This is a genomic window from Flavobacterium sp. Sd200 (assembly GCF_009826935.1).
Classification (GTDB): domain Bacteria; phylum Bacteroidota; class Bacteroidia; order Flavobacteriales; family Flavobacteriaceae; genus Flavobacterium.
Genome location: NZ_WUMN01000011.1, coordinates 1 through 55,814, shown reverse-complemented (window position 1 = coordinate 55,814; position 55,814 = coordinate 1). Strand labels below are relative to the sequence as shown.

Annotated in this window: 45 protein-coding genes; 29 read left to right on the top strand and 16 right to left on the bottom strand. The window is 39.0% G+C overall.

What is annotated here, in order from left to right:
* On the bottom strand, nt 1-216 hold a 216-nt coding region (locus GR160_RS19460; protein WP_370519237.1), incomplete at its 3' end, for a DUF6660 family protein.
* A 201-nt stretch (nt 217-417) separates the two neighbouring features.
* Between GR160_RS19460 and GR160_RS18440 the strand changes: the two genes are divergently transcribed.
* From GR160_RS18440 to GR160_RS18405, 8 genes are all read left to right on the top strand, one after another.
* Nucleotides 418-690 carry a helix-turn-helix domain-containing protein gene (locus GR160_RS18440; RefSeq protein ID WP_160751379.1) on the top strand — a complete coding sequence of 91 codons (273 nt, stop codon included), beginning with the start codon at nt 418-420 and terminating at the stop codon, nt 688-690.
* A 20-nt stretch (nt 691-710) separates the two neighbouring features.
* Nucleotides 711-1,646, top strand: a complete 936-nt coding sequence (locus GR160_RS18435) for a toprim domain-containing protein (protein WP_160751378.1) — start codon at nt 711-713, stop codon at nt 1,644-1,646.
* A 195-nt stretch (nt 1,647-1,841) separates the two neighbouring features.
* Nucleotides 1,842-2,150, top strand: a complete 309-nt coding sequence (gene mobC, locus GR160_RS18430; protein WP_237421253.1) for a plasmid mobilization relaxosome protein MobC — start codon at nt 1,842-1,844, stop codon at nt 2,148-2,150.
* The gene (locus tag GR160_RS18425; protein WP_160751377.1) at nt 2,147-3,157 is read left to right on the top strand and encodes a relaxase/mobilization nuclease domain-containing protein; all 1,011 of its coding nucleotides are present in this window, start codon (nt 2,147-2,149) and stop codon (nt 3,155-3,157) included. Before mobC ends, GR160_RS18425 begins: the two co-directional genes overlap by 4 nt.
* A gap of 16 nt (nt 3,158-3,173) precedes the next feature.
* The gene (locus tag GR160_RS18420; RefSeq protein WP_160751376.1) at nt 3,174-3,728 is read left to right on the top strand and encodes a hypothetical protein; all 555 of its coding nucleotides are present in this window, start codon (nt 3,174-3,176) and stop codon (nt 3,726-3,728) included.
* A gap of 154 nt (nt 3,729-3,882) precedes the next feature.
* Nucleotides 3,883-7,545, top strand: a complete 3,663-nt coding sequence (locus GR160_RS18415) for a YecA family protein (RefSeq protein WP_160751375.1) — start codon at nt 3,883-3,885, stop codon at nt 7,543-7,545.
* A gap of 384 nt (nt 7,546-7,929) precedes the next feature.
* Nucleotides 7,930-9,084 carry a protein NO VEIN domain-containing protein gene (locus GR160_RS18410; RefSeq protein WP_160751374.1) on the top strand — a complete coding sequence of 385 codons (1,155 nt, stop codon included), beginning with the start codon at nt 7,930-7,932 and terminating at the stop codon, nt 9,082-9,084.
* A 9-nt stretch (nt 9,085-9,093) separates the two neighbouring features.
* Nucleotides 9,094-9,783: a hypothetical protein gene (locus tag GR160_RS18405; RefSeq protein ID WP_160751373.1), complete on the top strand. Its 690-nt coding sequence runs from the start codon at nt 9,094-9,096 to the stop codon at nt 9,781-9,783.
* Between the two features lie 74 nt (nt 9,784-9,857).
* Here the strand turns inward: GR160_RS18405 and GR160_RS18400 are convergent, their stop codons facing one another.
* Entirely contained in the window at nt 9,858-10,262 is a 405-nt protein-coding gene (locus GR160_RS18400; protein ID WP_160751372.1) for a helix-turn-helix domain-containing protein, read from the bottom strand.
* A gap of 170 nt (nt 10,263-10,432) precedes the next feature.
* Here GR160_RS18400 and GR160_RS18395 point away from each other — a divergent pair, with 170 nt between their 5' ends.
* From GR160_RS18395 to GR160_RS18355, 9 genes are all read left to right on the top strand, one after another.
* The gene (locus GR160_RS18395) at nt 10,433-12,106 is read left to right on the top strand and encodes a hypothetical protein (RefSeq protein ID WP_160751371.1); all 1,674 of its coding nucleotides are present in this window, start codon (nt 10,433-10,435) and stop codon (nt 12,104-12,106) included.
* Nucleotides 12,107-12,109: 3 nt separating this feature from the next.
* Complete coding sequence (locus tag GR160_RS18390; protein ID WP_160751370.1) at nt 12,110-12,454, top strand: hypothetical protein; 345 nt, start codon at nt 12,110-12,112, stop codon at nt 12,452-12,454.
* Nucleotides 12,455-12,544: 90 nt separating this feature from the next.
* Nucleotides 12,545-12,757, top strand: a complete 213-nt coding sequence (locus GR160_RS18385; RefSeq protein ID WP_160751369.1) for a hypothetical protein — start codon at nt 12,545-12,547, stop codon at nt 12,755-12,757.
* Nucleotides 12,758-13,420: a hypothetical protein gene (locus GR160_RS18380; protein ID WP_160751368.1), complete on the top strand. Its 663-nt coding sequence runs from the start codon at nt 12,758-12,760 to the stop codon at nt 13,418-13,420.
* A 320-nt stretch (nt 13,421-13,740) separates the two neighbouring features.
* Complete coding sequence (locus GR160_RS18375; protein WP_160751367.1) at nt 13,741-14,109, top strand: hypothetical protein; 369 nt, start codon at nt 13,741-13,743, stop codon at nt 14,107-14,109.
* A 281-nt stretch (nt 14,110-14,390) separates the two neighbouring features.
* The gene (locus GR160_RS18370) at nt 14,391-15,314 is read left to right on the top strand and encodes a hypothetical protein (RefSeq protein ID WP_160751366.1); all 924 of its coding nucleotides are present in this window, start codon (nt 14,391-14,393) and stop codon (nt 15,312-15,314) included.
* Nucleotides 15,315-15,319: 5 nt separating this feature from the next.
* Nucleotides 15,320-17,287, top strand: coding sequence for a TonB-dependent siderophore receptor (locus tag GR160_RS18365; protein ID WP_160751365.1), 1,968 nt, complete (start codon nt 15,320-15,322; stop codon nt 17,285-17,287).
* A gap of 30 nt (nt 17,288-17,317) precedes the next feature.
* A complete protein-coding gene (locus tag GR160_RS18360; protein ID WP_160751364.1) occupies nt 17,318-18,181 on the top strand; it encodes an MbnP family protein in 864 nt (287 codons plus the stop codon).
* A 113-nt stretch (nt 18,182-18,294) separates the two neighbouring features.
* A complete protein-coding gene (locus tag GR160_RS18355) occupies nt 18,295-19,311 on the top strand; it encodes a cytochrome-c peroxidase (protein ID WP_160751363.1) in 1,017 nt (338 codons plus the stop codon).
* Nucleotides 19,312-19,396: 85 nt separating this feature from the next.
* Here GR160_RS18355 and xylA read toward each other — a convergent pair whose 3' ends face one another.
* The 3 genes from xylA to GR160_RS18340 are packed head-to-tail and all read right to left on the bottom strand — an operon-like array spanning nt 19,397 to nt 25,488.
* Nucleotides 19,397-20,719, bottom strand: a complete 1,323-nt coding sequence (gene xylA, locus GR160_RS18350; protein WP_160751362.1) for a xylose isomerase — start codon at nt 20,717-20,719, stop codon at nt 19,397-19,399.
* A gap of 33 nt (nt 20,720-20,752) precedes the next feature.
* The gene (locus GR160_RS18345) at nt 20,753-22,894 is read right to left on the bottom strand and encodes an alpha-glucuronidase family glycosyl hydrolase (protein WP_160751361.1); all 2,142 of its coding nucleotides are present in this window, start codon (nt 22,892-22,894) and stop codon (nt 20,753-20,755) included.
* A gap of 26 nt (nt 22,895-22,920) precedes the next feature.
* On the bottom strand, nt 22,921-25,488 hold the full coding sequence (locus GR160_RS18340; protein WP_160751360.1) for a glycosyl hydrolase 115 family protein: 2,568 nt from the start codon (nt 25,486-25,488) through the stop codon (nt 22,921-22,923).
* A gap of 246 nt (nt 25,489-25,734) precedes the next feature.
* Between GR160_RS18340 and GR160_RS18335 the strand changes: the two genes are divergently transcribed.
* From GR160_RS18335 to GR160_RS18310, 6 genes are all read left to right on the top strand, one after another.
* Nucleotides 25,735-28,362 carry a glycoside hydrolase family 3 C-terminal domain-containing protein gene (locus tag GR160_RS18335; RefSeq protein WP_160751359.1) on the top strand — a complete coding sequence of 876 codons (2,628 nt, stop codon included), beginning with the start codon at nt 25,735-25,737 and terminating at the stop codon, nt 28,360-28,362.
* 63 nt (nt 28,363-28,425) lie between these two features.
* The gene (gene galB, locus GR160_RS18330) at nt 28,426-31,179 is read left to right on the top strand and encodes a beta-galactosidase GalB (protein WP_237421252.1); all 2,754 of its coding nucleotides are present in this window, start codon (nt 28,426-28,428) and stop codon (nt 31,177-31,179) included.
* A 174-nt stretch (nt 31,180-31,353) separates the two neighbouring features.
* Complete coding sequence (locus GR160_RS18325; RefSeq protein ID WP_160751358.1) at nt 31,354-32,175, top strand: SDR family oxidoreductase; 822 nt, start codon at nt 31,354-31,356, stop codon at nt 32,173-32,175.
* Between the two features lie 13 nt (nt 32,176-32,188).
* Nucleotides 32,189-33,361 carry a mannonate dehydratase gene (gene uxuA, locus GR160_RS18320; RefSeq protein WP_160751357.1) on the top strand — a complete coding sequence of 391 codons (1,173 nt, stop codon included), beginning with the start codon at nt 32,189-32,191 and terminating at the stop codon, nt 33,359-33,361.
* A 14-nt stretch (nt 33,362-33,375) separates the two neighbouring features.
* Nucleotides 33,376-34,782, top strand: a complete 1,407-nt coding sequence (gene uxaC / locus GR160_RS18315) for a glucuronate isomerase (protein WP_160751356.1) — start codon at nt 33,376-33,378, stop codon at nt 34,780-34,782.
* Between the two features lie 29 nt (nt 34,783-34,811).
* Complete coding sequence (locus GR160_RS18310; RefSeq protein ID WP_160751380.1) at nt 34,812-36,170, top strand: MFS transporter; 1,359 nt, start codon at nt 34,812-34,814, stop codon at nt 36,168-36,170.
* Nucleotides 36,171-36,179: 9 nt separating this feature from the next.
* On the opposite strand, the gene GR160_RS18305 is transcribed toward GR160_RS18310, so the two are convergent.
* From GR160_RS18305 to GR160_RS18290, 4 genes are all read right to left on the bottom strand, one after another.
* Entirely contained in the window at nt 36,180-37,229 is a 1,050-nt protein-coding gene (locus GR160_RS18305) for a LacI family DNA-binding transcriptional regulator (protein ID WP_160751355.1), read from the bottom strand.
* A 271-nt stretch (nt 37,230-37,500) separates the two neighbouring features.
* The gene (locus GR160_RS18300; RefSeq protein ID WP_160751354.1) at nt 37,501-39,438 is read right to left on the bottom strand and encodes a sialate O-acetylesterase; all 1,938 of its coding nucleotides are present in this window, start codon (nt 39,436-39,438) and stop codon (nt 37,501-37,503) included.
* A gap of 183 nt (nt 39,439-39,621) precedes the next feature.
* Nucleotides 39,622-41,568: a RagB/SusD family nutrient uptake outer membrane protein gene (locus GR160_RS18295; protein ID WP_160751353.1), complete on the bottom strand. Its 1,947-nt coding sequence runs from the start codon at nt 41,566-41,568 to the stop codon at nt 39,622-39,624.
* 11 nt (nt 41,569-41,579) lie between these two features.
* Nucleotides 41,580-44,654: a TonB-dependent receptor gene (locus tag GR160_RS18290; protein ID WP_160751352.1), complete on the bottom strand. Its 3,075-nt coding sequence runs from the start codon at nt 44,652-44,654 to the stop codon at nt 41,580-41,582.
* Between the two features lie 584 nt (nt 44,655-45,238).
* Between GR160_RS18290 and GR160_RS18285 the strand changes: the two genes are divergently transcribed.
* Complete coding sequence (locus tag GR160_RS18285) at nt 45,239-45,493, top strand: Rho termination factor N-terminal domain-containing protein (RefSeq protein WP_160751351.1); 255 nt, start codon at nt 45,239-45,241, stop codon at nt 45,491-45,493.
* Here the strand turns inward: GR160_RS18285 and GR160_RS18280 are convergent.
* The gene (locus tag GR160_RS18280) at nt 45,490-46,122 is read right to left on the bottom strand and encodes a hypothetical protein (RefSeq protein WP_160751350.1); all 633 of its coding nucleotides are present in this window, start codon (nt 46,120-46,122) and stop codon (nt 45,490-45,492) included. The two genes, GR160_RS18285 and GR160_RS18280, sit on opposite strands and share 4 nt — an antisense overlap.
* Nucleotides 46,123-46,167: 45 nt before the next feature.
* Complete coding sequence (locus tag GR160_RS18275; RefSeq protein ID WP_160751349.1) at nt 46,168-48,033, bottom strand: ABC-F family ATP-binding cassette domain-containing protein; 1,866 nt, start codon at nt 48,031-48,033, stop codon at nt 46,168-46,170.
* A 227-nt stretch (nt 48,034-48,260) separates the two neighbouring features.
* Between GR160_RS18275 and GR160_RS18270 the strand changes: the two genes are divergently transcribed.
* Nucleotides 48,261-48,728, top strand: coding sequence for a DUF2199 domain-containing protein (locus tag GR160_RS18270; protein ID WP_160751348.1), 468 nt, complete (start codon nt 48,261-48,263; stop codon nt 48,726-48,728).
* Nucleotides 48,729-48,766: 38 nt separating this feature from the next.
* Here the strand turns inward: GR160_RS18270 and GR160_RS18265 are convergent, their stop codons facing one another.
* From GR160_RS18265 to GR160_RS18250, 4 genes are all read right to left on the bottom strand, one after another.
* Nucleotides 48,767-49,579 carry a M48 family metallopeptidase gene (locus tag GR160_RS18265; RefSeq protein WP_160751347.1) on the bottom strand — a complete coding sequence of 271 codons (813 nt, stop codon included), beginning with the start codon at nt 49,577-49,579 and terminating at the stop codon, nt 48,767-48,769.
* A gap of 151 nt (nt 49,580-49,730) precedes the next feature.
* Nucleotides 49,731-50,195 (bottom strand): T9SS type A sorting domain-containing protein, encoded by a 465-nt coding sequence (locus GR160_RS18260; protein WP_237421251.1) that lies wholly within the window; start codon nt 50,193-50,195, stop codon nt 49,731-49,733.
* Nucleotides 50,196-50,202: 7 nt separating this feature from the next.
* Nucleotides 50,203-51,099 (bottom strand): hypothetical protein, encoded by an 897-nt coding sequence (locus GR160_RS18255; RefSeq protein WP_160751345.1) that lies wholly within the window; start codon nt 51,097-51,099, stop codon nt 50,203-50,205.
* Between the two features lie 132 nt (nt 51,100-51,231).
* Nucleotides 51,232-52,602 (bottom strand): T9SS type A sorting domain-containing protein, encoded by a 1,371-nt coding sequence (locus tag GR160_RS18250; protein WP_160751344.1) that lies wholly within the window; start codon nt 52,600-52,602, stop codon nt 51,232-51,234.
* A gap of 163 nt (nt 52,603-52,765) precedes the next feature.
* Here GR160_RS18250 and GR160_RS18245 point away from each other — a divergent pair, with 163 nt between their 5' ends.
* The 4 genes from GR160_RS18245 to nth all read left to right on the top strand — a co-directional run bounded on the left by GR160_RS18245 (nt 52,766) and on the right by nth (nt 55,360).
* Complete coding sequence (locus GR160_RS18245) at nt 52,766-53,626, top strand: alpha/beta fold hydrolase (RefSeq protein ID WP_160751343.1); 861 nt, start codon at nt 52,766-52,768, stop codon at nt 53,624-53,626.
* Nucleotides 53,623-54,132, top strand: a complete 510-nt coding sequence (gene msrB / locus GR160_RS18240; protein WP_160751342.1) for a peptide-methionine (R)-S-oxide reductase MsrB — start codon at nt 53,623-53,625, stop codon at nt 54,130-54,132. The genes GR160_RS18245 and msrB (GR160_RS18240) overlap by 4 nt, the downstream gene beginning before the upstream one ends.
* A 125-nt stretch (nt 54,133-54,257) precedes the next feature.
* Nucleotides 54,258-54,662, top strand: a complete 405-nt coding sequence (msrB, locus tag GR160_RS18235; protein WP_160751341.1) for a peptide-methionine (R)-S-oxide reductase MsrB — start codon at nt 54,258-54,260, stop codon at nt 54,660-54,662.
* A 53-nt stretch (nt 54,663-54,715) separates the two neighbouring features.
* A complete protein-coding gene (gene nth, locus GR160_RS18230) occupies nt 54,716-55,360 on the top strand; it encodes an endonuclease III (RefSeq protein WP_160751340.1) in 645 nt (214 codons plus the stop codon).
* A gap of 35 nt (nt 55,361-55,395) precedes the next feature.
* On the opposite strand, the gene GR160_RS18225 is transcribed toward nth, so the two are convergent.
* Nucleotides 55,396-55,692, bottom strand: coding sequence for a hypothetical protein (locus GR160_RS18225; protein WP_160751339.1), 297 nt, complete (start codon nt 55,690-55,692; stop codon nt 55,396-55,398).
* Nucleotides 55,693-55,814 lie beyond the last annotated feature (122 nt).

The window sequence follows — 55,814 nt, the reverse complement described above, 5'->3', positions numbered from 1 at the left end:
CGCTATCGGCTGTACCACCATTGCAGTGATACAACTTCCACAGACACAAAAAGGCGTGCATACTTCAAAATCGTCCTTGTGTTCTGATGTGCCTTGTGTAATTTCCTCTGACTGTTTTTTATTGTAGGTATTGTGCGCATCAGTACAAGGCAATACTATTAATATCAGCAGGTAAGCTGATAAAAAAACAGTGAGTATTTGCCTGATGTTATGCATTGCAGTAAAAGTAATTAATATTTTTTTAATCGAAAGCTACTGACTTTATTTATTACAAAATAATAACAAATTAACCAAACGTTCACAATGGTCATCTTTTTAAATTGATACCTCCTTTACTTTGTAATCAAAACGGCTGTAAGCTCATCAATTAGTTAACGGCCTGCATTGAGGTTATGTTTAATGTAAAAATGAAGAACGATGAATGTAGAGTTAATTACAAGGGACGACCTTGAACGATTCAAGAAAGAGTTACTGGAAGAAATCCGAAAATTTCAGGCATTTCCACGCAAACGAGGAGAAGAACAACGCAACTGGCTTAAAAGTTTTGAAGTACGCAAGCTGTTAGGTATATCAGCTGGTACGCTTCAGAATCTAAGGGTTAACGGTATTCTACCCTTCAGTAAAATTGGAGGCTTGTTGTATTACCGTTATGAAGACATACAGAAGCTAATGGAAGGCGCAAGCCAATAGGTTTCCACAAATTATAAATTATGGAAAAGCTGACTTGTGCTTTAGCAAAACAAATTGACATGGTGGATTTCCTCGCTTCGCTTGGATATGAACCGTCAAAAATCAGGAACAATGATTACTGGTACAAATCCCCTTTGCGAAATGAACAGACCGCTTCCTTTAAAGTTAACCGAAAGGGTAATGTCTGGTTCGACCACGGTATTGGTAAAGGTGGCGACCTGATTGATTTTGGGATTTCATATTTCCGCTGCACGATACCCGAACTGCTACAAAAGCTATCATCCGGAGGTGCTGAAACCTTTCTTTTTCAACCGCAGGCACCCCCTAAACTGTTAGGCATTGTAAAGGAAATTTCTGCTGGTGAAAAAAAAATGGAGAATGGTAACAAGATAGTGGTAACGGATAGCAGGATTATTTCGGATAGCAGGTTGATTGCCTATTTGGAAAAACGGAACATCCCACTGGCGATTGCCAGGCAGTATTGCAGGGAGGTGGCTTTTCTCTTGTACGGCAAAAAGCAGACCGCCATCGGGTTTAAGAATGACGAGGGTGGATATGAATTGCGAAATGAATTTTTCAAAGGCAGCAGTTCGCCAAAGGCTATAAGTTTCTTTGACAGCGGGGCAAAATCCCTCGATGTTTTTGAAGGCTTTTTTGATTTAATGTCTTTTAAAGCCATAACCCAAAAAGCCACAGGGCCACCTGCTAATTTTTTGGTACTGAACTCCCTTGCCTTTTTTCAAAAGTCCTGGGAACTTATGGAACAGCATAAGCACGTTAGCCTGTACCTTGACCGGGACGATGCGGGGATGAAACTCACAAAAGAAGCTTTGGAAAGAAGCCCTGAAAGGTTTACTGACCAAAGTAATCTGTACCGAAATCAAAAGGATTTGAACGACTGGCTAAAGCAGCCTGAAACACTTAAAGCTTTTAAAAAGCATGGAAGGTCTATATGACGTCTGAGTGGTAGCCAGCTATGTTTTGGTAAAACCAAAACGCTGGCTCAACTCATGCTACCGCATTCGTTGAGGGATTTTTTTCATGCTGCCGCATTCAAAAAATCGTAATGGTTAAAGATGATGGAAGGAGTAAATGACAACAATAGGAATAAAGGCGGCCGGCCTCCCAAAGAGATTAAAAGGAACCAGGTGATGGCAATTAAGTGTACACTATTTGAGCGTAAAGCCATTGAAGCCAAGGCAAGAAAAGCAAGGCTGACCATATCAGAATACCTGCGTGAGCTTGGCCTTACTTCAAAAATTAATTTCAAGAACAAAGCCCTGCCAAAAGAAGTTTTAAGCTTTACCGCTACGCTAAACCACATGGCTGCGAACCTGAACCAGATTGCCAAAAAGCGTAACAGCAATGACGAGCTTAGTCCGATTGAACGGGCAGAACTAAAAGTGCAGTCCAATCAAGTGAAAGACCTTGCCCTGCAAATAAAAAACTACCTGTTATGATTGGCCATGTGTCCATAGGGGCTTCAATTTACCACCTGCTCAGTTATGTACTGGAAGATAAAAAAGAATTGTCCGAAGAAAAGAAATTAGGGCTTGCAGCAGGAGAGCACTTGCAGCACAGGGAACGTGCCGAGGTATTAGAATACAACAAATGCTTTGGCAACAAATATGAACTTACCGAGCAGTTTAAAGATGTGAGCAGGCTAAGCAAACGTATTGAAAAAACGATGCTGCATTTGTCCCTGCGGTTGGCACCAGGCGAAGAGTTATCAAAAACACAATTAACAGATGTTGGAAGGACTTGCGCCGAAGCATTTGGCGTAGCCGACCATCAATACATCTGCGTACTGCACAAGGATACCAAAGAGCAGCATATCCATATCGCCGCCAACCGGGTAGGCTTTGATGGCAAGGTAGCTACAGACAGCAACAGCTATAAGCGGATGGCAGAACTCTGCCGTAAGCTTGAAAAGCAGTACGGCTTGCAGGAGGTATTAAGCCCAAGGAAATTCCTCTCAGCAAAGGATAGGCAACTCCCCAGGCACGACAGCCGGAAGGAAAAGCTGAAAGCGGATATACAGCAGGCATTAAAGCAAACCAGTAGTTACCCGGCCTTTGAAAACCACATGGAGGGTTTAGGGTATAGAGTCCTGAAAGGTAGGGGTATCTCCTTTGTGGATGATAAAAAAGTAAAATTTAAAGGAAGCGAGGTTGGTTTTTCTCTGGCCAAGATTGAAAAGATATTGAGCCTGCAGCAGCAGCTTGAAGCAAAACGGGCAAGTCGAAAAAATGAAAGTTTAAATATTAGCACTATTGGTGCTAATAACAACTTTAAGCAGGGAAATAGTCAACAGTTTAATAACCACAAAACTTCTTTTGAAGTAGTTGAAAAACAAATTGCAGGACTTATAGGACAGCTAATGAACCCTGAATATACTTCAGACTATAGAGACTCTGAGCTAACCCGACAGCCTAAAAAGAAAAGAAGGCCAGGCATGAAACACTAACTAATGATGAATGACTATGGAAACGAATGGAAAAAATCAACTTGACAGGGATACACTACAATTAGTGCTTGAAGAATTTACGGTTGAACAAAAAACGACGAATCAAAACATCGGCGAGCTGATTATTGCTATAGATAATCTTGGAAAAAAGCTTGATGGATTTAATGAACAACAAGCGTCAAAAAGCGAAGTTCCTGTAAGTATAGATATTGCTCCGGTAAAAAGTGCATTGGAAAAAGGATTTTTGGATATTAAATACATGATTGGCAGGGAACCGAAAAGTATAACAAGGAAACTTCAGATATTACTTTTCCCGGAACAGGATGCAAAGCTTTTCTATAGAATAGTTTTCGGGAGATGGTTTTTATTGCCGGTTGCTGCCTTCGCCCTTAACCTTGCTTATAGCTGGGGAATTGATTATACACAGAGCAAAAAAGAGGTTGAGATACAGCAGTTAGAAAACGACAGGATTAGAAATTCTTGGGATTATATGTATCGGAACAATGATAAAGCCATCAAAATAATAATGAATAAAGCCTATAATTTCTCGGTGAAAGGAAAAGATAAATGAATTGTGCATACGGTGTGTGCACAATTCATTCATTTCGTTGATTATTGAAAGTACGCATTTACGAATACACTGTATTCGCAATTTTTTCTATCGTAATTTCCCCCTTTTTACTAGGGATAGAATTATTTCCTAAATTAGAGCTAAAATACTACAAATGAAAACAGGACGAAACGATTTATGCCCATGTGGAAGCGGGAAAAAGTATAAAAAATGCTGTATCTTCTCAGACAACTTGACGTTTTCAGGTTATTTATCATCCTTCAGCTCATTGGAAGCCTTAAAAGTCCTTTCACTCCTTCAAATCTTACCTATTAATCAGGCGAAATTAGTTCGCCTTGAATCTATTCAGGATAAGATATGCCAAAACATCAATGATAAAGAGGTCTCAAAATACGACCAGTTAATAAAAACAATCCACAAAGAATACGATTATGATTACCGAGAAGACCCATTAGAATCATGTGCAACTGAGAATCTAATGTTTTTCAATGGAAATAATATTGTCTTTCCTGGGATTGCCAAAGACAGTACTAATATTAATCAACTCCTACTGAATAGCATTTTCCACATTGATGATTCTTTAGCAGACGAAACAAAAGATATAATTAGAGAAGGTACAGTATTCTTACTATATATACATGATAGAATTTCAAAAAGTATTGGACTACAAAGAAATATGTCTGAAGATGATTATAGAGGTCAAATATATTTCCCCGAACAAGATTTTGCTGATAGGCATAAGAGCCTATTCGAGTTTACCCAAAATGATATTGAGAATATATACGCCAAGTTTCAAATAGCGCATGATGTAATAAGCTATTTTTCTACTCACCAGTCAGAAGTTATAAATAATGAAGGGGAAGAAACTATTTTAATTCAAAAGCCATTTTTGAAGGTAGGTGGTAAATATTATTTAGCAATGCCATCTGCTCAGATGTACTGTTTAAATTTATTTATCAGGGAAGTCGCCAAGTCAAGAGAAGAACAAAACGTCTTAGATTTTTGCTACAATAGAAGATTAATTTACGAACTACACCATTATTTAGGGTCATATTGGTCGAAACTTAAGGTTGATATTGAATTAAATCAATATGAGTCCATCTGGCAATTTGATAATAATAAACTTGCCTACGTTTGTTTCTTACCCGTTGATAAAGATAATTCTATTGAGTCAAGGGCAAATGAGGTAATGGCCTTATTAAAGGCAAAATTTGATTACCAAGTTGAATTTCTATCCTTATTCGTATTTGCATCTTATGAACTGGATGAAATTCAATCATACGGATTTGAAGATATTGATGAAGCAACTTATATGTTGGCTTTAAACTTTTTCGACATAGATAGACTATTTACAAACTGGGACTTTGACAAGCTTTCTTTATGGAAATATGCAAGGGCTGAAAATATAGTTCATGATGATAGAAGTGTTGAAATAATGCCATTCTACTCGACACTCACGTACTATAAGTACTATATGAGCAACAGAGAATCATTTTACAGAACAGATGAAAAAATGCCAAATGTTCTAAGTTTTGATTTCGCTACACAAGGCAATATTGCAATCGAGGCTACACAAAAAAACGATAAACACTTTATATTTTACATTAATGAGAATGGTAGTCCTGGATACTTACCCGTAACTAAGACTCAACAATACGCGCCCATTTACACGTCTGAAGAGATTTTATATGGCAAATTAAGGGTTGCATTAGAATATTATTCTTTACCTATTTGGTTGACTTCCGATTCAACAAGAGATTCGTTAAGTAACAGCTTCATTGAAGCAATGGTATATTGGCTTTACGAACTCAGAGAACACCTGATGCCATTTGTAAATAAATTGGGTAGATATCCTATTGAAATTACTCTATTTTTCTCCGAAGAACTTCGGCAGTTCTTAAAGACGGGAGGACAGGAAACGCTAAACGATAATGACCTTAATATTGAAAGTAATATAAATATTAGCAACCGGAAAATTAAAATTATAATCCCCCTCGAAATTTTCAATGTCCTGCACAGAAAAGATAATTATGGAGAGCGCTTGTTAGTAGATAGCATACTTCATAGTTTCAAAAAGTTTGGAGAAACACAAGGTATTAAGATATTTGGAGAGCATGACATACAGAATCTTCTTGACGCTTTTATGCCTTTAAGCAGGAAAAAAATGATATTGACTTCACATATGGACGATAGCATAAAGAGATATTCATTGTACATTCCAACGGCTAGATTTTTGTCGGATGCAGATTCAGCCATAATACTTGAGAACAATGTGAAATGGCTTAATTATCAAAAATCTGTACCAAGTGCAATCACCAGTGTTGATGATAAATTAACACTGTTATATGACTTAATTACTTCTTTAAGAAATCAACTTAGATTAAGGCTAAAACATTTTAATTCTTTTGAACTTTTAAAACATGTCATTTTAAGACACGAAGCAATAATATATAAGTCAGGTTATCTAGACCTAAGCCTCACTGCCAAATTAGAATGTTTTTCACATTATCAAGATATTGTAGAAGAATATAAGAAAGCTAATACTGATATAATTAAATCATCTCACACGACAAGAAGCCTAATAGAGTGCATAGTCGCAGAGCCGTATTTTGGAGATGACGTTGTTAATGACAATGATGTAGATTTTTTAATAGCCTTATTATCAGAAATAAATTTCTATGGAAACGTAATTGATTCTATTCAACTTAAATTAGATGATCCTGAAATAGGATTGCTTCCGTCTGGAAGAATAGGGTTAAATCACGACTTCTATGATTCTGTGATACATAATTATAGAGAATCTGTTATAATGGATGAAGTACAAGAAAGTAATGAAAGTTTCGATAGCCTTTTTAAAGTAATAAAAAAGGACGAAAATATTCCTTTAGACCCATATCATGACAAAATTGATAAAATCTTTAAAGATGAATTAGGGATTGCTTTTAGTAGAATAATAGCAATTTTAAGATTTTTGTCCGTACGCTGTTTTGAAAATAAAGCATCCTATTACTATTGCAAAGAAGATGAGCTCATTCCTATGATTAGTACTAATTCAATTTTAGAAAATGGAGAAATAGAAGCCTTTATAAAATTTATGTCATTAGAAACAAGGGGACGTTTCGACACCCCACCTTTAGGTTATTTCGCCTCTGATATAAACACATGGAGATACAACAGAGAGTTTTCATATGTACGTAGGCCTCTTCTAAAAATTAAAATGGAAGACGGTTCTTATAGTTTTATTTGGAGTGCAAGACACTTAGCAATGGCTTCTGAAAATTTAATGTATATATTCTTTAATGGGTTACTGAAGGTAGACGAAAAGCAATATCCTGAAATAAGTAAATTGGTAAAGGAACGTAATATTATTAAAGGCAAAGAATATAGAGATACAGTATTACAATGGTTAAAGCAACAGTCGATATATGTTCATGAACAGGAAATCAAAGTTCGAAAAAGTGTTTTCCCAAATGCCGAGAAAGACTATGGAGATATTGATGTTCTTGTTGTCGATGATAATACCAAAACAGTCTACTTGATAGAATGTAAGAATACCAAACAAGCAAAAATCATGTACGACTTTCAAAATGACGCAAAAAATTATATTGACAAACAACTGCCTAAACATGTAAATAGGGGAAATTTTATCAAATATAACCTTGAAACACTTTCTAAGAAAATAGGAAAAGATGTCATTGGCTATAATGTCCAGCCTATTGTTATTTCGTCCTATCAATTACCAGTTAAGTTTATTCAAGATGTACCAATACCAATTTATTCTTTTACAGAGGTAAAGAGATCAAAAATATTTAGTTGACCTTGAAAACAAATCGGTTGAGCAAATTCCAGCACGGAAATGAACAGCTAGACAATGCGTTCACAGTCTACAGCATACGCTTACGTAGATGCTTTTTTGCTTTTTCGTGGCGGGAAATTTTCTTCTCGAATTAAAAACCATACCACATTATGCTCTTGTTGCGATATTAATAGGGCCTTCCGACAGGTTGCCGAAAGGTTTCATTTTCCTATATATAAGTTTTCTTATGATATTTAAGGAACTTGTACGTAAAGAAATACGTATATATAAATATATGTTTCTAAAATTAAAATCGTAGCTTTAATTATATTTAAAAGTTGGAAGTATTATGCGAAAAGCAAATTCCTACTCTGGTGTAATTTTTCTAATCTATAATATCGCCATATGAAATCAACAATAGTCGAAATCCTCATTGATAAATCAGGAAGCATGGGGGGGATGACAAGAGTTCCAGAAAATATTGGAGATTATCGAATAGATGGAGAAACGCGTATGTCGATTATAAAAAGAATTTTAATTCAAAATGTACTGCCAAGTATTGAAGATTACACACAACAAATATACATTCGTACTTTCCGTGGAACAGCGAAGACTAAGTCTAATGTAAATGCAGAAGGATTAGATATTGAATTAATTTATTCCGGTGAATTAGAAATTAAAGAAATCAAAAAGGTAATAAATGGATTATCAGATCCTCCAAGTGGTGGAACTCCTATCACTGCTGCTTTAAATGAGTCACTTCGTAATTTACAAAATTTCCCCAACTTAGATAGAAAAATTATTTTACTTACTGACGGAGAAGAAAATGGTGGTGGGAACTATTTGATCGCAGCTAAAAATATTAATTTGATGTCAGGAGTTTCATGTAAAATATTTGTAATAGGATTAGCCTTAGAGGGAGCTGTCGAACAGAATATTAAATCAATTGCAACAGGTGGATTCATAAATATAAAATCAAAAGATGTTATTGAGAAAGACATTGAGAAAGTGTTTGAGCCTTTAAGAATTGCGGTATTAACAAATGCTATAACCAATCTTAATTACATTATAAAAAAAGAAAAACAGGAGAGAGCTACAAAATTGATTTCTGCCTCCGAATTAGATTCCACTACACTTACAATAGATGAGGAATATAGTGAGCAAATCCGATTGATTACTGAAAGCTATATTTATAATATATTATGTGAGAAATATGGGAAATCATCTGTAAAATGGCTCAATCAAATTAGCGAGTCTAGTTACCCATACGACTTTCAGATATTAGAACCATATAATACTTTTATTGAAGTTAAAGGCACAGTCCGTGAGAAACCAACGTTTTATTTGACTTCAAATGAGTGGGATTTCTTTTTAGATAACAAGGATAATTATGAGTTATATCGAGTTATCAATTGTCAAGATGATAAGCAGATGACACATTTTCACATTCCTAATCTTTTAACCAGTCTGCTAAGAAAAGAGGTCGTTCCATACTTGTTAGAGCCTGAAATTCTAAAAGAGCAACGTGTACACCTAACTATGAAAAATAACTTAACTTAATCCTCAATTATGAAAAGTGAAATCTGGGATAAGGAGAGTACAATTAAGGCGTTCACAATTGGATATACATTAGAGGAAATAAATCAGTTCAATGATGAATGTAAAATCTTTTTAAATGAAGTTATCAGACAATCAAATTTTTTAAATGGAACTTTTAACGACAATTTAAACGATTTAAAAAAGGCAAATTGGTTAATTCTAAATGATATTAGTTCATCATTGTTAGACTGCCATCAACAGATAATGTACGGTAATATTCGAATGGCAAGTAGAGTATTTAGAGATGTAATGGAAAATATGCATATTTTAGAGTTATTGAATAAATCGCAAAAAGAAAAGTACCTAGTAAAGTGGTATAAAAATGAAGTTATTTCGCATGGTGATTATAGAGATTGGATAAAAAAAGAAGAGAGTTTGGAACTTTCAGAGTTAACGAGAGATGTATATAGACAATACCCAAAGTACGCACATAGAACTTACCGAGCCATATATGAAAGTTATTCTCAAGAAAATCAGTTTTTAAATTTTAATGAAAGACTGATTTTTTCTAACCCTCAACATTTAAAAATAATCTCGAAATATTATTTTCATCTATCTTATTTTGTAATTAACACTTCCCTAGATTACGCCGATTACAATGTATTGAATTCAATACAGTTATCTATAATAGCTGATATCTTAATAGGCAAAGATAAATAGTTCATTTAATCTTAAACTAGAAGAGAGACTACCATTAAACCAGTCTCTCTTCAGTTAAAGTAATATATAACTAACTATTTATTGTTAAATAATCTCTCTAAATACTCAACTTTATCTTTTTCCGCTTGTAAAAGTCGTTCATACAATTCAACAATTTTTTCAACGGTATTGAACGTAGGCTGGTAGTTCAGAGAACTTGCTATCAGAGTTGAAGTGTCACTACTGGTGTTATGATAAGTATTTGAGATAATATTAAAAACAGCTTCTTCTGAAAACTGTTTGATACCCTCCACAGTAACTCCCAAAGCCCTGGCTATTTCTTCGAGTTTAGCATCTTCAACCGTTTCACTGTTTTCAATATTAGAAACCGCCTGTTGGCTAATACCCAAAGCCTGGGCTAGTGCTTCCTGCTTCATATCGCGTAGTTCGCGGATACGGCTAATTTTTCTTCCTATGTGATTTTTAGTTGCTGTGCTCATAACTCAAAGGTATTCAAGATTCTGTAAGAAATATTCAGTTGGTAAAACACAACCTGTAACTGGTATTATACAAACCGCTGTGGTTCGGTACGCTACCGTGAGGTAGTTACTTGCTGTGTATAAGCAAAAATAAGCTTTTTCACTGATGTTTCACAGCAAAAACGGAGTTTATGAAGTATGAAATTAAAATCCCGCAGACCTTTCCCAATCACGAAGAACTGGGAGAGGCCGTAAATCATTTGGTCAGTTTCCTGCACATCGATGCAGTGTATGTTTTGCCCTTGGAACACAAAACACTAGTGTCAGTTATCATGAGCGATAATAATGCCCAGGACGACGATGCGCTGCATGACAGTAAACTGGCAGACGACCACCCCAACATTGTGTTTAAGTATTTTAGCGGCCATTGGGTAGAACATGCTTATAAAAAGGGCTTTCCCTATTTTATAATGCACTGCAATGCAGAGAACCTTGTGTACTGCGCACCCGAAGCAAAGGTTTTCCATCCTGTAAAGCTAAAGACAAAGTATTACACGTACCGCCTCCGAAAACGTTCCGGCGAGATGATCTGGACTATTGATGCGTATCTGCGTTTGTGTGATGATTATATGCGTACGGAACGGCATATAGAAGCGGCCCATGCACTGCATCAGGGCTTGCGGTTTATATACATGATGATATCGGAATTACATGGTGAAGGGCTTAAAGATGGGCAAGATTTATTTGGGCAGTACAGGTGGATTGCAGATTTTGCACCTTCGCTTGATGAAATTATCAATCCAAATGTCGATGAGGGTAAAAGTTTACTGGAGTTTCTGAATGCCTCACGAAACGCTATCATCTACAAAACAAAATTAGAAGTCAATGTTGATACACTGAAAAAAGCTAACGCAAAGGTGCGTCAGTTCTATGGAGAAGCGCGGAGCCTTTACAACAAATTGTATTTGGATTACAAGGCCAAACTCAAAACCTTACATCAACCTGAAACGGCAGGGCTCAGCATCCTTGAACAAAAGTTACCGGAAGATTACTTTGCCGGTCAGATGCTACAACAGATAAGCGGTATTATCTCAACGTATATCAAGACAAGGGCGGTGTTCTGCTTTGGCTACAAACTGTTTAATACGCAAATTAAAAAAACGAAGTCGAATTACTTCAACCCCGGCTATCACTTTTACCTGTTGGTCTACTCGCTTGAACCGAAAGACAACCCCGCTGCAATGATCGAAGCCAAAGTAAGGGATACCTTTTGTAAAAAGCACAAGGTAACAGTGCTACTACATCGCAAACAGTTAATGTCTAAAAAGCGTGATAGCGACCGATGGTTCTTCAACAAACTTACGGTTAACGGTATTCAGGTAGGCAGTAATCTAAACATTACCGATCAGCCGTTTGAAAGGGATTTGGAGTATTCGGTTAATTACTGGCGTAACCGTGCACTGCTGGCAGAAAGCCATTTCAATACGGCTAAATCACTTACTAATCCCGATGATGCACTGCTGAAAAACACACTGCTGCATCAGGCTATTGTAAACTGCTGCCTCGGGTTCATAGAACTATTTCTTAGCTATAGGCCAAACCGAGTAAATATTGGGCATCTGTTTGCGCTAATGCAGTTTATTGCCGGTAAAGATTTTTCATTGTATTTCCGTCAGGAAGATGATAATTCATTATACCTGCTGCTATCGGCTAATCCTGATATGATACGCTACAAAGTCGTAAACGAGTACGCTATTGAGGACAGTAATGAACTGGAACTCCGTTGCAAGGAATGCTTTAGGGAAATAAAACAATTGGCTTTTGCCAAACTTGATGAACTCTATAAATCACACCTAATTTTATAAGCTATGGAAAATGATAAAATCAAGGAAGCGATAGACTTCGCCGACAAAATCAAGAACGCCAGCCAGTTCAATGTTTTTAATGAACGCTTCCGCAGGGAAGGTTTTGGCGTGGAATTAACTTTCTCAGGGTACAACGACCTAATCTTGACTATTATGGATATCATGAAGGTCTGTATGGCAGCCCTTGAAGCTGAAGAGGATATTTTGCCCTCATCAATGGCGGTATCGCATACTAACATTTCATGCGTGCTGGGAATTGCGTATCAACTGATTCCAATGGAGGAGTCAATTATTCTTGACGAGTGTTACGCGTTACATCAGAAACTCAAACAGTCCAAGCTTGAGTAACTTATCTTTTTTTTACGCAAAGATGTTTGATTCGTTCTTAGACAAATTAATTATCTTTGTTATATAGACTAATCTAAAAAACTCAATGCAATGGACATAATGATTAAGGAGCAAGATTTTATAAAAAAGGGTGCTATGCAAAAAGATTTCTTCCAAATGAATGAGGAAGAAAAGAAGGACTGGCGAAAGAATATTGCTGAAAAGACCAAAGCAACACTTTTCGCTAAGGGGCAGCCTTTAGTTTATCGAAAAGAAGGTAAAATGATTGCTGAATATGCTGACGGTAGAATAATTGAAGTATAATTGGCAACCATTTATATAATAGCAGGGCCTCCCGGTATTGGAAAAAGCACCAGTGGAGCTGACTTTATTCCCGATGAAGTCTCTCTGTTGGATGCAGACCTAATAGCGCACCGATATAAAGAACAAGGGTTTGTTGATTATAAAGATATAGGAAATTGGCGTTTTCAATCTGTACTTAGAGATTACCTTATTTCGGGTAAAGAGTTCGCAGTAGAACTAAATCTCGGTTTTCAAAGTCATTACGACTTAGTTAGGAGACTAAAAAACTTCAATAAGGAAAATCAAATTGAGGTTGTCTTATTTCATACCAACGATTTACAACTATGCCTTGACCGTGCGAAGATTAGGCATGAAAATGGATTACATCTGGTACCGCCTGAGACCATATTTGAAATGTACCATAACACAATTCCATTACTTACCGAAAATGTAGATTTATTCTCTTCTATCATCGGAATAGATGTTAAGGAACATAGTAGCAGTATTGAGCCATTTTTACAATACGATAAATTAAAGCAGGAACTCAAAATTGTTGAAAAACCTGAATGGTTTACAGAAAAGCTGAGTGAACTTTTAGAGAAAGCAATTGTAAATAAAGATATTAAACAATCACAAGTTCAGGATAAGCCTAAAATAAACAGAAAGCGCGGGAAAGGTCTTTAATTTTAATGTAATAATTACTGCTGATTGTTTCATTTTATAGTAAAAAGGCTTACATTTGCACCCGTTACCGAATAGCTTAAATGTGAGCAAAACGGTGAGCGGATTGTAAAAGGGATTATCAATTACTTGATATTAAGATATTTGCGGCGGTAGGGAATCGTCCTGCCACCCCGACTAAAAAGCCTTCAACGGCAGTCAAAAACCCGCAAATCATCAGTATTTGCGGGTTTTTTGTTTTTATTTCTTTTCTACTCTAAATTTTATTTACCTGTTTTTATTATTTGATTTTTTTTATAGCATAATCTAACTACTTTTGCTGTGTGAAAAAGCTTGCAGTTTTTATAGCATTATTTTTATTGTTAAGGCCTGTTTTGCCTTTGGGCGAATACATCCTTAATTACGAGTATATTGCTAAAGAGCTTTGTGTAAACAAAGAAAAACCAGCAATGCACTGTAATGGTAAGTGTCATTTAATGAAAGAGCTTGCCAAAAAAGCTGCCGATGAAAATCCATCTTCAGAAAAAAAAGGCACTACCCTACAATATGAAGTTCTTGCCATAGTAGAGCAGCCTTTATCAATACCTTTTTCTTTGACCACAATTTATAATGTTAGCCCAGCTAATACTTATAAAAACCTTTATTCCCACAATTACACACCTGTATCGTTCAGGCCACCCGGCTTGGTTTAACTCCTTTTATTACTTCATGTTCAGGGCATTTTTAAGCTGCCTGCAAATGTGTTGTGAATATAAAAAAGTAACATAAGCTGTTGTAAGCCCTGTCTGTGTTTTTGTTAGCTGTTAATTAACGAAACACTGGGCAGAACTTGTGTGCGATCAATCCTTTTATCTTTATTTTAATACATTATGATTTCATTAGTAGGTTACTAATGAATATTCTTATGCCAATTAATAAGCATAAAATAGATACCAGACTGCATTTTACAGCTTTTAACCAAAAGCAATTGTACATGAAATTTTATTATTGCCTTGTGGCTGCATTGTTTTTTGTGGCTACAGCCTGCACGCTTGATAAGACTGATTATGAAGCGGAGATAAGCACGGAGGTACCCGAATATTATGAGTTTAAGGAAGCTGCGTTGATTAACAGCGGAATATACAGAATAAGTATCGAAACCCTGAATGGAACTTTTTATAAAGGTTACAATGAACTTCACTTAAAGATTCTTAATACCCAAACCAATCAGAACCTTGCGACAGAAAACGTTACTTTTTTGCCTGTCTTGACGAATTCCGAAGGTAATGTTTCATCCTGTCCGCACCAATACAACCTGGTTTATGATGCCCAAAACGGCTATTATAAAGGTTATAGTGTTTTTGCACAACAAAGTTCAGCTGCACAAAACTGGAAACTATACATAAACTTTGCCGATAATAACCCAAGTGTTTCAGTAAATGCTGATGTTATGGTAATGGAGCAAACCAATAAAAACCTAAACATGACAGCCTTTACAGGTAATGATGGGCAACAGTATTATATTGCCCTGATTGCACCGCAAAGGCCTGGGGTGGCCGAGAACGATTTGGTTGCAGGCATTTATAAATATAATGAACCCGAGGTACCTGCCGGAACTTTTCCCGACCCATCGCAGTTTTCATATTCTGAGGTTGAAGGCTACACATTACGACTTGACCCAAGAATGCCGGAACCATCTATGGGTAACCATTCATCTCCCAACAACAGGGATTTGACCCAACGCGAAGACGGCCTGTATCAGGGAGTAGTTAACTACACCATGACTGGCAACTGGACGCTGAATTTTATTCTGCTAAACCAAAACGGGCTTATAGTTAAGGGCACTGAGGTACCCACAACTTTTACTCCGGGTGTTATGGGGGCAAAAAGCGAACTTTTTATTGATATTTTATTCTAAACGAAATGAGGATATTAACCATAGTATTGCTTCTAGTTGGGATAAGTGCGGCTGCACAAAACGACAGCATCAATATATTAAAAGAGGTAACGCTTACAGCCGCTGCAAAAAAGAAAATAGAGACTGATATGAAATTGGCTGTTTCGGTAGATGAGTTTTTGGCATCGTCGCAAAGCATCAGTTTTATAAAACGTGGGGCCTATGCATGGGAGCCGCTGCTCAACAATATGAGCAGCGAACGCGCTACACTAACCATAGACGGCATGCACATTTTTGGAGCGTGCACAGATAAGATGGATCCGGTTACATCCTATGTAGAGGTCAATAACCTGTCTGCCATAGATATAAAATCCGGGCAAAGCGGAAGCCTTCATGGTGCAACCGTTGCCGGAAGTATAGACCTGAAAAGGAAAAGTACCCCATTTGGCCTTGCAAAAAAATGGAATGGTGGCTACCAAACGGGATATGAGTTTAATAACAAACAGTTTTTTAATCTGGGCAACATTTCGTATTCCGGTAGTAAGTTTGTGGCCGATGGAAGTATATCCTATCGTAAGGCAGAAAACTATACTGCCGGAAACGATAAAGAGGTAAAGCATTCGCAGTTTAGTAAATTTAACAGTTCGTTGGGCATAGCCTATAAAACAGGAAAACTGTCTTCTCTGCGTGTCGATGCTATTTTTGATGTAGCAAAGGATGTAGGCTTTCCGGCCCTACCCATGGATCTATGGCTTTCACGCGCTATAATAACATCACTAACTTACAAGCAACTGTTTGAGAAAGGTTTGGTAAGGGCTTTAGACACGAAGGTGTATTATAATGCTATAGAGCATTATATGGATGATACTACCCGCCCTGAAAACCTTGTACATATGGATATGCCGGGCTGGAGCACTACCTATGGCTTAGTGAGCAAAGCCAATTTAAAAAGTGGGCGGTATGCATCGGAAATTCAGCTCAATGCTTATGATAACCTTTCGATTGCCGAAATGCGCATGTATCCTCAGGACCGCATCCAGCGCACTATGTTTGCCTACAGTTGGCCATGGATAACCACACGTTTTGCAGGACTTAATATGAATAACTCGTATGACATTTCTCGAAGGAGCCAAATCAACTTTGGAGGTTCTTTATCGGTCAACTACAACTATTCTAAGTATGCCGAGTTTAACTGGATCTTTCACCCCGGTGCGCCACAGGAAAAAACAAGGATACTGCCTGCCCTGCATGGCAACTATGTACTGACCTTAAACAAGTTTGATTTTTCTGTGGGCACGGGCTATGGGCAAAGGGCACCGTCGGTATCTGAAGGATATGGATACTATATTTACAACAGTTTCGACCGATATGATTATATAGGTAATCCTAATCTTAAAAACGAAATATCGCACGAACTTAATACATCGGCAGGATTTAAAACCAATAAGTTTAGCCTACAAGCCAAAGCCAATTATTTTTATATAAAGAATTATATCATTGGCCGTATTTTAAGCCTCGGAAGCCCTATGAATTATCAGTCAGTTGGCGTAAAAGGCTATACCAGTTTAGAATATGCTACGCTGTTTAATTTTTCTGTAAACAGCAGTTACAACATCTTAGAGCATCTGCACTGGAAAGGCGCACTTACCTATGCCCGTGCCCAGGATAATAAAGAGGGCAACCTGCCTTTTATTCGTCCGCTAAGTTATCAAACCTCATTGCATTATATGCTTAAAAAGTTCAGCTTTCAGGCATCGGTAAATGGCGATCTTGCCCAAGTTAACTACAGCCCTGAATATGGCGAAGACAAAACCCCGGCTTATACCATACTTAATGTATCTGCCGATTACAGGTTCAGCATCAACAAAGTTATTTCCACTTTTCAGGTAGGGGCAGAAAACCTGTTAAATGAATATTACAGCACCTATGCCGACTGGGGAAATATTCCGCGCATGGGGCGCAACATTTTTACATCTTTAAAATTCAATCTTTAATAAAACAACAATCATTAATAAATCAATAGAATGAAAAATTTAAAAAAATACGTATTACTTTCTTTTATAGCATTAATATTAGCATCTTGTTCAGATGACGACACCGTGGTGGCAAACAATGTAACTCTTACCTTTAACAACACCTTTAATAATACAACCATTGTTTTAGGAAACGCCACTTCTGCTACGGCAACTATTAATACATCTGCCCTAGGACAACTACACCATTTTTCAGAGCTTAAATATGTTATCAGCAACATTCGCCTTATAAAAGATGATGGTACCGAGGTTCCATACAATGTAAACGATCTTGACAAAGGTGCAACGGTTATAGACCAGTCGAAACCTGCAACACTTAACTATGTTTTAAGCAATATTCCTTCAGGTGCTTACCGTCAAATAAAATTTGGCCTTGGCATCAGGCAGGCACAAAATACTTTAGACCAAACAAGATTCCCAGATTTTTATGCAGCCGCCGGGGCAAACGATACCCAAATGATGTGGGAATGGGGATCAGGATATCGCTTTACTAAAATTGAAGGATTTTATGATACCGATAATAAAGAAATGTCTATTCATACAGGGAGTACTGTAGAGGGTTCCGAAGGCAATTATACGCAGGGTGTTGATGCTTACAGGGATGTTACTTTAAATTTGGGCACAAATGCGGTAGTGGGCAGTTCGGCACCAAAAATTAACATCAAGGCAGATTTTAATAAGCTACTAAGCGGCGCTATCAATACCATTACGCTTTCTACAGGTACAGGAATGAATGACAATGCCACGCCAAACATTCATACTGCGGTTCAAATGGTAAAGTTTGTAGACAACCTTGGCGGTAACGGCACAAGCGATAGCAAAGGTATGTTCTCTATTGAAAGGGTAGATAACTAAATTCCACATGAGTCTTCCATTTCGACCGAGGCGCAGCAGAGTAGAGAAATCTCAGGTTTGCAAACAAAATCAAAAGATTTCTCCTTCTTCGAAATGGAAGTTTCTATAACATCATGAAAAAAACAGTTTACATTTTATCTCTCCTATTTATTATAGCATCATGCAGCAATGATGACTACCAGCCTGTTGTGTATAATAATCCTGAAATTGGATTACATATACCGATCGGTTTTCCCGATATTAATGCAGCTGTGAAAGTTAATATGCCTACTCAATATGGTGTTGAACTGGGTAAAAAGCTATTTGAAGATAAAAGGCTTAGTGCCGATAACAGCATTGCCTGTGCCAGCTGCCATATTCAGGCGCATGCCTTTGCCGACAACAATATTCAGGGTGTTGGTATTGAGGGCCGTACAGGACTACGAAACGTTCCGCCTATACAAAATATGGCGTTTATGAGGTTTTATAACTGGGATGGCAGTAAACTTCAATTAGAAAACCAACCATTAGTACCCATAATAACCCACGAGGAAATGGACTCATCGATTTTAGAGGTTATAGGGAAAATACAGGAAGATGCTTCTTATAAAGAATTGTTTACAAAAACTTTTGGTGATGAAAATATTACACCGGAAAGAATTTATAAAAGCATTGCCCAATATGAATATACCCTTATATCTGCCAATAGTAAATATGATAAAGTAATGAGAAACGAAGGCGAAACTTTTACTGAAAGCGAATCACGTGGCTATACTATATTTCAGCAAAAATGCACTGGCTGCCATAGCACAGAACTGTTTACAGACCAATCGTTCAGAAATATTGGTTTTCCTTTAAACACCAATACTAACGAGGCAGGCCGCGCGAGGGTTACAGGCCTTACGGCCGATTACATGAGTTTTCGGGTACCGTCGTTACGTAATGTGGCGTTTACAGCACCTTACGGCAGTTTCGGGCAATTTGCAACATTAAAATCGGTACTTGATTATTTTGACAATGGTGTGCTGTATTCAGATAACCTTGACCCCGCATTTAAGAATAATGGCAACCGCATTCCACTCTCTGAACAGGAAAAAATTGATTTGATAGCATTTATGAAAGCACTGAGCGATAACACTTTTGTTGAATAGATAATAATATTGTAAAAATTAAACACAAAAGCGAGGGCTTCATTTTCAGAAGTCCTCGCTTTATTTATTAAAAATACTTTTCAGATTAATAAGCGTTCGCAATAATTTGCTCGAACAGTTCCTGCCTGCCGCTGATTTGTTTCGGCTCGCCGTTTTGGCGTGCATAAGCATTCAGGTCTTCAAGGGTTAGTTTGCCGTTTTCAAACTCAGATCCTTTACCTCCATTAAACGATGCATAACGCTCTGTGCGCAGTTGTGTGTAGTTGGTGTTGTTAAGGATATAATCAGCACTGATTAAACCGCGCGCAAAAATATCCATACCGCTAATGTGGGCAATGAATTTATCTTCAAGGTCGGTAGAGTTACGGCGCACTTTGGCATCAAAGTTAATACCGCCACCCTGCAGGCCGCCTGCCTGTAAGAAAACAAGCATAGCCTGTGTAGCCTCGTAGATGTCGATAGGAAACTGGTCAGTATCCCAGCCGTTTTGGTAGTCGCCACGGTTGGCATCAAGCGATCCCAGCATGCCTGCATTGGCAGCTATCTGCATTTCGTGCTCAAACGTGTGGCCTGCAAGTGTGGCGTGGTTAACCTCAAGATTTAGCTTGAAATCATCCTGAAGGTTGTATTTATTAAGGAAACCAATACATGTTGCAGCATCAAAATCATACTGGTGTTTCATTGGTTCCATTGGTTTAGGCTCTATAAGGAAGTTGCCTGTAAAGCCCTGGCTTCTTGCATAATCCCTGCAAATGGTAAGAAACTGTGCAAGGTGGTCCTGCTCACGCTGAATATCGGTATTAAGCAAGCTCATGTAGCCTTCGCGTCCACCCCAAAAAACGTAGTTCTCGCCGCCTAATGCAATAGTTGCATCAATGGCAATTTTTGCCTGAGCACCTGCATAGGCAACTACATCAAAATTAGGGTTGGTAGAGGCACCGTTCATATACCTTGGGTTACTGAAAAGGTTAGAAGTACCCCAAAGCAGTTTTATGCCTGTTTCGTCCTGTTTTTCTTTAGCATAGGCTACAACCGCTTTCACGCGCTGCTCGAATTCTTCAAGGGTTGGGGCTTCATCGACCAAATCTACATCGTGAAAACAGTAGTACGGTATGCCCAGTTTTTCCATAAATTCAAAACCGGCATCCAGTTTATCTTTAGCGCGTGCAACGGCATCTTCGTTGCTGTTCCATGCATGTGTTTCGGTACCGGGTCCAAAAGGGTCGTTACCGGTATTGCATAGGGTATGCCACCATGCCATAGCAAATTTAAAATGCTCTTTCAGGGTTTTGCCTGCTACAACGCGGTTCTCATCATACCATTTAAAAGCAAGTGGATTTTGGCTGTCGCGGCCTTCAAATTTTATCTTGTCTACAGTTTTAAAGTAGGCTTGTTTTGTTGTACTCATGCTCTTGTTTTTTGGTGTTATTATTTGGATATTTTAATCAACTTTCAGTTCTTTATAATAGCTTAGCGGTTTATCAGGAGTTTCTAATCCGGCAGGGACAGGCATTTTAGAGAACGTCTGGAAATACAATACGCAGCCGTTTCTCCATATTACCGCTTCCTTTTCCTGTGTTGCCAAAAGGTCTTTTACTTTCGTAAAAATTTCAGCATCAACACTACCTTTAGTGGTTTCCCATGTTTTTTGCATGGTTCTTACCTCATCTACCCCTTTATAATAATGTTGGCACAGCTCATCCCAAAGGCTTTTACCCGATTTCATTTTATACGTCCATTTTAAATGATGAAACCAAAGCAGTAAATTTTCAGGGCATGTTTCAGTCTTTTCAAACATATCCCTCACCGGAGGAAAGTACTGCCCTACCGCATCAGACCCTGTGCTGGTACGGTTAAAGCCAATACCATTTGCATCGGCGTTATGATAATAGGTAGACTTCCAGTTGGGTTGTGCAGCCGTATCTACCCATGGTCCCGGCCCTTGATGGGTGTTATAGGCCATAATGTGATGCAGCCCGAGCGGTGTCATATAATTTACAGCCGCTTCGCGCGATTGCATCATTATTGTTTTTATGGCATCAACAGCATTTTTTACGTTGGGGAATGTCATTTTTATCCATTCATCAGCAATGCTTTCGGCTGTAAGATCAGGATCCCATGCTAGCCTGCCCATAGAAAACCAGTTGGCCTGCCCAAACGGATGCCCCGTCCAGTTAACACTATTGCCTATGTTAGAAACACCTGCCATTCCTGTAAGCTTGCCTGTGGTATACTTACCCTGCAAAACATTGCTAACGGTACTGCCTTTGCCTTTTGTATAGGTATCAGACTGTAATGTTTCTTCAAACAGCGAAGCCAGATATACCAAATGCTTTGATGACCCCAGATACTCCTGGGTAATTTGGAACTCCATCATTAGCGATGTATTGGGCATAGCACCAAACAATGGCGAGAACGGCTCTCGCGGCTGAAAATCTATAGCCCCATTTTTTATCTGTACCAGCACATTATCTTTAAACTTGCCGTCGAATGGTTTAAAGCTGTTGTAAGCCTGTAAAGTGCGGTCTTCGGCAGGGTTGCTATTGTATACAAATGCCCTCCACATTACAATACCGTTGTGAGGCTTCAGTACATCGGCCAGCATATTGGCACCATCGGCATGGGTGCGCCCGTAATCCTGCGGGCCGGGCTGGCCCTCAGAGTTTGCCTTTACAAGAAAGCCTCCAAAATCAGGAATGTATTTATAGATCTCATCAGTCTTGTTTTTCCACCATTCTATAACAGCCGGATCTAAAGGATCGGCAGTTTTTAAACCTCCAATTTTTATAGGTGCGCTAAACGAAACCGAAAGATATACCTTAAGCCCATACGGACGAAAAACATCGGCCAGGGCCTTAACTTTTGGCAAATAATCGGCCGTCATTATTTTAGGGTTAGAGTTTACGTTATTAAGCACTGTGCCGTTAATACCTACAGATGCATTGGCACGGGCATAATCAGTATATTTAGGATCAAGTGTAGCCGGAAGCGCGTCCCAGTTCCATATAGAGGTACCTGCATAGCCACGCTCTACACTGCCATCAAGGTTATCCCAATGGTTAAGCAACCTTACCTGCAGTTTTGGCGCACTCTCAATATTCAGTTCGTCAGTATTTTGCTGCGTTTGGATCAGTCTTAAAAAATGAAACACACCATACAGCAGGCCATTATCTTTATTGGCAGTAATGACAGTACATTTCTTTTTATTGATAACCACTGTTTTGATAAGAAAGCCTTCATCACCCAATTTAGCCAGCTCTTTATCGATCTTTAGACCTTTAATGATAGTTGAAGAAGCTGGTGTACCAATAACTATACATCCGTCAGAGACAGCTTTGCCCTGTTTTATATCTTTACCCAACAGCCCTTTAAAAGCCATTGATAACTCTTTTTGAATAACAGCTGCATTTGCCGGATTACCCTCTATATAATACGATTTATAAGCAGTGCTATAGCTGTTAAGCAACGTAGCATTATTGATCTTATCATATTTTAGCCATAGACGATAACCGTCATCGGCTTTAAGGCTAAGAGGTAAAATAAAAACTAAAAGGTAAGCGAAGAGTATTTTATAATAGTTCATAAAGTAATTAATTCGGTAATAATGATTTATTTAGACCTGACCATGGTTTCCCGTGGCCCGAGGTAGCTTTTTTTAAGTCCGCCCAGGTCTATTATTATATTTTGAAGCACTATGCCGGGGTCTGCCATCCAAAATTTAAGTACATGCTTTCCCGGTTTAAGTGTAATATGAGATGTAGTTTTAAGAATAGCGTTATTACTTACCCATGCTCTCCACTCGCTCAAATCTTTATAAGTATTTATGCCTAAAACCTGAGGCTTCTCATCATCTATAGATATTGCATAACGCAGTCCTTCTGCCTCATTATGAAAGTTAAGTGTAGGCGAAAAATAAGCCTGAACATCTGCTTTACTTTCTGAATAAACATAAAATTCATATTCAAGGTGCGGGCTGTTACCTCCCGGTTCCTGTTTTGCTGCTGTAACCGGAAAAGGCGTAACCCCCGATCCTGTCCTGCCAATATCGGGCAGCACCTTCCACTCTACCCCATTGGTATTTATTGCTTTTGTAAAATGTTCTGCCTGTATTGATACATATCCGTTTTTTTCATAAAAAAAAGGGGCAGAACTTTTAGGCACAATACTTTCTGCGGTTTTATCTGCAACTATAGCCTCCTGTTTTAGTACTGTTTTACTATCCTCAGATACATATTTAACTTCAGGCATTATGTTTACTTTAGGATCGTTCCACGAAGTGTAACCAATATGTACCTGATCCATAAAATGGTTCCACTTACCGTTTGCTGTATTTTTATTGTATTGAGTACTTATATCAGCATCTTTTTGGAACAATGCTTTAACCTCATCAGCATACGCATTTGCTTTTTTATCCTGTGCAACAGCATATTTTTTATTCAGGGCTGCCGCCAGATACATAGCATGTAAATTAGCATTGGCCTCTACAGGATGCAGCACCAGCTGATAATATGCATCATGATACTCCGCAGGCAATTTTTTATTAATACCCTGTGCTTTTTTCAACAGCACATTATAGGCATCTACAATATTTTGTGCTTCATTATAGTTCTCTAAACTATACGTATTTGCATCTGTAAGCTCCGGTTTGCGCCTCGCCGCCATCTGGCTGTATTCGCGAAGTATGCTAGCGATTTCAACGGCATATTGTTTCCCAAACTGTTGCTCTGCCCAATCCGTATAATAGCTCCTTAAATTCTCAGGTGTATATTTTTCAGGATCCCATGCATAATCTAAAAAGAACGAAATAGGCAATTCCATTGGCTTAATATCACCCACATTTACAATCCATATATGGCGTGCATTATACTCCCATGCCAAATGCATTTGTTCATACACACGGGCAATGTTATTAGTATTTATCCATTTATAGTTACGCGGATCGCCCACATAATCAAAATGATAATATATGCCATAACCGCCTTTTCGCAGTTTTTCATCTTTTTTAGGCAACTTACGGATGTTGCCCCAGTTATCATCGCACAGTAAAAGTGTAACATCGTCGGGTACACGCATTCCTTTATCATAATAGTCCTGAACTTCTTTATATAAAGCCCAAAGCTGCGGAGTTTCTGAGGCAGGTTTTTTGGTAACTTCTTCAAGTATGGTGCGTTGGTCGGCCACGATCTTTTCAAGCAATGCTGTTGCAGTGCCTTCGGTCATAGGCTCATCGCCGTCACCGCGCATACCAATGGTTACAATACTTTCGTGTTTGCTCATATTTTCAATGCCCTTACGCCAAAAATCACGTAAAACCTCATCGTTCTTAGTATAGTCCCATGGCCCTTTACCAAAAAGTTTCCATTCCTGTTGTGCGCGTAGCATGGGTTCGTGGTGAGAAGTCCCTATAACAATGCCCCATTTATCAGCAAGTACAGGATTTAGCTTGTCATCAATATTAAATGCACTTCCCCACATGGCAGGCCACATATAGTTGGCCTTTAACCTAAGCAGCAATTCAAAAACTTTCTCATAAGTTTTATGGTTCAGCCCACCAAATTTCTCACGTGCCCAGCCTGTAAACGCAGGAGCTTCGTCGTTAATAAATATACCGCGGTATTTTACTTTGGGTGCATCGGCTAAAAAAATAGTATCATCAACATACAGCTCCTTTTTTTGAACTACAGGCACATCCGCCCACCAGTTCCATGGCGAAACCCCAAATTGTTTAGAGAGTTCGAGCGCTCCATAAGCCGCACCGCGTTTGTTACTTCCTGCAATTATTAAAGCCTGCTTTACTCCTTTAAACGGATTTTTTATTACCTGAACCTGATAACCATCCCATTGTTCTTTCAGGTTTTCTGCTTTAAACTTTTTCTTTTTTACTAATTCCTGTAAAAAAGAGCTACTACTTAAAGTACCTATGACTATTATATTGCTATTTTTTTTTATTTTATTACTCAGTTCAGGTTTTTTACCGGTTACCTTTTCGATGTCATTTGCAAAAAGTTTTGCGGCAATGTGCACCAACGAATCATCACTTTTATCGAATACAACTTGGGCAGTTTCTAATGCTGAAACCACAGAGAAATAGTTGTCATTGCTGTCTTTTTTAACAAAATCCTGAGCATTGATTTTAAAAAAAATTAGGCTAAATAAAATTAAAAGTGTTTTATTCATTTATATAAAGTAAGGATTTTTTATTTATGAGTCAATATTAGACCTATTTAGCTAAAATTATTAAATGTTTTTTAATTATTAGCTAAAACGTATTCGTAACTTTGCAATTAAATTATCGGGCATATCCTGAGTTATATTTTACTTTTGATTTACTGGCACGGTACAGTAAAAAAATTTGCCCTTATTTAAAAATAGTCAAAAAGACTTTAAGATAGCCTCCAAAGGCAAAATTTCAAATATTTCAGTATGATAAAAAAAATACTCAGTAACACATTTATTTTTTCTTTGCTGGTCATTTCGTTTACCGGCAACGCTCAAAATAAAGACTATCCGTTTCAGGACTACAACTTAACTTTTGATCAACGTGTAAACGACCTTGTTAGCCGCCTTACACTCGAAGAAAAAGTATCTCAAATGCTCAACTCCTCGCCAGCCATACCAAGACTGGGCATACCTGCTTATGATTGGTGGAACGAAACCCTGCACGGTGTAGCCCGTACACCTTTTAAAGTAACTGTATACCCTCAGGCAATTGCCATGGCTGCTACGTTCGATAAAAATTCGCTCTTTACAATGGCTGATTACTCTGCACTGGAAGGGCGTGCCATTTATAATAAAGCTGTAGAAACCAACCGCACCAATGAACGCTATCTTGGGCTTACCTATTGGACACCCAATGTAAATATATTTCGCGATCCGCGCTGGGGACGCGGTCAGGAAACCTATGGTGAAGATCCTTATTTAACTGCTGCCCTTGGCGATGCCTTTGTTAGGGGGTTACAGGGAGACGACCCTAAATATTTAAAGGCCGCTGCCTGTGCCAAGCACTATGCCGTACACAGCGGCCCCGAAGCACTGAGACACGTATATAATGCCGATGTTAGCACTTATGACCTTTGGGATACTTACCTCCCAGCTTTTAAAAAACTTATAACAGTCTCGGACGTTGTTGGGGTTATGTGTGCCTACAATGCTTTCAGGACACAGCCCTGCTGTGCAAGTGATATCCTAATGAACGATATATTGCGCAACCAATGGAAGTTTAAAGGCTATGTAACGTCTGACTGCTGGGCAATAGATGATTTTTTCAAAAATCATAAAACACATTCTGATGCTGAATCGGCTTCGGCTGATGCTGTTTTTCACGGCACTGATATAGATTGTGGTACCGATGCATACAAAGCTTTGGTACAGGCCGTAAAAAATGGCAAAATCCCGGAATCTCAAATAGATATTTCTGTAAAACGCCTGTTTATGGTGCGTTTTCAGTTAGGCATGTTCGACCCTGTTTCTATGGTTAAATATGCCCAAACACCTGCATCGGTGTTAGAGAGTGCTGCACATAAGCAACATGCACTAAAAATGGCACAGCAGTCTATGGTATTACTTAAAAATGAAAACAACACACTACCTCTAAGCAAGAAACTAAAAAAAATAGTAGTTCTGGGTCCAAATGCCGATAACAGTATTGCTATTTTAGGCAACTACAATGGAATCCCGTCTAACCTTACTACTGTTTTACAGGGTATAAAAGATAAAGTAGGCAAAGATACTCAGGTAGTTTATGAAAAGGCCGTAAACTTTACCAACAATGAGCTATTAGCGTATGAAGACCTTAGCAGCCAATACTCTTTTGAAGGCAAGCAGGGCTTTAAAGCAGAGTATTTTAATAACACAAAACTTAGCGGCACTCCGGAAATGGTTAAACAGGAAAGCAAAATTGACAACTTTTGGCAGGAAGGGCAACTTGTTACAGGCAGTATTAAAGCAAGGGATTTTTCTGTGCGCTACACTACTAATTTTAAACCTGTAAGCAGCGGAAATATAACATTTGAAATGGAGGCCGACGATGGTTACCGTTTAATTATTAACGGGAAAACAGTTTTGGATGCCTGGTCTAAAAACCGATGGGGAGCAAAAACCTACGATCTTAAAACTGTAAAAGGTGAAGTGTACAACATACAGGTAGAATACTGGCAGGGCGATGGCAAAGCCAATGTTAGGCTTAGTGCAGGCAACTTTGTAAAGAACAACTTAAAGGCCGTTGCAACAAAATATAAAGATGCCGATGCATTTATTTTTGTAGGTGGAATATCGCCACAGCTTGAGGGAGAAGAAATGAAAGTAAATGATCCCGGCTTTGAAGGCGGAGACCGCACCACTATTGTATTGCCCGCAATACAAACTGAACTAATGAAAGAACTACGAGCCACAGGCAAACCGGTTGTATTTGTAATGATGACAGGCAGCGCAATAGCCACCCCATGGGAAAGTAATACCATCCCTGCCATTTTAAATTCATGGTATGGAGGGCAGGCAGCAGGTACCGCCGTTGCAGATATTTTATTTGGCGATTACAACCCATCAGGACGTTTGCCGGTTACTTTTTACAAAAGCGACAGCGATTTAGCTTCGTTTACTGATTATAGTATGCAAAACCGCACGTACCGCTATTTTACCGGAACTCCGCTTTATGGGTTTGGATATGGTTTAAGTTATACTACCTTTAAATATGATAAGCTAAGCCTGCCCGCCACAATTGCAAAGGGCAAAAATGTTAAAGCATCGGTAACGGTAACCAATACAGGAAAAATGGATGGAGATGAAGTGGTTCAGCTTTACGTGATCAATAAAGACGCAAAGATTAAAACATCGATAAAAGCATTGAAAGGTTTTGAAAGAGTAAGCCTTAAGGCGGGCGAGAGTAAAACTGTTAGCTTTACTTTAACTCCCGATGACCTTTCATACACTACAGCCGAAGGAGCTTTGCAACAATTTAATGGATCTGTAGAGATAGCTGTTGGCGGTCATCAGCCCGATGAACCAAACAAAACTAAAGGCAATGTTTTAAAGAAGGCTATTACGATAAAATAGCTCATCAAATAATTACGCAAAAAATAATATCCAAAAAGTATAATTATGCTTAACTACATTATTATGTATCAATCAAAACTGAATAAAAAAAGCATACTTCATTCTATAGGTATGTGCCTTTTGGTTACATTGCCAATACTGGCGCAAAACCCAAAAACAAAAAATACAGAAGTAAGGGAGCGTATAAACATCAATAACGGATGGAAGTTTTACAAATATGGGGAAAACGAAAAAGCCGATGACCTTATTTATGATGTGTGTCCTGAAGTTAACGAAAACATAGACCGCATAGCTGCAGATGCAAAACCAACCGAAGCGTTAAAAGTAGAAAGTAAAAAAGAAGTTTTAAAACCTTATATCCTGCCTACCGGAAATGCGTTTATTAAAGATCAGGCAAAAAAACATGTGCGCCCGGCGGGAAACCCGGGCAGCGATTTTGCTTTTGTACAGTCAGGGTTTAACGACAAAGGCTGGGAAAGTATAAACCTTCCTCACGACTGGGCGATTAAGGGTCCGTTTTATAAAGGAGACGGTACTATTATTGGTGGTGGCATGGGCAGGTTGCCTATACAGGGTGTTGCCTGGTATCGAAGAAAAATTGATGTGCCGCTATCTGATAAGGGCAAATCGGTTTTTCTTGATATTGACGGAGCTATGTCTTATGCAATGGTATGGCTAAACGGCAAACTTGTTGGCGGATGGCCTTATGGCTATGCATCATGGCAGTTAGACCTTACCCCTTATATTATTCCCGGAGGCGAAAATCAACTTGCTATAAGGGTAGACAATCCTATAGGCTCTGCACGCTGGTATCCCGGAGCAGGCATTTACCGCAGTATATGGCTAACAAAAACACAGCCGGTACACATAGCCAACTGGGGCACTTACATTACAACAAGCAATGTTTCGGCAGCATCTGCAAATATCGACCTTAAGGTAACGCTCGAAAATAATTCAGATGCACAGGGCAGTTATCAGGTAGCTACCGAGATATATCTTTTAGATTCTAAAGGAAATAAAACAGGCCAGGCTGTGGCAAAAATCACACCGGCAAACGCAGCCTTAAAACCACGATCTCAGGAAACTGTTTCAGGATCGGTCATACTTAAAAATCCAAAATTATGGGAGCCTGTGCCGGAAGGCACTCCAAATCGTTATGTGGCTGTAACCACAGTATCTTTAAACGGTAAAACCGTAGACACGTACACTACAAACTTTGGTATAAGAGACCTGCGTTTTGATGCCGAAAAGGGAATATTTGTAAACGGAAAACATATTTATTTAAAAGGAGTAAACCAACACCATGACCTTGGAGCACTGGGCGCAGCATTTAATGTGCGCGCTGCCGAGCGCCAGCTTGAAATACTGCGCGAGTTGGGATGTAATGCCATCCGTTTCTCTCATAATCCGCCAGACCCGCAATTATTGGAATTAACAGATAAAATGGGCTTTCTTGTGGTAGACGAGGTTTTTGACTGCTGGGAATTAAAGAAAACCCCTTTGGATTTCCACCTTATTTTTCCGGAATGGCATGAACAGGACCTTAGGGCAATGTTAAGGCGCGACCGCAATCACCCATCTATAATAATGTGGAGTTTTGGCAACGAAGTAGGAGAACAATATACGGATATTCAGGGTGCCGAAGTGGCAAAACGCCTGCAGGCTATTACTAAAGAAGAAGATGCCACCCGACCTACAACCATATCTATGAACTATGCGAAACCAAACATGCCATTGCCTGCTGTGGTAGATCTCATAAGCCTTAACTATCAGGGCGAAGGCATACGCAATGGTGATGCTTATGCAGGTTTAAAAGGAATAAACACTCCGCCTTTGTTCCCCGCTTTTCACGAAAAATTTCCTGATAAGGTAATTGTAAGCAGCGAGAATGCAGCAGCCGTAAGCAGTCGTGGCGAATATATTTTCCCGGTGTATAAGGGCAACAGTTCACCCATCAGAGACGGTCAGGGAGGCGATTCCAAAAAACAACAGGTAAGTTCTTATGAATTGTACTCGGTAGATTTTGGGGCATCGGCCGATAAAGTTTTTGCTTCTATGGAAAAACACCCGTATGTTGCCGGAGGTTTTGTATGGAGTGGTTGGGATTACATTGGAGAGCCTACTCCCTACTATCTTTCTAAAAGCTCCTACTTTGGGGTTATAGATCTTGCCGGATTTAAAAAAGACCGCTTTTATTTATACCAGTCGCACTGGAAGCCGGAACTCCCAATAGCACACATACTGCCGCATTGGAACTGGACAGGCCGCGAAGGAGAAATTACTCCGGTGCATGTATTTACATCGGGCGATGAAGCCGAACTGTTCCTTAATGGCAAATCGTTGGGCAGGAAAAAGAAAGAGCAGTATGAATATCGTCTGCGTTGGGATGATGTAAAATATACCCCTGGAGAACTTAAAGTTGTGACCTACAAGAACGGTAAAAAGTGGGCTGAAGACATGGTAAAAACCACTACAAAATCTACCAAACTAACGCTGACACCAGACAGAAATGTTATAAAAGCCGATGGAGAAGACCTGTCTTTTATAACTGTAACCGTAACAGATAAAGACGGTTTGATGGTTCCTGATGCAAAAAACATGCTTAAATTCTCGATAGAAGGACCAGGCGAAATTGTAGCTACAGATAACGGAGACTCTGCCAACCTTACATCTTTTGCATCTTTAGAAAAAGAAGCTTTTAACGGCCTGTGTCTTGTTATAGTTAGAGCAAAGCCGGGACAGCAGGGCAAAATAAAAGTAAAAGCCGAATCGGCAGGTTTACAGCAGGCCTCTGTTATAATAACCACAGGCAAATAATAAATTACTATAGCAATTTAGCCGTATGCTAACTCAGTTTACGGTTAAAATTGTGCGTAACTGCTACGAATACGTTTTAGCGGATATTTACAAAAGTTACAAAAATTTAGAAATTTTAGGTCTAATATTGACCCTCATAAAACATAAACTTCAAAATAAATAATCAATATATCAATGAATGTTTTAGACACATTTTCGCTTAAAGGTAAGGTTGTTGTCGTAACAGGCGGCACAGGTGTTTTGGGCGAATCGTTTATTAAAGCCATTGCAGAAGCAGGAGGCAAAATTGCCGTTTTGGGCCGCAATAAAGAAAAGGCAGATGAAAGGGTGGCAATGGTAGAAGAACTTGGTGGAGAGGCTATTGCTGTTGTAGCCAATGTTCTGGATGAACAGGATATTATTCGCGCCAAAGATGAAATTTTAGCCCGCTTTGGCACTATAGATTGTTTGGTAAATGCCGCAGGCGGAAACATTCCCGGCTCTACAATAGGACCGAATGATAACCTTTTTGAATCTAATGTTACAGATACCATCAAAGCCATAGAACTTAACCTGTATGGCACTATAATACCAACCCATATATTTGGCCGTGTAATTGCCGAAAAGGGTAAAGGTTCTATAGTAAATATATCTTCTTTGGCTGCGAGCCGCTCTATTACAAGAGGTTTAGGATATAATGTTGCCAAGCACGGCATAGACGGCTATACCAAATGGATGGCTGCCGAACTGTCGTTGCGTTATGGCGACAGAGTGCGAGTAAATGCCATTGCACCGGGGGTTTTCCTTACAGAGCAAAACCGCACGCTGCTAACCAACCCTGACGGAACATTTACAGACAGGGCACAAAAATTTGTAAACAACACTCCATACTCACGCCTTGGCGAACCACAGGAATTAGAAGGAAGCCTTGTATTTTTACTTAGCGATGCCTCCGGTTTTGTAAACGGGGAAATACTTTTTGTAGATGGTGGTTTTAATGCCTGGTGTGGCGTATAATATTTAAATAAACATGGAAAATACAACAAAAAAACTGGAGCAAACCTGGAGATGGTATGGCCCGGATGATTCGGTAAGCCTGCAGGATGTTAAGCAGGCCGGTGCAACAGGAATAGTATCTGCCCTGCACCATGTAGCCCACGGTGCTGTGTGGACGGTGGAAGAAATAAGCAAAAGAAAAAAACAGATAGAAGATGCCGGGTTAACCTGGAGTGTGGTAGAAAGCGTACCTGTGCACGAAGCCATAAAAACCCGTAGTGCAGATGCCGAAAAATATTTGGACAACTACCGCCAGTCTTTAAAAAACCTTAGTGCATGCGGGCTTAAAACAGTATGCTACAATTTTATGCCTGTGCTTGACTGGACCCGCACAAAGCTGGATCTTGAAATGAAAGATGGCTCTAAGGCACTTTATTTTAACTGGGAAGATCTTGCCTATTTTGATATCTATATCTTAAAAAGAGAAGGCGCTGCCAATGATTATCCGGAAGCAATTGTAGCCGGTGCTGCCGAAAAGAGCAAAACAATATCTGAAGAAGAAACTGCCGTTTTAACTGAGGTAATTTTGATGGGAGTGCCTGGTGAAGACAGCATAACACTGGAAAGTCTACAGCAAAGTATAGACATTTACCAGGCTATTGGATTTGACGGGTTAAGGCAAAACCTACTTTACTTTTTAGAGGCAATTGCTGCCGTGTGTGAAGAAGAAGGTGTTAAAATGACCATTCACCCGGATGACCCTCCCTACCCTATTTTAGGATTACCGAGAATTGCCAGCAATAAAGGCGATCTTGAATTTATTATAAACGGAGTTAATAAAGAGCACAACGGCATTTGTTTTTGTACAGGTTCATTGGGAGCAGGAGTTAAAAACAACATTACTGAAATTTTTGAAGCCGTAAAACACCGTGTTCATTTTATACATTTAAGAAATGTAAAAAAAGACGAAGCCGGAAACTTTTATGAAGCCGACCATCTTGACGGCGATGTAAACATGTACAGCATAATGAAAGCTATTGTAGCCGAAAACAGTACACGCAGCACACCTATACCTTTCAGGCCGGATCATGGGCATCAAATGCTGGACGACCTTAACAAAACTACCCATCCGGGATATTCTGCCATTGGCAGGCTGCGTGGTTTAGCCGAACTACGCGGGCTTGAATTAGGTATTATCGGTCAATAATTTATACGGAAACTATGGCATCTTTTTTAACCGATAATTTCATTTTAGAATCTGATGTTGCAGAACAGCTTTATCATGGTTTTGCTAAACATCAGCCTATTATAGATTATCATTCGCACCTGTCGCCGGAGGCTATTGCAAGCAATAAAAAGTTTGAGAACATTACCGATATATGGCTTAAAGGCGACCATTATAAATGGCGTGCCATGCGCGCATTGGGTGTTGAAGAGCGTTACATTACAGGAGATGCCAGTGATAGCGAAAAGTTTGCCAAATGGGCACAGACCGTACCATACACGGTGCGCAACCCTTTGTTTCACTGGACACACATGGAACTTAAAAATCCGTTTGGCATTACCGAACTTTTGAATGCAAATAATGCCGAAAGCATTTATAATACCACTACTAAAATGTTGCAGCAGGATAACTTCTCTACACAGGGACTGCTGCAACAATTTAATGTGGTGATGGTGGGTACGACAGATGACCCTATTGATACATTAGAGCATCATCTGCAACTAAAAAACAGTACCTTCAGTACAAAAATACTTCCGTCGTTCAGGCCCGATAAGATATTCAACATTCATACCGGGAACGATTTTAGGGAGTATGTTCAAAAACTAGGCAATTCGGCAGGTATAAACATTACCGACCTCGAATCCCTAATGGCTGCCTACAGCATTCGTATAGCTTATTTTGATGACGCAGGATGCTGTGCTTCAGACCATGGGTTAACAGCAGTGCCGCCAAGAGATAATTACAGCAAAGCCGAAATTGATGCCGTTTTTAAAGCTGTTTTAAACGGAGACGACAATAATGCCCTTTCTGTTAAAGACTCCTTTTCATTTTATGTATTAGCGGAACTATGCAAATTATATTATGACAAAGGCTGGGTTCAGCAGTTTCATTTGGGGTCTTTAAGAAACAGCAATGCACATAAAGTAGCGGTGCTGGGTGCCGATACAGGCTATGACACCGTGGGAGATTATAAACAGGGCGAGACCCTTGCTTACTTTTTAAACCATTTAGAGAGCCATGACAAGCTGGCCAAAACAGTTTTGTATAACCTCAACCCTGCCGATAACACATTGTTTGCAACAATGGCCGGGAACTTTCAGGGTGAAGGCATTCGAGGAAAGGTACAGTTTGGATCCGGATGGTGGTTTTTAGACCAGTTAGACGGCATGACCAAACAAATAAATACTTTATCTAACCAAGGGTTGATAAGTACATTTATTGGTATGCTTACCGACTCAAGAAGTTTTCTTTCATATTCGCGCCACGAATATTTCCGCAGATTGATTTGCAACCTTTTTGCGCAGGATATTAAAAAAGGATATATCCCTAACGATATCAACTGGATAGGCTCTATAATCGGAGATATATGCTATAACAATGCTAAAAACTATTTCAGGCTTTAGCACCTTTCATATCTACAGATATAATTATGATAAAAAATAAAACAGGCAGCTATAGGTGGACTATTTGCGCGCTACTCTTTTTTGGCACTACAATAAACTATCTCGACAGGCAGGTACTAAGCCTGCTGCATCCTGTTTTAGAAAAGGAGTTTGGCTGGACAAATTCTGACTACGGCACTATTACGGCCGTTTTTCAATTGGCTTATGCCATTTTTATGCTGCTTGCCGGACGCTTTGTAGACAAACTTGGCGTTAAAAAAGGCTATACCATTGCATTGATTATATGGTCTATAGGAGCTATGATACATGCCTATGCCATAGAGATAGGTAGTGTAGCTGCTAATATTTTAGGCGTTATAGGAGTTTCGGGAATATCAATATCTGTATTGGGTTTTATAATTGCCAGATTGGTTTTAGGTATGGGAGAATCGGCCAACTTTCCGGCGGCAATTAAAGCCACGGCCGAGTACTTCCCTAAAAAAGAAAGGGCACTTGCCACCGGTATCTTTAACTCAGGCTCAAACATAGGTGCCATACTTGCGCCTTTAACTGTGCCTTGGCTGGCCTATCATTTGGGTTGGCAAAGTTCTTTTATAATAATAGGTGCCCTTGGGTTTATATGGTTACTATTTTGGCTGGTATATTATGATACTCCTTTAAAACAAAAACGATTATCGGCAGAGGAACTGCAATACATAGCCCACGACACTGTTTATGATAAAATATCTGAACCCGAGCCTGAAATAAAAGTATCGTGGTATAAACTCCTAACCTTTAGGCAAACCTGGGCATTTACGCTTGGCAAGTTCTTTACCGATGGTGTTTGGTGGTTCTTCCTGTTTTGGCTTCCCTCATATTTAACAGGGCAGTTTAATTTAACTGCAACACAAATTACATTGCCGCTTACTGTACTTTACACTATGACGATGGTAGGCAGCATTAGCGGTGGCTGGTTCCCTATGTACTTTATTAACAGGGGATATTCATCTTACGACGGACGCATGAAAGCCATGTTTTACATTGCGCTTTTTCCATTAGCGGTTTTACTTATCCTGCCTTTTGGTGATATTTCTTACTGGATACCCGTACTGTTAATTGGTGTTGGGGCATCGGCACATCAGGCATGGTCGGCAAACCTATACTCTACAATTTCCGATATGTTCCCAAAAGCAGCCGTAGCAAGTGTTACCGGTATAGGCGGTATGGCAGGCGGAATTGGCGGTGCGTTGGTATCGGTGCTTGTAGGCAGGGTTTTAGACTATTACAAAACCATGGGCAGTGTAACCACAGGATATGCAATAGTGTTTAGTGTTTGCGCGCTTATCTACCTAATTGCCTGGAGCTTTATGAAAGTGCTCGTGCCAAAAATGAAAATAGTAAAGTTGTAAGAGATATTCTTAAGCCTGTTGTACCGTTTCCAGATTTGTTGAATTTCTTAGCTGTATAGTTGTTTCTAAAAGAATTGTTTCATACTGAGCAGGCTTCTTTCCGTGAAGATCTATAAGCTCTACAAGCTTGTTCAAAGCCAAATAGCCTATGTCTCGTGCAGGTTGACGTATGGTTGATAACGATGGATTTAGTGAAAAAGCAATATCAGTGTTAGCAAAACCAATCACGGCAATATCTTCAGGCACTTTTATCTTTAGGTTGGCAAGTATGCCCAAAGTGCGGGTTGTAATAACATCTGTAGCACCAAAAATAGCATTGGGCCTAATATTAGCTTCTGTCAACTGCTGTATCGACTGGCATATTTTTGCATCCATGGCCTCCGTATCTTCAAGGCTACAGTACACCATATAACGCTGGTTGAAAGGTATATCGAGATTTTTTAATGCTTTTTTAAAACCTAATATACGCTGGTTGTTCTCGCCAAACTTATCACCCGTAATAAATAATATCCTTTTTCTGTTAATGTTTATAAGATGCTGGGTTGCTTCAAAAGCTCCCTTATATTCGTTAACACCAATTTTTGTAGTCTCAATAGCAGGATTAAACCTGTCGAACAAAACTATTGGACAATGGTTTTGAGTGATATAATTAAGATATTCTGAATTGGAGGTTTCGCTTACCGGAGCCATTAAAATGCCATCCACCCCTTTTGAAATAAGCGCATCGAGACAGGCTTTTTCGTTATCTACATTTTCAAAACTCTGCATAATAATAATATCGTGCCCGGTTTCTAAAGATGCTTTTTGGATGCCGTCTAATATCTGTGCCAAAAAAGTACTGCTAAAATAAGAACAAACCAACACACCAATAGAATTGGTATGCCCGATTTTTAAACTTTTGGCCAAACGATTGGGCTTATAATTATTGGCCTTAGCATAATCATTTACCCTCTGTTTAGTTTCATCGCCAATTTCATAGCTGTTGTTCAGTGCTTTTGAAATTGTTGAAACTGACAAGTTTAAAGCTTTTGCAATGTCTTTTATAGTAATATTGCTCATGTTTTTTTAGCCTACTTTATTGATCTTAGCTTACTATAACGTTTTAATAAATAAGGTCTAAAGAGCATGCAAATTTTGTTTTTACTTCAAACTTTTTGAGGTCAAACAGAAAATAACACCAATAAACCTATATGATAGAATAACAATAATACAACATATTTTATTGTTTGAAAATATTTCCTGCCTTTTTTTACCGAATCATAAAAAAAGCCACACATAAAATGCATGGCTTCACTTTTAAGCTTTAAAGCTTATTGAATATTAAAACTAACTATAACTTACTTTTAAATGGTGCTGCCGGAAGGCCTTCTTTATTGTAAAGATTTGCTTTGGCCGGATTATCTGCCCAGGCATACTTAATAAAAACAGGGTTAGTAATCAAATCACTATAAACTACCACCTCATTGTTTTTTATCACCGCTGTTGCCCAAACATACTTTTCATCGGCTCCGGCAATTGCAAAATAGTGCAGCGTATTGTCTCCTTTAGCCATAAGGCCACTTCCAATATCATTAAAGCTTACAATAATTTTATTACTTTCTTTTCTTATGGCTTTTACAGATGGCCCCGAAGCAACCACTTTTGTATTGCCATACACCAGCTTTTCTGCCTGTAAGGCAAGCCTTTCGCCAACATCTTTTTTATTTACAGGATGGATGTCATTCCATTCGCCAAGATCTAAAGCTACCGCCATAGCAGTATTGGGTACTGTTATTATTTTGCTTTGCTGCTCTCTCATAACCGCCCAATTCGTATCGGTAGGCTCCTGCTTTTCTTCCATATATCCCGGCAACTGAACGTATATGAACGGAAATTCCTGCTTCCAGCCTGCACGCCAGTCGGCGATAAGGGTTTTCATTAGATCAGAATATTCGGTTGGCTTGCCTGTATTAGATTCACCCTGATACCACAAAGCTCCTTTTATAGCATAGTTTTGCAAGGGTGCTATCATGGCATTAAACAAACCTCCCGATTTCCATCTTATAAATGTTTGCGATTTGAGGGGTTGCATTACCACACCTGTTTTAAACTTCCATAACCCCTGCAGGTCTATAATTTCTTTTCCGGCAGTAATCTTGTAAGGTTTATCTAAAATAAAGCCCCCTTTTCCTGCATTGTTAATTATCCTGACTGCAATAGTATTTTTACCCGCTTTTAAAACTCCCGCTGCTATTTTATAATCTCTTGGTGGATACTGGTATGAAGTTGTGCCAACGAATACATCGTTCACATAAACAGAGTCGGCATCTACGATCCTGCCCAGTTGCAGTTTGGCTTCAAGCCCCGTCATGCCCTGCGGTACGTTAATTGTTTTCCTGAACCAAACTGCACCATTAACATTCCCTATTTGCGTATCTGCCCAATAACCGGGAACTTTCATTTCGTTCCAACCGCTATCATCAAAGGCAGCTGTTTTCCAGCCTTTTTTTAAACCCTCATCTTTTTTGTTAAGTTCTCCATACCATGCCGCCGATGCCTGTTTATCTTCCTGCTCTATTTTGGCAATAAGTTTATCGTCTTTCATAGACTGCATTTGGTCAAAATATTCAGGGAACTTTTTCAGGCTGCCCTCACTGATCCATGCCTGAGCGGGCGATCCGCCAAGGGATGCATTTATTATACCGATCGGTATATGATGTTTTTGATATACTGCCTTAGCAAAAAAATAAGCCACACCCGAGAAATCGGCTATTGTTGTCGGGCTTACAGATGCCCAGTTACCGGAATTAACATCGGGCTGCTTTGCTTTAAAATTATAAACATCTGGCACTAAAAACTGTCTTATATTATCGTTTTTAGCGTTCGCTTCTTCAGGATACGTATCCAAAAGGCGGTTCATGGCCAATTCCATATTAGACTGACCACTGCACAGCCACACATCGCCAAACAAAATATTGCTAACCTCAACCTTATTGCTTGCGCTAAAAGTCATAGTAAATGGCCCGCCTGCTTTTTGAGATGGAAGATTTATTATCCACTCCCCTGTTGCATTAGCTTTTGCTGTATAGCTCTTGCCGTTAAAAAGAAGGCTTACTTTTTCAGACGGGGCAGCCCAACCCCATAGCTTTAAATTTTGAGAATGCTGCAACACCATGCCGTTGCTGATAAGCTTTGGCAGTTTTACCTGCGCAAATACTGTTGCCTGTCCCAGCAGTAATGCTAAAGCCAACCATTGCAGCCTGTATATTTTTTTTATTGATCTTATCATTACTTTAGTTTTATAAACATACTGTAATATAGCATTTTTAAATTCAAAACGCCACTTATATATGCAGTGACTGCGCACTGTTTTTACCCAAAAAACAATGCGCAGTTTACATATTAAACTAACCCAAACTTAATATTTGTCTTTAAATTCCGGGAGTCTGTATTTCCGGAATAGAGGTACATATTAGTTATACCCCGGATTTTGATATCCAATTCTTGAATCGTCCATTGCGTCTAACTGGCTCTGTGGTATAGGGCGCAGATACATGTATGGCTCAATAGTACGCTGAAAAGTTTGTGGCGTAACATTTGTTGCAGCCATTCCACCTATTACATAAGTAGATGCATACTGTGTCCATTTTTGCGTGCGCACAAGATCATACCAACGGTAACCCTCGCCAAAGAATTCGCGGGAACGCTCTGCAAGAATATAATCTATAGTGATTGTAGCTGGCGTAGCAGCTGTCATGGCAGCACTGTGGTCTTCGTTTTTTTCTACATTGCCGTTGTTGTCAAAACGCCATTTTCCGGCACGTGCACGCAACACATTTACCAATTCTCTTGCACTTTTACCACTTTGTGTAGAAGCACCTTTAACAGCCGCTTCGGCAGCTACAAGGTAAAGTTCTGAGAATTTAGCAATATTGAAAGGGCGTGTATTACCTGCATTTGGCTGACCAAGACCTGTACCGTTATCTGTACGGTAAGTACCCAGTTTCCAAAGACCCGGATAACGCAGCCTGTTTATGCCTTGCGGAGAAATTACATAATCTGCCCTGCCTGGTAAAACACCGGCACCTATGTTACTTTTATAAACTGCATTAGAATAATCTATAGGCGTTGAAGGCTCATCGTTAAGGAACGTTACTATAGCATCGCCCGGCCTAACCTGTAAATTATTAGCATTATACAAAAATGCATTAGTTACACCGCCTTTTGGCCAGTTAGCACGGTATGTGGTAGTAAATGTACCATCGTAGCGCGAATCGTTAACTTTATCGGCAAAAGTGTTTATAATAGCTCCCTGTGTAGGTGCCATACAAGACCATGGACGTCCCAAATGCTGTTCTGCCTCACGCTGAACCGAGCTTATAAGTTGAGAATGTTCTGTATTGGCAGAACTTCTTATTAATGTATAGTTTGAGGTTACCATCCAAACCGAAAAGTTATCCGGGGCTGCACCTGTACCATAAGTAAGGCTTCCTCCGTTGTAGAACTCACTTGCCTGCGTATGATCTGCATACAATAACATTTCTTTGTTACGATCGTTTTGCGCAAGGTTAACATCATAATAGGTAGCTTGTAAACCAAAAGAACCCGGACTGTCTATAGCTGCAGCAGCAACATCATAAGCCTGCTGGTAATACCATTGTGCATTGTGCCCATCAGGGTCTGTACGCGGGGTATCAGGATAGGTAGGAATATTACCAGGATTTTCAAGCCACCAACCATATGTAAGGTAGGCTTTTGCCAAATAAAGGCGTGCAAGAGTTTTTGTAGCACCACCGGTAACACGTCCATTATCAGGCAGATCTTGTATTGACGTTAAAAGATCGGGGAATATACCTCTTGTGTACACTTCCGGTACTGTATTGCGTACAGAACGACGGCTTGCTGAAGTATTAAATTTAAGCTCTCCTGAACCCAGGTCTAAAGGTACACCACCAAAAGTTTGTACTAAAAGGAAGTAATCGAACGCACGGAAAAATCGTGCCTCTGCTATTTGTGCGGGTGTAATTGAAGACACTGAAGGTCCAAACTCAATAACACCGTTAGCACTGTTTATATTAGGCCACGCTGTATTCCACAAAACATCCGAACGGCTTGTCAGGCTGTTTAACTGCCCCACACCCGAAAGGTCCATGTCTTTAAAGTTACCATCGCCACTTGAACCATACGTATATTCATCTGTTCCGGTAAGGCACATATTATAATAGTATCCCTGTCCGTACATATAACGCAGGTGTGCATACATACCGTTGATTCCGCCTAATACACCTTTTTCAGTTTTAAAGAACTCAGGAGTTAAAACAGATCGTGGCTCTTCTGTAAGTATTTCATCAGAACATCCTCCAAGCAACATTGCAAACAACGTTGTTGCCATTATAGTTTTTAATCGTATATTTTTCATAGTTGTCTTTTTTAGAATGATACATTCATACCAAATATCCAGTTGCGTGTTGTTGGTGTATTTGTACCAATAACTAACAAGCGAGAGTTGATCGCAGTATTTACAGCCTGATTCTCGTTACCATAAGAGTTTGGTTCCGGATCCATACCGGTTTCTTTATGATATGGCGAATAAATTACGAACGGGTTCTGCACTGTACAGTAAAGCCTTAATTTGCTAACATGCAGGTCTTTTAAGAATTGTTGTGTAAACGTATATCCTAAAGATATGGTGCGTATTTTTACATAAGAAGCATCAAAATAAGCCAGTGTACTACCATATTTAGGGTTGTTGCTGCTCATTATACCACCCGGTTTAGGGTATTTTGCATCTGTATTTTCCGGCGTCCAGTAATCAACATATACGTTACCCCTACGTCCGTCTAAAAGGTTAAGGTATCCTGATGAGCCATAAAGTGTACTGATAAGTGTACCTCCGTGCTGGAATGCACCAACCACACCAAGATCGAAACCTTTATAGGCTACGTGAGTATTAAAACCACCCTGAAATTTAGGGTTCGGGTCTATTACCTGGCGGTCGGCAGCACCAATAGCCCTAACTGGTGTTCCATCGGCATTATACCCTCCTGTATAATCTACCTTTATCATACCTACGTTACCTCCCGGCTCTAAGATATTCAGATAAGGATCGCCTTCCTGCCAAAGTCCAACTTTTTTGAAATCGTAAATTACATTTATCGGGCTGCCCACAAACCATCCGTTTGCTTCATCCCTCGTAGCTCCTGAAGAAAGTGCTGTTAGCTTATTACGGTTAGCGTAAAAGTTAAGTCCCGCATCCCATGTAAAGCCATTGTAATTGTCTAAAATGATACCGTTAAGCGATATTTCAACACCTTTATTTTGTGTAGCACCAACATTGTTTGTTTGTGCACTTACACCATTTGTTATAGGTATTATGCTACGCACAAGAACGTCTTCAGTTTTTTGAATATAATATTCTAAAGTACCGGTAAGGCGACTGTTGAAAAGACCAAAATCTAAACCATAGTTCCATGTTTTAGAGTATTCCCAGCCTAACGAAGGGTTTGGTGCCTCAGACACATAATATCCTGTAGTATTTGCAGAGCCAAAATTATACGGCCTTGTACTTAAAAGACCTAATGTTTTATAAGGATCAACTGCCTGGTTGGAAGTCTGCCCGTAACCTATTCTGAATTTTAAAAGGTCTATGGTATTTATGTTTTTCATAAAAGACTCTTTCTTAATGTTCCAACCTGCAGATATTGCCGGATATGTATGGTATTTATTACCCGGAGCAAGCCTTGATGAACCGTCTGAACGAAGGGTAGCACTAAGCATGTACTTGTCATCATAAGAATACATTATACGTCCCATATACGATACAAGACCACTTTGTCTGTAAACCTGATTGTTAGGATTAACTGCTATCTCACCGGCTGCTGTTCCTAAATTGTAAAACTGAAAGGCTTCTACCGGAAGATCCCTTGCGGTAACCGACCTGTAATTATACGTCTCTTCCTGAGCCGAGTATAATGCAACAGCATTTACTTTGTGTTTTTCGGCAAAAGTACGGTCGTAGGTAAGAAGGTTTTCTACTGCCCAGTTTGTAGTTAGTGCATTGCTGACACCAGCTGTAGACACAGTTGTTGGGTTAACATTAAATACTCCCTGACCTGTGTAGTTTCCGCTATCCGAAACACGCACTGTACCACCTATATTGGTACGGAATTTTAAACCCTCAACATAAGGTATCTTTACCTCAGCATATATTGTGTTATATGAAGAAAGAGCCCTGTTTTGATCTATATAACTGTCTCCTAACCTTTCAAGACCTTCTCTTGTATATACAAATTGGTCATCTAACGGAGACCTTACAAATCTTTTAAGACTGCCGTCTGCGTTGTAAGGATTCGCTATAGGCGATTGGCTCAACACGCCATAAGTACCTATGCTGCTTCCGTTAGTAATAGCATAGTTATTATTAGAACTGAAACCAAAACGGAAAGCTCCTAATTCCTGATCTAAAGATGCCTGTAAAGAAAAACGCTCATAATCCTGTAGGGGTATTAAAGCCTCATCATTAAAGTAGCTAACACTAAAGTTATAACTACCTTTTGCAGTACCACCGCTCACTCCTAAATAATGATTGGTTATCATGCTCGAATTTTTAAAGAACATTCCCTGCCAGTCTGTATTAACTCCTTCTTCCTCATCCGGACCGTTAGAAGTATAGATACCCGCATCTGCACGTAGTTTAGAAAACTGAGCACCGTTCATCATTGGGTATTCATTAAAAATAGTTTTTATACCATAATATGAATTATAGGTAAATTTTGCTTCCTGCCCTTTTGTTCCTTTATTAGTAGTAACCAATATTACACCGTTTGCTCCACGAGAACCGTAAATAGCTGTAGCAGAAGCATCTTTTAGTATATCGATACTCTTAATATCATCAGTACTGATGTCTCCAATAGATCCCGAGAACGGAATACCGTCTAATACTACAAGAGGGTCGTTACTGCCACTAAGGCTTCGCGAACCACGAATACGGATTTGCATTGTAGCACCAGGCTTACTTGACGACTGCATCATTTCTACACCCGCAATACGTCCCTGTAATGCCTGAGTAATATTTGGTGAAGGTACTTCGCGAATAGCATCTCCTTTTATAGATGCTACCGATCCTGTTACAGCTTCTTTGCGCTGTGTACCGTAACCCACCACAACAACTTCGCTAAGTTCTTTTGTATCAGATTGCATTACAACATTAACTGTACTGCCTGTAACAGTTATTTCCTGAGTTTTAAATCCAACAGATGTAAATACCAAAACGGTATTTTGTGGTACCGAAATACTGTAGCTACCATCAATATCGGTAACAGCAGCATTAGTTGTACCTTTTATAAGCACATTAACTCCGGGTATGCCCAGCTTATCCTCAGACGAGGTTACAACACCCGTAACATTTGTTTGCCCCTGGGCCACACAAACGTGGGTAGCTAAAAAAAACGTAAGTAATGCTACCAAACGCCTAAGCGGTAATGGTATACTGTAGAGGTTCTCCATAAATTTGATTAGTTATTATTTGATTAATTAGTGTTAGTGTAAAATGTTTTTCATGCATTTACTGTTTGGGTTTACAATATTGTTATTTACTAATGTGGCCATCATTAATTATAACGTTTTCGTTAATTAAAAACACTACTCTTATGGTATTATAGACCAAAAGTAAAGTTTACATAAAATGGCACAAAATTATTTTACCGAAAGTTACGAATACGTTGTAGTAAATTTGTAAAAAATTATATTTATTTAAAAAAAATATGTTATAAAAATAAATACAAAAATTTTAAAACATATAAACTAATTATTACTCATAAATAAACTTAATTTAAGAAAACTATAAGATTTCTCACAAGACATCTAAACAAACAAATTCACAGTAAATAATTAATATGCAGAGAGGGTATTCAAGAAGTAAAAATATAATAAATAGCAGCATTCAAATGGTCTAAAAAACCTCATTGATTTTTTCGATGAAATGAAATACATTTTAACAATTTAAAACAGTTTTTTAATTAGGTATTAACGGTGCGCCATACTTAATCAAAGTAATTTTAATGTATAAGAAACCTGAAAATTGATGCATTATGCCGAAAAGAAGATCACCAGGGCCACAGGTCAAAAATATAGACCAGTATGAAGCCCTAAGAGACAAAGGCTACAGCAAAGAAAAAAGTGCAAGGATAGCCAATAGTGAAGGAGCCGAACATAGGGGTGGCATAGCCAAGCCCTATGAAGAACGAACAAAGCAAGAACTATATGAACAGGCCAAGAAAGTGGGTATTGAAGGTCGTTCTAAAATGACAAAAGTCGAATTAATGTCAGCTTTAAGAAACAACTAGCCCAATAATCCCCACAGGTTGCGTATGCCTAAAACAGCATCGGTCAAAAAAGATCTGTAAGGGCGTATGATAAAATGCTGGTTAGCCTGCTCACGCCTGAAAAAAACAAGGCCTAAGTGATACGTATCTATAGATACTGTAACCCTTGGGTCTTTTTTTATGGCTTGCCATGCAGCTTCCATTTCATCAGTTTCGTGTATGCCACCTATTATTGCTACTGTATTATTATTTATATCGGTAATGGCTCGTTCTAAAAGCGGCATTAGCTGCGCTTCATTTTTGCCTGTAAGATATATAAGGTCGGCACCACCGGGTACAGGAACATAATTAGAATAAAACCATACTTTCGAGTTTATCTCTTCTGCCGAAGCGCGAATGGCTTCGGTAATGACAGGAGCATCTTCACCTAATATTAAAAACTTGTATGACTTAAAGTAACTTATAGTCCTAAACAGTATATTAAGCCCCTGCCTGCTTAACCCGGCCTTAACAGCATCGGGGCTGCTTTTGAAAACAACATATTGCTTTTTGTAAAAGCCGTTAGCAATAAGGCTATATATAAACGGAGAATGAACCCCGTGTGCATTTACGGAGTTCAGGAGGAATTTAATATATGCTTCTGTTCTCATTCAAATCCTGTATAGAGTTATGTTTCAAATCTATCAACCAACTAACTACTCTTCCATCTTAGCACTTAATTCAAACCAGCGTTCGGTTTTATCGTCAATTGCTTTAAGTACCTTTTCAAGTTCAGATGCTTTTACCTCAATATCGCCATCGGCTATAGAGCCGTCAGAGAAAAGTTTTTCAATCGCAGCTTTATCGCGCTCCAGATCCTGAAGCTCTTTCTCTATTTTATTGAATTCCTTTTGCTCGTTAAAAGTAAGCCCGGCCTTAACATTATTCTGTTTCCAGCTTTTGTTATCGCTAACAGGTTTTAGTTCGGCTTTGGTGGGTTCAGCACTGTCTTCATAACTACGGAAATCGCTATAATTACCCGGAAAATCTTCTACCACACCTTCACCCTTAAATACAAAAAGGTGGTCTACGATCTTGTCCATAAAATAGCGGTCGTGGCTCACTACAAGCAAACACCCCGGATAATCTAACAAAAAGCTTTCAAGCACATTGAGCGTAACAATATCAAGATCGTTAGTAGGCTCATCGAGTATTAAAAAGTTAGGGTTTTGTATCAGTACCGTACACAAATAAAGGCGTTTAAGCTCTCCCCCACTAAGGCGGTCTACAAAGTCATATTGCTTTTTACGGTCAAACAAAAAGCGTTCTAAGAGTTGTGCTGCGCTAATTGTTCTTCCTTTAGCCAGCGGAATATATTCGCCAAACTCTTTAATAACATCTATAACCTTTTGGCCTTCTTTAGGGTTAATACCGCTTTGAGTGTAGTAACCTATCTTAACCGTTTCTCCCACTACTACTTTGCCCCCATCTACAGGCAGGGTTTGGGTTACCATATTTAGAAAAGTAGATTTACCCGTACCATTCTTACCTATAATACCAATGCGCTCTCCCGGTTTAAAATTATAGTCAAACCCTTCGAGTATTTTTTTATCGCCAAATGTTTTAGTTATTTTATGCAGCTCTATAACCTTTCTGCCCATTCGTTCCATGTTAATTTCGAGTTCTACTACATGCTCCTTACGACGGCTGTGGGCTTTCTCCTTGATCACATAAAAATCGTCCTGACGCGATTTACTTTTGGTAGTACGGGCCTTTGGCTGGCGGCGCATCCAGGCAAGCTCTTTAACAAACAGGTTTTGAGCCTTGTCTATACTGGCATTTTCTGCTGCAATGCGCTCTTCCTTTTTTTGAAGGTAGTAGCTGTAATTGCCTTTATATTGATAGAGTTTACCGTTATCTAATTCTATAATTTCGTTACACACGCGCTCCAGGAAAAAGCGGTCGTGGGTAACCATAAACAGTGTAATATTCTCTTTGGCAAAATAATTTTCCAGCCATTCGATCATTTCAAGATCAAGGTGGTTGGTTGGCTCATCAAGTATCAACAAATCAGGTTTATTGATAAGGATTATAGCCAGTGCCAAACGCTTTTTTTGTCCGCCGCTAAGGCTTTTAACCTTTAGTTTAAGGTCTTCAAGCTTAAGTTTAAAAAGAATTTGCTTGTACTGGGTTTCAAAGTCCCAGGCATTGTGCAACTCCATTTTTTCAAAGGCTTTTTGGTAGGCCGTTTCATCTTCCGGATTTTCCAGGGCTTTTTCATACGCCTCAATTACCTTCAGTATCTCGGTACCCGACGCAAAAATGCTTTCCTCAATGGTAAGCTCAGGATCGAGGTTAGGTTCCTGAGAAAGAAACTCCATTTTAATATCCTTACGCATAATCACCTGACCGGTATCAGGCGTATCATTACCATTAATAATTTTAAGGATACTGGTCTTGCCACTGCCATTCTTGGCTACAAAAGCTATCTTTTGGTCTTTGTTGATACCAAAAGACAGGTTTTCGAAAAGCGTGCGTTCGCCAAATGATTTTGATATATTTTCTACTGAAAGGTAATTCACGTCAGGATTATTTTTCAGCAAAAATAGGTTATTAATTACGAATTAAAAATTACGGATTACGAATTGGAAAATGTTTCTAACAAAACTAATTATTGTTTTTGTATTTTATACTTTTGGTTAAATCGAACAACAATTATGCTAAAAAAAATCAATAAGTTATTGTCGACAATTAAACCTAAAACACATAATTCATATGTATGCCAGCATTGTGGCAAAAAAGATCATGATTGCCTGCCCTGGCTTATAAAACGCCTTTATATTATGATTGTTTATCCGAAAATGAGAAAAAAAGCATAACCGAATTATCATCAGACACCTGCATCATAAGATATGGTGACGAAACCAATTATTTTATAAGATGTGTCATGTTACAGGATATTTTATTTCATGAAGAAAAACTTAACTACGGCTTATGGGTTTCATTAAGTGAACAAAGTTTTTATGATTACATGAATAATTATGATGATAAAGAAAGAGAAGGGAAATATTTTGGTTGGATTTCAAATAATCTTATTGGCTATGATAAAACGATAGAAATACCCACCGATGTAGTTTTAGGACAAAATGGAAATCGTCCTGAAGTAATTCCTCATAAAAGCTTTAACCATCCTTTCATTAATGATTACTATAAAGGTATTTCGCTTGAAGAAGCACATAATAGAATTGCACAAATTCTAAACAAAAAAATCCCATAGCTGTTTAAACTATGGGATTTTCCATTATTTGATTTTTTTTAAAACTTAACACCAAACTTAGCTGCCTGAGCTTTAGCGTTAGGTATCTGTGCCGTTATATTCGATATCCTTGTAGCATCAGACGGGTGCGTACTTAAAAACTCCGGTGGTGCAGAGCCTCCTGAATTTGCCGACATTCTTTGCCAAAATTCTATTGCCTTATCAGGATTATAGCCTGCAATGGCCATAAGTATCAAACCTATTTCATCGGCTTCATTTTCGTGTTTCCTGCTAAAAGGCAATATACCTGCATATTGTGTTGTAACACCATAAGCCTGCTGATACAACTGCTGTGCCGTTGCACTTTGCCCCGATGTGGCTACACCAACACCTGCTGCACCAAGTTCCTGAAGGGTTGTGGCACTCATGCGCTGTGCACCATGGTTTACCAATGCGTGGGCTACCTCATGCCCCATAACTGTGGCAAGGCCGGCCTCATCTTTAGTAATGGGCAGTATGCCTGTATAAACAACTATTTTGCCACCGGGCATACACCAGGCATTTACATCTTTAGAATCTACTAAGTTATATTCCCATTGGTAGCCATCCAAATATCCCTGATAGCCGTTGGCATTCAGATATTTTTCGGCAGCAGCCTTAATTTTTTGACCCACACTTGTCACCATTTGCGCCTGACTCGTGCCCTTAATTACCTTGTTTTCTTTTAAAAACTGGTCATATTGAGCAAAGGCAGTAGGAAATATTTGGTTGTTACTAACAAAGTTAAGATCTTTTTTACCTGTAAAAGGATTTGTGCTACAGGCTACTATCAACAGAAGGGCAGCCGAGGCGGATAAGATGACTTTTTTCATATCAGGTTTTATTAAACGGTCTTCAAATTTACTATTTTTTTAGTTTTTCTTATTCCGAATAAATACCAAATTAAGTTAAACTATTGTGAATGTTTAATATTACCTATAATTGAAAATATAATAATGCGTAACTAAAATATTGAGATTATTCCTATCTTTTTATGAATTTTATCCTAAAAACGCTTCCGTTTGAATAGAGCTCGAGCAGATACATTCCGGGCTGCAGTTTGTAAGTATCTACCTGTTTGGTGCTGCCACTCTTCTGGATTACCGTTTTTCCTGACATATCCATTACCAAAAGTTTGTCGGCAGCAAAACCATTTGTACCATTAAGATGCAAAACATCGCCAACAGGGTTAGGATATACAATAAAATGACTCTTGGTATCCATGTCATCAAGCCCTAAAGAAGTACATACTACCTTTACGGGAACAGTTAAATTATCAGTAGCATTATTATTACCAATTTCTCCATTAAAATTAGCTCCAAAACCCCATAGAGTATTATCCTGTTTTAGAGCCATAACATGCCTTCCTTTTGTTGCAATAAACTGCCAGTTGGTTTGGGCTCCTACATGTAGAGGAATGTTAGAATCGTGTTTTGTGCCATTACCCAATGTACCGTCAGCATTGCTTCCCCAGGGCCCATAATGTATTATTGGCTTTAAGTGCCAGTGTGTTATCCATACCTGCTACAACAAATAGCCAATCTGTGTCTGTGCCAACCTGTGTTAGCTGCTGTGTAACAGCACTATCGCCAATACCTAACTGCCCGTTTACATTCCAGCCCCAGCCCCACAATGTGCCATTAGTTTTTATAGCAAGAGTATGATCGTCGCCTACTGCGATCTTTTCCCAATCATTATCTGTACCAAAGCGCACAGGGAGAGTTACAGCCCTTGAAATTCCACCACCTCCTAAATCAACAAAATGACTAAAGCCCCATTGCCAAAGACTGCCGTCTGTTTTTATTGCCGAAGAATAATTTGCTCCGGTTTCTATAACAGACCAATCACTATCCTGCCCTATCTGTGCCGGATAATAGCCATTATCAACAGTACCGTTACCCAGCTCACCTCTTGAGTTATCGCCCCAGCCCCACAGCGTGCCGTCAGTTTTTAAAGCAAGTGTATGATCATAGCTCACCGATAGGGTTAGCCAATCGGCATCTGTCCCTATCTGTACAGGTTCTGTGCTTGCTGAAACATCTCCAAGCCCCAAAGAGCCGTTAAGATTTCTGCCCCAGCCCCACAACGTGCCATTTATTTTTATGGCAAATGTATTAGTGCTTCCGGCAAAAACCTTTATCCAATCAGTATCTGTACCTACCTGAACAGGAACAAGTTTTCTCTCAGTACTGCCATCTCCAAGCTGACCATATTCATTGTATCCCCAGGTCCATAAAGTCCCGTCGGTTCTTACGGCAGCAGTATGGGCACTTCCGGTAGCAATAGCCTGCCAGCATTGAGCATTGGTTACAAAACAAAATAGTAAGGTGATAATGGCAAACAGTCTTTTCATTATTTGGTTGGTTAGCTTAACGATTAAAGATAAAGTATCACTATTATCAAAAGGCTAACGCTGTTATACGCCATTTGTTTTGAGCTTTTTTCTTAAAATAAGTTAAAAATTAAGCTTTTACCATAAAGGTTCTTACTTTTTTATAAACTTTTTTATATGCATCGTGTCTTTTGCTCTTATGCTTATAAAATAGATGCCCGGCACTAGTTTTTCGACATTTATATTAGTAAAGTCGCCCGATTGTTTTAATACTGTCTTTCCGGACACATCGGTAATTAGCACAGTACCTTTAGTAATGCCGATGTTGTCTTTTAAATAAAGGACATTATCAACGGGATTAGGGTAAATAATAAAATTATTTTTGGCTGCATTTTTATTTGCCATAATTGCACAACCTACTGCTGTAGGCAGGTCTCCGCTACCATAATCATTATTACCAAAAGTTCCGCTGTTAAAACCCCATGCATAGAACGCTGTATCGTTCATGGCAAACATGTTGTGTGATGGCGATACTACTATAAACTGCCAATTGGTTTCATTGCCAATTTGTACAGGTAACAAAGCATCTTCATGCGTATTAGTACCAAGCTGTCCATTTTCATAGCTGCCCCAAGTCCATATAGTACCGGCTGCTTTTAATCCGGCTGATGCATTTTGTCCGGCCGACACCGATATCCACACATCACTGCCTATCTGTACCGGAACGGTAGTTGCTACAGTAGTACCATTGCCTAACTGACCATCAAAATTATATCCCCATGCCCATAAAGTTCCATCGGTTTTTAAGGCTAATGTGTGTGCCCCGCCTATAGAAAAATCATCCCAGTCTGTACCATTTATAGCTATAGGCATATTGCTGTCGGCTGTAGTACCATTACCCAATTGCCCTACAGAATTATTACCCCAGGTATATACAATACCGTTGGCTTTCCTGGCTATTGCCCTACCATTACCGGCCCAAACTGTTTGCCAATCATTGTCCTGCCCTACCTGTACTGGCCTCCTCTCATCGCCATTGTAACGACCAAGCCCAAGTTCTCCATCGCTGTTTATACCCCACGTCCATAATGTGCCATCGGTTTTTACAGCTATCGTAAAATAACTGCCTGCAGCAACAGTTTGCCAATTAGTTGCATTCCCTACACGTGTAGGTACTGCTATAGATGTTACGTTGCTGCCCAAACCCAACTGCCCCATTTGGTTGCTGCCCCATACCCATAAACTGCCATCTGTTTTAATAGCTGCGGTATGATTATAGCCTGCGGATATAATTTGCCAATTGGTATCGGTATTTATTTGGGTAAAAGTGCGTACACCTACGCCCGATGTTGTACCTATTCCTAACTGACTCCAATTGTTGCTCCCTGTTGCCCAAAGGGTATTGTCTTCTTTTAAAGCAAAAGTGTAGCCTGCGCCCAGGTAAACTTTTTGAAAACATTGCGCATTCGCCATTACAGGAACGAGAAACAATAACGCAAACAAAAAACATAGCATTTTTTTCATAGGACATTTTTTTCAAAAATAATATTTTGACTTAGCCGGTCACATCGATCTATGTTGTGTTTTCATCAAAAAAATACCATCAAATTTATAATACTTTTATAACCCTCATCTTTATTGAGAAATTTTAAATCTGTAACTTTATTATCTCAACAAAAAAGTAGTTATGTCAACTGCAAACAATAAGCACAGGAGCTCTTTAAAAATACCCAAAGCATTTAAAATAGCTTCAAAAATTCTGGAAACCACTTCTCCAAAGCTGGCTGCCCGTTTTGCAATAAAACTGTTTACCACCCCTGTAAAGTTTAAACTCCCAAAGCGTGAAGAAGAAATGAACCTGCGCAGCAGGCAGGAAATGGTAATGATACCGTCGTTAAATAAGTCTATAAACGTTTACTTTTTGGGAGACAGCCCAAAAAAGGTATTACTTGTGCACGGATGGAGCGGTCGTGGAACACAATTGGTTACTATTGCCGATAAACTTTTGAAAAAGGGATATAGCACTGTAAGTTTTGATGCTCCTGCACATGGAAAATCGACAGGAAAGACCAGCGATATGACCGAATTTGTTGCGGGTATCTTAGAACTGGAAAAGCTTTATGGCCCTTTTGAGCATGTTATTGGTCACTCACTTGGCGCTATGGCAACATTAAATGCTGTAAAAAGAGGGCTTAATGTAAATAAAGCGGTGATTATAGGCAGTGGTGATGTGGTAAAAGATATTATGGATGATTTTTGGCAAAAATTAGGCATGAATATTGCCACAGGAGAGTTGATGATTAACCTGTTTCAAAAGAAATTTAACGAATCTATAGACAGCTATTCGGCATACATTGCTGCAAAGGAGGTTAGTATTCCTGTGCTTGTTTTACACGATGAAAATGATGAAGATGTTCCTGTAAGTGCAGCACATCATATTCATGAAAATCTTACAAACGGACAATTGGTAATAACTAAGGGACTGGGGCATAGAAAAATTCTTGGAGACAAAACCGTTATTAAACAAATAACTGAATTTTTACAATGAAAAAGATATTGATGATGATGACAGTATTGATAACACTGACAGCCTGCCAGGGACAGGAAAAGAAAGTGTCTAAAAATAAAACTGTCAAGACAGAGACAAAAACGAAAGGAAAATTTGCCGTTACTAAGACCGATGCGGAATGGCAGTCACAGTTAACACCACAACAATATAGTGTGCTGCGAAATAAAGACACAGAACGCCCTTATACAGGCGAGTATGACAACTTTTTCGAAAAAGGAATGTATGTTTGTGCTGCTTGTGGTAATCCGCTTTTCAACTCAAATACTAAGTTTAATTCACATTGTGGCTGGCCGTCTTTCGATCAGGCTATTAAAGGGTCTGTGATCTATGAAGAAGATAACAGCCTTGGTATGGAGCGCACAGAAGTTATGTGTGCCAAATGTGGAGGGCATTTAGGTCATGTATTTGATGATGGACCAAAGGAAACTACCGGACAGCGCTTTTGTACCAATTCTGTTTCCATAAAATTCATACCGTCTAAATAAACATTATACGGCTATAAAAAAATGAAGTTTAATCAATTTGTTATCTGTTAAGATTTCTGCATGGATTTTGGACCAGAAATAAATTGCAGTAAATTCGTTTAATTCACGACAATAAAAACTAAACTATGAGCACGACACATAATTATCCGTTACAAAAAACCGAAGCCGAATGGAAAGAACAATTAGGCTTGGAACGTTATAAAATATTACGCCAAAAGGGAACCGAATTTCCTCATTCAGGCAAATATAATCTTGCTTTTGATAAAGGAACCTATTGTTGCGGTGCCTGTGGTGAACCACTATTTATAAGCGATTCAAAATTTCAGTCTTCCTGTGGCTGGCCTTCGTTTGACGAATCTATCCCGGGCAAGGTAGAATATATAAAAGACACTTCGTTTGGCATGCTTCGTACTGAAATTCTCTGTGCAAACTGTGGCAGTCATTTAGGACATGTATTTGACGATGGCCCAACAGAGACAGGACAGCGCTATTGTGTTAACTCTTTATCGGTAGATTTAAAAGAAGAATAAAAATAACCATATAACCCCGCTAATCCAGTGGGGTTAATTATTTTGAATATAATATGGATCTCTTTAACGAAACTCCTGATTGGTCGGCTGCATTGCGAACACTAATAGCAAAATATAAAGATAAACCACATCCGCTACATTATAAAAACATGTATCAATTGCTGGTAATGGTTGTTTTATCTGCCCAGGACAGCGATGCACATATTAATAAAATAACACCTGCTTTTTTTGATAAATATCCAAATATGCAGGCATTATCAAAAGCTACTACTGCGGGCCTGCTGGAATATCTTGCTGAAGTACGCTTTCATAGCAATAAAATTGCCTGGCTTCAGGAGATAGCCGAAACATTACAAGAAGACAAAAATATTCCAACGACAATGAAAGAACTTGTTGCTCTTAAAGGTGTAGGAAGAAAATCGGCAAATGTAATAATGCGCGAAGCAGGGAAAAAAGCAGAGGGCATTTTAGTTGATCTCCATGTTTTACGGGTAGCACCGCGCATTGGTATTGCAAAAGGTAAAGACGCTACCAAAATCGAAAAAGAAATAATGGCTGTATTGCCACAAAATATGTGGGGAGAGGTAGGTATGGCAATTTCATTTCTGGGACGTGAAACCTGTCGCCCAACGAACCCAAAACATAATGAATGCATACTTTCTAATATATGCGAATATTGCAATCAACACAAAAACTAAGAGAGAGAAGTGACGTGTACTTCTCTCTCTTAGTTTTAGTATATTTTTATTAGGTCGCCGGCAGAGGTAAAAGTAGCTGTAAGATCTACACCATCTTTATTTAGTACCAGCTTATATTCTCCATCATCAGCTTTATATGCCTCCTTAATAGTATATGTGCCGTAGTTCTTCTTTATTTGTTCTAAAGCGGCTTTGTCAACAGACGATACATCTATTTTTTTGTACTGCTTTTCCTGGAATATAATTTTAATACTGTCATTTTTAAAGGATTCAGCATTACATATTGCGCCAAAACAAAGGGTAATGGCTAATGATAAAAATAACTTTCTCATGGCTATAATGTATTAGTTCATCCAAAGTTAACCAAGAGAACCATGCACAAGTCCCAATTAAATGCTAAATGTAACATAAATAAAAAAGCAAAACCCCCTTACTATAAAGTAAGGGGGGTTTT

Excerpts from the sequence above, each read along its gene's own strand:
- GR160_RS18440 (WP_160751379.1), top strand. The coding sequence starts at position 418 with ATGAATGTAGAGTTAATTACAAGGGACGACCTTGAACGATTCAAGAAA.
- GR160_RS18435 (WP_160751378.1), top strand. The coding sequence starts at position 711 with ATGGAAAAGCTGACTTGTGCTTTAGCAAAACAAATTGACATGGTGGAT.
- mobC (WP_237421253.1), top strand. The coding sequence starts at position 1,842 with ATGGCAATTAAGTGTACACTATTTGAGCGTAAAGCCATTGAAGCCAAG.
- GR160_RS18425 (WP_160751377.1), top strand. The coding sequence starts at position 2,147 with ATGATTGGCCATGTGTCCATAGGGGCTTCAATTTACCACCTGCTCAGT.
- GR160_RS18420 (WP_160751376.1), top strand. The coding sequence starts at position 3,174 with ATGGAAACGAATGGAAAAAATCAACTTGACAGGGATACACTACAATTA.
- GR160_RS18415 (WP_160751375.1), top strand. The coding sequence starts at position 3,883 with ATGAAAACAGGACGAAACGATTTATGCCCATGTGGAAGCGGGAAAAAG.
- GR160_RS18410 (WP_160751374.1), top strand. The coding sequence starts at position 7,930 with ATGAAATCAACAATAGTCGAAATCCTCATTGATAAATCAGGAAGCATG.
- GR160_RS18405 (WP_160751373.1), top strand. The coding sequence starts at position 9,094 with ATGAAAAGTGAAATCTGGGATAAGGAGAGTACAATTAAGGCGTTCACA.
- GR160_RS18400 (WP_160751372.1), bottom strand. The coding sequence starts at position 10,262 with ATGAGCACAGCAACTAAAAATCACATAGGAAGAAAAATTAGCCGTATC.
- GR160_RS18395 (WP_160751371.1), top strand. The coding sequence starts at position 10,433 with ATGAAGTATGAAATTAAAATCCCGCAGACCTTTCCCAATCACGAAGAA.
- GR160_RS18390 (WP_160751370.1), top strand. The coding sequence starts at position 12,110 with ATGGAAAATGATAAAATCAAGGAAGCGATAGACTTCGCCGACAAAATC.
- GR160_RS18385 (WP_160751369.1), top strand. The coding sequence starts at position 12,545 with ATGGACATAATGATTAAGGAGCAAGATTTTATAAAAAAGGGTGCTATG.
- GR160_RS18370 (WP_160751366.1), top strand. The coding sequence starts at position 14,391 with ATGAAATTTTATTATTGCCTTGTGGCTGCATTGTTTTTTGTGGCTACA.
- GR160_RS18365 (WP_160751365.1), top strand. The coding sequence starts at position 15,320 with ATGAGGATATTAACCATAGTATTGCTTCTAGTTGGGATAAGTGCGGCT.
- GR160_RS18360 (WP_160751364.1), top strand. The coding sequence starts at position 17,318 with ATGAAAAATTTAAAAAAATACGTATTACTTTCTTTTATAGCATTAATA.
- GR160_RS18355 (WP_160751363.1), top strand. The coding sequence starts at position 18,295 with ATGAAAAAAACAGTTTACATTTTATCTCTCCTATTTATTATAGCATCA.
- xylA (WP_160751362.1), bottom strand. The coding sequence starts at position 20,719 with ATGAGTACAACAAAACAAGCCTACTTTAAAACTGTAGACAAGATAAAA.
- GR160_RS18345 (WP_160751361.1), bottom strand. The coding sequence starts at position 22,894 with ATGAACTATTATAAAATACTCTTCGCTTACCTTTTAGTTTTTATTTTA.
- GR160_RS18340 (WP_160751360.1), bottom strand. The coding sequence starts at position 25,488 with ATGAATAAAACACTTTTAATTTTATTTAGCCTAATTTTTTTTAAAATC.
- GR160_RS18335 (WP_160751359.1), top strand. The coding sequence starts at position 25,735 with ATGATAAAAAAAATACTCAGTAACACATTTATTTTTTCTTTGCTGGTC.
- galB (WP_237421252.1), top strand. The coding sequence starts at position 28,426 with ATGTATCAATCAAAACTGAATAAAAAAAGCATACTTCATTCTATAGGT.
- GR160_RS18325 (WP_160751358.1), top strand. The coding sequence starts at position 31,354 with ATGAATGTTTTAGACACATTTTCGCTTAAAGGTAAGGTTGTTGTCGTA.
- uxuA (WP_160751357.1), top strand. The coding sequence starts at position 32,189 with ATGGAAAATACAACAAAAAAACTGGAGCAAACCTGGAGATGGTATGGC.
- uxaC (WP_160751356.1), top strand. The coding sequence starts at position 33,376 with ATGGCATCTTTTTTAACCGATAATTTCATTTTAGAATCTGATGTTGCA.
- GR160_RS18305 (WP_160751355.1), bottom strand. The coding sequence starts at position 37,229 with ATGAGCAATATTACTATAAAAGACATTGCAAAAGCTTTAAACTTGTCA.
- GR160_RS18300 (WP_160751354.1), bottom strand. The coding sequence starts at position 39,438 with ATGATAAGATCAATAAAAAAAATATACAGGCTGCAATGGTTGGCTTTA.
- GR160_RS18295 (WP_160751353.1), bottom strand. The coding sequence starts at position 41,568 with ATGAAAAATATACGATTAAAAACTATAATGGCAACAACGTTGTTTGCA.
- GR160_RS18290 (WP_160751352.1), bottom strand. The coding sequence starts at position 44,654 with ATGGAGAACCTCTACAGTATACCATTACCGCTTAGGCGTTTGGTAGCA.
- GR160_RS18285 (WP_160751351.1), top strand. The coding sequence starts at position 45,239 with ATGCCGAAAAGAAGATCACCAGGGCCACAGGTCAAAAATATAGACCAG.
- GR160_RS18280 (WP_160751350.1), bottom strand. The coding sequence starts at position 46,122 with ATGAGAACAGAAGCATATATTAAATTCCTCCTGAACTCCGTAAATGCA.
- GR160_RS18265 (WP_160751347.1), bottom strand. The coding sequence starts at position 49,579 with ATGAAAAAAGTCATCTTATCCGCCTCGGCTGCCCTTCTGTTGATAGTA.
- GR160_RS18255 (WP_160751345.1), bottom strand. The coding sequence starts at position 51,099 with ATGAAAAGACTGTTTGCCATTATCACCTTACTATTTTGTTTTGTAACC.
- GR160_RS18250 (WP_160751344.1), bottom strand. The coding sequence starts at position 52,602 with ATGAAAAAAATGCTATGTTTTTTGTTTGCGTTATTGTTTCTCGTTCCT.
- GR160_RS18245 (WP_160751343.1), top strand. The coding sequence starts at position 52,766 with ATGTCAACTGCAAACAATAAGCACAGGAGCTCTTTAAAAATACCCAAA.
- msrB (WP_160751342.1), top strand. The coding sequence starts at position 53,623 with ATGAAAAAGATATTGATGATGATGACAGTATTGATAACACTGACAGCC.
- msrB (WP_160751341.1), top strand. The coding sequence starts at position 54,258 with ATGAGCACGACACATAATTATCCGTTACAAAAAACCGAAGCCGAATGG.
- nth (WP_160751340.1), top strand. The coding sequence starts at position 54,716 with ATGGATCTCTTTAACGAAACTCCTGATTGGTCGGCTGCATTGCGAACA.
- GR160_RS18225 (WP_160751339.1), bottom strand. The coding sequence starts at position 55,692 with ATGAGAAAGTTATTTTTATCATTAGCCATTACCCTTTGTTTTGGCGCA.